This is a genomic window from Synergistaceae bacterium (assembly GCA_021372895.1).
Classification (GTDB): domain Bacteria; phylum Synergistota; class Synergistia; order Synergistales; family Synergistaceae; genus JAJFTP01.
The window spans coordinates 1-57,671 of the sequence record JAJFTP010000066.1 but is presented as its reverse complement, the minus strand read 5'-3'; the positions used below and the strand labels follow the sequence as shown (position 1 = coordinate 57,671).

46 protein-coding genes, 1 tRNA gene, 2 pseudogenes and 1 riboswitch (1 of these 50 running past the window's edge) are annotated in these 57,671 nt (G+C 49.7%); of the genes and pseudogenes, 21 read left to right on the top strand and 28 right to left on the bottom strand.

Translation table 11 applies throughout. The features are described from left to right. The 3 genes from LLF78_06310 to kdsB form a co-directional block, all read right to left on the bottom strand. A protein-coding gene (locus LLF78_06310; GenBank protein ID MCE5202103.1) for a DegT/DnrJ/EryC1/StrS family aminotransferase crosses the window boundary here: on the bottom strand, positions 1–730 show its 5' portion. It extends 449 nt beyond the left edge of the window; 730 of the gene's 1,179 nt are visible here — the first part of the coding sequence; the start codon lies at positions 728–730; its stop codon lies beyond the left edge, outside the window. A gap of 16 nt (positions 731–746) precedes the next feature. Then, complete coding sequence (locus LLF78_06305) at positions 747–1,871, bottom strand: iron-containing alcohol dehydrogenase (protein MCE5202102.1); 1,125 nt, start codon at positions 1,869–1,871, stop codon at positions 747–749. Between the two features lie 365 nt (positions 1,872–2,236). After that, positions 2,237–2,959, bottom strand: a complete 723-nt coding sequence (gene kdsB / locus LLF78_06300; protein MCE5202101.1) for a 3-deoxy-manno-octulosonate cytidylyltransferase — start codon at positions 2,957–2,959, stop codon at positions 2,237–2,239. A gap of 404 nt (positions 2,960–3,363) precedes the next feature. Here kdsB and LLF78_06295 point away from each other — a divergent pair, with 404 nt between their 5' ends. Further along, positions 3,364–4,218, top strand: coding sequence for a DMT family transporter (locus LLF78_06295; protein MCE5202100.1), 855 nt, complete (start codon positions 3,364–3,366; stop codon positions 4,216–4,218). A gap of 117 nt (positions 4,219–4,335) precedes the next feature. On the opposite strand, the gene LLF78_06290 is transcribed toward LLF78_06295, so the two are convergent. Further along, complete coding sequence (locus tag LLF78_06290; GenBank protein ID MCE5202099.1) at positions 4,336–5,325, bottom strand: TIGR00303 family protein; 990 nt, start codon at positions 5,323–5,325, stop codon at positions 4,336–4,338. A gap of 200 nt (positions 5,326–5,525) precedes the next feature. Here LLF78_06290 and LLF78_06285 point away from each other — a divergent pair, with 200 nt between their 5' ends. From LLF78_06285 to LLF78_06245, 9 genes are all read left to right on the top strand, one after another. Then, positions 5,526–6,140: a V-type ATP synthase subunit D gene (locus LLF78_06285; protein MCE5202098.1), complete on the top strand. Its 615-nt coding sequence runs from the start codon at positions 5,526–5,528 to the stop codon at positions 6,138–6,140. Between the two features lie 21 nt (positions 6,141–6,161). Further along, entirely contained in the window at positions 6,162–6,506 is a 345-nt protein-coding gene (locus tag LLF78_06280) for a hypothetical protein (GenBank protein MCE5202097.1), read from the top strand. Between the two features lie 2 nt (positions 6,507–6,508). After that, positions 6,509–7,609, top strand: a complete 1,101-nt coding sequence (locus tag LLF78_06275; GenBank protein ID MCE5202096.1) for a V-type ATPase subunit — start codon at positions 6,509–6,511, stop codon at positions 7,607–7,609. Next, positions 7,600–9,567, top strand: a complete 1,968-nt coding sequence (locus tag LLF78_06270) for an ATPase (protein MCE5202095.1) — start codon at positions 7,600–7,602, stop codon at positions 9,565–9,567. The genes LLF78_06275 and LLF78_06270 overlap by 10 nt, the downstream gene beginning before the upstream one ends. Positions 9,568–9,649: 82 nt before the next feature. After that, the gene (locus tag LLF78_06265; protein ID MCE5202094.1) at positions 9,650–10,066 is read left to right on the top strand and encodes an ATP synthase subunit C; all 417 of its coding nucleotides are present in this window, start codon (positions 9,650–9,652) and stop codon (positions 10,064–10,066) included. A gap of 18 nt (positions 10,067–10,084) precedes the next feature. Beyond that, entirely contained in the window at positions 10,085–10,393 is a 309-nt protein-coding gene (locus tag LLF78_06260; GenBank protein MCE5202093.1) for a V-type ATP synthase subunit F, read from the top strand. Then, a complete protein-coding gene (locus LLF78_06255) occupies positions 10,393–11,007 on the top strand; it encodes an ATPase (protein MCE5202092.1) in 615 nt (204 codons plus the stop codon). Before LLF78_06260 ends, LLF78_06255 begins: the two co-directional genes overlap by 1 nt. A gap of 12 nt (positions 11,008–11,019) precedes the next feature. Continuing rightward, positions 11,020–12,825, top strand: coding sequence for a V-type ATP synthase subunit A (locus tag LLF78_06250; GenBank protein ID MCE5202091.1), 1,806 nt, complete (start codon positions 11,020–11,022; stop codon positions 12,823–12,825). Positions 12,826–12,828: 3 nt separating this feature from the next. After that, a complete protein-coding gene (locus tag LLF78_06245) occupies positions 12,829–14,205 on the top strand; it encodes a V-type ATP synthase subunit B (GenBank protein ID MCE5202090.1) in 1,377 nt (458 codons plus the stop codon). A 107-nt stretch (positions 14,206–14,312) separates the two neighbouring features. On the opposite strand, the gene LLF78_06240 is transcribed toward LLF78_06245, so the two are convergent. Next, positions 14,313–14,684: an MscL family protein gene (locus tag LLF78_06240; GenBank protein MCE5202089.1), complete on the bottom strand. Its 372-nt coding sequence runs from the start codon at positions 14,682–14,684 to the stop codon at positions 14,313–14,315. A 50-nt stretch (positions 14,685–14,734) separates the two neighbouring features. Between LLF78_06240 and LLF78_06235 the strand changes: the two genes are divergently transcribed. Further along, a complete protein-coding gene (locus tag LLF78_06235) occupies positions 14,735–16,108 on the top strand; it encodes an IS1182 family transposase (GenBank protein MCE5202088.1) in 1,374 nt (457 codons plus the stop codon). Positions 16,109–16,223: 115 nt separating this feature from the next. Here LLF78_06235 and LLF78_06230 read toward each other — a convergent pair. From LLF78_06230 to LLF78_06200, 7 genes and pseudogenes are all read right to left on the bottom strand, one after another. Beyond that, positions 16,224–16,331 (bottom strand): annotated as a pseudogene (locus LLF78_06230) (MscL family protein). Positions 16,332–16,431: 100 nt separating this feature from the next. Further along, complete coding sequence (locus LLF78_06225) at positions 16,432–17,253, bottom strand: ABC transporter ATP-binding protein (GenBank protein MCE5202087.1); 822 nt, start codon at positions 17,251–17,253, stop codon at positions 16,432–16,434. 14 nt (positions 17,254–17,267) lie between these two features. Next, positions 17,268–18,032 (bottom strand): ABC transporter ATP-binding protein, encoded by a 765-nt coding sequence (locus tag LLF78_06220; GenBank protein ID MCE5202086.1) that lies wholly within the window; start codon positions 18,030–18,032, stop codon positions 17,268–17,270. After that, positions 18,025–19,206 carry an ABC transporter permease gene (locus tag LLF78_06215; GenBank protein MCE5202085.1) on the bottom strand — a complete coding sequence of 394 codons (1,182 nt, stop codon included), beginning with the start codon at positions 19,204–19,206 and terminating at the stop codon, positions 18,025–18,027. The genes LLF78_06220 and LLF78_06215 overlap by 8 nt, the downstream gene beginning before the upstream one ends. Next, positions 19,206–20,180: an ABC transporter permease gene (locus LLF78_06210; protein ID MCE5202084.1), complete on the bottom strand. Its 975-nt coding sequence runs from the start codon at positions 20,178–20,180 to the stop codon at positions 19,206–19,208. The genes LLF78_06215 and LLF78_06210 overlap by 1 nt, the downstream gene beginning before the upstream one ends. Then, positions 20,177–21,877 (bottom strand): ABC transporter substrate-binding protein, encoded by a 1,701-nt coding sequence (locus LLF78_06205; GenBank protein ID MCE5202083.1) that lies wholly within the window; start codon positions 21,875–21,877, stop codon positions 20,177–20,179. The genes LLF78_06210 and LLF78_06205 overlap by 4 nt, the downstream gene beginning before the upstream one ends. Beyond that, positions 21,871–22,458: a LacI family DNA-binding transcriptional regulator gene (locus LLF78_06200; protein ID MCE5202082.1), complete on the bottom strand. Its 588-nt coding sequence runs from the start codon at positions 22,456–22,458 to the stop codon at positions 21,871–21,873. Before LLF78_06200 ends, LLF78_06205 begins: the two co-directional genes overlap by 7 nt. 398 nt (positions 22,459–22,856) lie before the next feature. Between LLF78_06200 and sdaAB the strand changes: the two genes are divergently transcribed. Further along, the gene (sdaAB, locus tag LLF78_06195) at positions 22,857–23,528 is read left to right on the top strand and encodes an L-serine ammonia-lyase, iron-sulfur-dependent subunit beta (protein ID MCE5202081.1); all 672 of its coding nucleotides are present in this window, start codon (positions 22,857–22,859) and stop codon (positions 23,526–23,528) included. Then, a complete protein-coding gene (gene sdaAA, locus LLF78_06190) occupies positions 23,528–24,418 on the top strand; it encodes an L-serine ammonia-lyase, iron-sulfur-dependent, subunit alpha (GenBank protein ID MCE5202080.1) in 891 nt (296 codons plus the stop codon). The genes sdaAB and sdaAA overlap by 1 nt, the downstream gene beginning before the upstream one ends. A gap of 43 nt (positions 24,419–24,461) precedes the next feature. On the opposite strand, the gene glsA is transcribed toward sdaAA, so the two are convergent. After that, positions 24,462–25,406, bottom strand: a complete 945-nt coding sequence (gene glsA, locus LLF78_06185; protein MCE5202079.1) for a glutaminase A — start codon at positions 25,404–25,406, stop codon at positions 24,462–24,464. Positions 25,407–25,495: 89 nt separating this feature from the next. Beyond that, positions 25,496–27,190 (bottom strand): dihydroxy-acid dehydratase, encoded by a 1,695-nt coding sequence (locus tag LLF78_06180; GenBank protein ID MCE5202078.1) that lies wholly within the window; start codon positions 27,188–27,190, stop codon positions 25,496–25,498. Positions 27,191–27,352: 162 nt separating this feature from the next. Beyond that, a riboswitch (TPP riboswitch) is annotated at positions 27,353–27,463 on the top strand. Between the two features lie 60 nt (positions 27,464–27,523). On the opposite strand from LLF78_06180, the gene cytX reads away from it, so the two are divergent. Further along, on the top strand, positions 27,524–28,717 hold the full coding sequence (gene cytX / locus LLF78_06175; protein ID MCE5202077.1) for a putative hydroxymethylpyrimidine transporter CytX: 1,194 nt from the start codon (positions 27,524–27,526) through the stop codon (positions 28,715–28,717). Between the two features lie 204 nt (positions 28,718–28,921). Here the strand turns inward: cytX and LLF78_06170 are convergent, their stop codons facing one another. From LLF78_06170 to LLF78_06150, 5 genes and pseudogenes are all read right to left on the bottom strand, one after another. Beyond that, positions 28,922–30,487, bottom strand: coding sequence for a pyruvate carboxylase subunit B (locus LLF78_06170; protein MCE5202076.1), 1,566 nt, complete (start codon positions 30,485–30,487; stop codon positions 28,922–28,924). A 7-nt stretch (positions 30,488–30,494) separates the two neighbouring features. After that, positions 30,495–34,028 carry a pyruvate:ferredoxin (flavodoxin) oxidoreductase gene (gene nifJ, locus LLF78_06165; protein MCE5202075.1) on the bottom strand — a complete coding sequence of 1,178 codons (3,534 nt, stop codon included), beginning with the start codon at positions 34,026–34,028 and terminating at the stop codon, positions 30,495–30,497. Between the two features lie 358 nt (positions 34,029–34,386). Continuing rightward, positions 34,387–35,589 carry an NADP-dependent isocitrate dehydrogenase gene (locus tag LLF78_06160; GenBank protein MCE5202074.1) on the bottom strand — a complete coding sequence of 401 codons (1,203 nt, stop codon included), beginning with the start codon at positions 35,587–35,589 and terminating at the stop codon, positions 34,387–34,389. A 27-nt stretch (positions 35,590–35,616) separates the two neighbouring features. Further along, positions 35,617–37,947, bottom strand: a complete 2,331-nt coding sequence (locus LLF78_06155; protein ID MCE5202073.1) for a hydratase — start codon at positions 37,945–37,947, stop codon at positions 35,617–35,619. 580 nt (positions 37,948–38,527) lie between these two features. Further along, positions 38,528–39,521, bottom strand: a pseudogene (locus LLF78_06150) (ornithine cyclodeaminase family protein). Between the two features lie 340 nt (positions 39,522–39,861). On the opposite strand from LLF78_06150, the gene LLF78_06145 reads away from it, so the two are divergent. Both LLF78_06145 and LLF78_06140 read left to right on the top strand, forming a co-directional pair. After that, positions 39,862–40,866 carry a proline racemase family protein gene (locus tag LLF78_06145; protein MCE5202072.1) on the top strand — a complete coding sequence of 335 codons (1,005 nt, stop codon included), beginning with the start codon at positions 39,862–39,864 and terminating at the stop codon, positions 40,864–40,866. 389 nt (positions 40,867–41,255) lie between these two features. After that, the gene (locus tag LLF78_06140) at positions 41,256–42,149 is read left to right on the top strand and encodes a proline iminopeptidase-family hydrolase (protein MCE5202071.1); all 894 of its coding nucleotides are present in this window, start codon (positions 41,256–41,258) and stop codon (positions 42,147–42,149) included. Positions 42,150–42,196: 47 nt separating this feature from the next. Here the strand turns inward: LLF78_06140 and LLF78_06135 are convergent, their stop codons facing one another. Continuing rightward, positions 42,197–43,555 carry an FAD binding domain-containing protein gene (locus tag LLF78_06135; GenBank protein ID MCE5202070.1) on the bottom strand — a complete coding sequence of 453 codons (1,359 nt, stop codon included), beginning with the start codon at positions 43,553–43,555 and terminating at the stop codon, positions 42,197–42,199. A gap of 13 nt (positions 43,556–43,568) precedes the next feature. Further along, complete coding sequence (locus LLF78_06130; GenBank protein ID MCE5202069.1) at positions 43,569–45,803, bottom strand: xanthine dehydrogenase family protein molybdopterin-binding subunit; 2,235 nt, start codon at positions 45,801–45,803, stop codon at positions 43,569–43,571. 258 nt (positions 45,804–46,061) lie between these two features. Here LLF78_06130 and LLF78_06125 point away from each other — a divergent pair, with 258 nt between their 5' ends. Next, positions 46,062–46,442, top strand: coding sequence for a RidA family protein (locus tag LLF78_06125; protein ID MCE5202068.1), 381 nt, complete (start codon positions 46,062–46,064; stop codon positions 46,440–46,442). A 140-nt stretch (positions 46,443–46,582) separates the two neighbouring features. Next, entirely contained in the window at positions 46,583–47,911 is a 1,329-nt protein-coding gene (ssnA, locus tag LLF78_06120) for a putative aminohydrolase SsnA (protein MCE5202067.1), read from the top strand. Between the two features lie 118 nt (positions 47,912–48,029). Here ssnA and hydA read toward each other — a convergent pair whose 3' ends face one another. After that, a complete protein-coding gene (hydA, locus tag LLF78_06115) occupies positions 48,030–49,388 on the bottom strand; it encodes a dihydropyrimidinase (protein ID MCE5202066.1) in 1,359 nt (452 codons plus the stop codon). A gap of 194 nt (positions 49,389–49,582) precedes the next feature. Between hydA and LLF78_06110 the strand changes: the two genes are divergently transcribed. Next, positions 49,583–49,658, top strand: a tRNA-Asn gene (locus LLF78_06110). A gap of 256 nt (positions 49,659–49,914) precedes the next feature. Next, entirely contained in the window at positions 49,915–50,046 is a 132-nt protein-coding gene (locus LLF78_06105) for an integrase core domain-containing protein (protein MCE5202065.1), read from the top strand. Between the two features lie 346 nt (positions 50,047–50,392). Here the strand turns inward: LLF78_06105 and LLF78_06100 are convergent, their stop codons facing one another. From LLF78_06100 to LLF78_06075, 6 genes are all read right to left on the bottom strand, one after another. Further along, positions 50,393–51,172 (bottom strand): 3-oxoacyl-ACP reductase FabG, encoded by a 780-nt coding sequence (locus tag LLF78_06100; protein ID MCE5202064.1) that lies wholly within the window; start codon positions 51,170–51,172, stop codon positions 50,393–50,395. 165 nt (positions 51,173–51,337) lie between these two features. After that, positions 51,338–52,264, bottom strand: coding sequence for an NAD(+) synthase (gene nadE / locus LLF78_06095; GenBank protein ID MCE5202063.1), 927 nt, complete (start codon positions 52,262–52,264; stop codon positions 51,338–51,340). A gap of 221 nt (positions 52,265–52,485) precedes the next feature. Then, on the bottom strand, positions 52,486–53,208 hold the full coding sequence (locus LLF78_06090; protein MCE5202062.1) for an SDR family oxidoreductase: 723 nt from the start codon (positions 53,206–53,208) through the stop codon (positions 52,486–52,488). A 198-nt stretch (positions 53,209–53,406) separates the two neighbouring features. Next, positions 53,407–54,258: a hypothetical protein gene (locus LLF78_06085; GenBank protein ID MCE5202061.1), complete on the bottom strand. Its 852-nt coding sequence runs from the start codon at positions 54,256–54,258 to the stop codon at positions 53,407–53,409. A 413-nt stretch (positions 54,259–54,671) separates the two neighbouring features. Then, on the bottom strand, positions 54,672–54,797 hold the full coding sequence (locus LLF78_06080; GenBank protein MCE5202060.1) for a type II toxin-antitoxin system YoeB family toxin: 126 nt from the start codon (positions 54,795–54,797) through the stop codon (positions 54,672–54,674). Then, a complete protein-coding gene (locus tag LLF78_06075; protein ID MCE5202059.1) occupies positions 54,790–54,984 on the bottom strand; it encodes a hypothetical protein in 195 nt (64 codons plus the stop codon). Before LLF78_06075 ends, LLF78_06080 begins: the two co-directional genes overlap by 8 nt. A 174-nt stretch (positions 54,985–55,158) precedes the next feature. Between LLF78_06075 and LLF78_06070 the strand changes: the two genes are divergently transcribed. Continuing rightward, positions 55,159–57,360 carry a mechanosensitive ion channel gene (locus LLF78_06070; protein MCE5202058.1) on the top strand — a complete coding sequence of 734 codons (2,202 nt, stop codon included), beginning with the start codon at positions 55,159–55,161 and terminating at the stop codon, positions 57,358–57,360. Positions 57,361–57,671: the final 311 nt, after the last annotated feature.

The window sequence follows — 57,671 nt, the reverse complement described above, 5'->3', positions numbered from 1 at the left end:
GGGCCCCCTGTATTTCACTAAGCCTGTAATTTACGCCGAAGCCGCATTTTTCATCTGCGCCGCGGTCATGCTCTCTGCTGTGTACATGCCCGTGGTCGTGATAATACTCCATCCTGCGGTACAAGGGTTCGTCATTGGTCAATATCATGCCGCCTTCTCCGACAGTCAGCATTTTATTGGGATCGAAGCTCCATGTTCCACACAGGCCCATACTGCCTAAGCAACGACCCTTGTACGTACCTCCGACAACTTCGCAGGCATCTTCTATAATGGGAATATTATATTTACTGCCTATCACCAGAAATTTGTCCATGTCGGCCGCGACTCCGAACATATGGACCGGAATAATGGCTTTGGTTTTCCTTGTTATAAGCTTTTCAATGCTTTCCGGGTCAAGACTCAGCGTTTCGTCTATATCGCCGAGTATAGGAACGGCATCACAGGCCACTATGGCTTCAATGGTCGCTATGAAAGTGAACGGGGATGTGATCACTTCATCGCCAGGCTGTACTCCGATACCTTTTAGCGCCGTAATAATAGCGGCTGTCCCGCTCGATACCCCAAGGGCAAATTTCGTTCCCGCAATCCGGCTCGCCTTATATTCAAATTCATCTACACGGTATTGCCCGTTCCTTACATTGTGCGATCCGTACCTGTGTATCATTTTTCTCTCTATGACATCTGCGACAGCCCTTATTTCTTCACTGCCGAATATCTCTGTTCCGGCCATATGATCCAGTCCTCCCTTAAGCGTTTATTATTTTTCTGTATATGCCCGTTATAAATTCGGGTGTAGCTTTGTCTTTCCATTCTTCAACGCCAAAAGCGCTCTGCCATAGTTTTTCCATGCCCAGAGCTGTCTTTAGCATCCTATCCATGTCTTTTGCTCCTATGCCGTAATCTGCTGCTTTAGGGCGTTTGATCCCGTTTATCTCAAGAAAGCGGATGGTGTCGGCGTAGCCGTCGGGGTATATATCCTCGAGTGCCAGCATCGATATCGTTACGGCAACGCTGTGCGGGAGATATGGAGCAGAGTTGCTCAGACCGTATGAAATGGCATGCGGTATACCCACGCGTCCCTCTATTGTGCTGCTTCCGCCAAGGATGGAGGCCATAGCAGATTTTATGGCATTTTCTATGCAAAATTCGGTAAGATCATTTTGCAAAACTGTTTTGGACAGCCAAAGGCCGTCTTCTGCGTCCAGCATCGCATCTTTACTGCTGGTCCTGCTCTTTGTTATCTCATAATGGTGATAATAGCAGTCCATCATTGTGAAGAAACGATTAAACTTTTTTGCGCCGGCAGAAAGCTGCGGGTCTATTATGGCAACGGAGGGTTCGGTGAACGGATTATTGATCCCAAGTTTCTTTTCAGGCCCGCGCAGTACTGCTATAGGTGTAATTTCAGCCCCTGTGCCGTTCAGGGTCGGCACGACCCATATGTCTGTCCCTTTTTTCATATCCAGCCCATATCCCTGGTAATCCTGGGCGCTCTTTGGGTTAGCAAGGCATATTCCGGTTGCTTTTGCGAGATCCATTGTAGCCCCGCCGCCTATGCCAATTAATACATCCGGCTTTTCAGGGCGTTCCTTTATATGCATAACGAGCGCATCCACGTCGCATGTACGCGGCTCTGACTCTGATGCGTTGAATATAAATTTTTCAGCCTTGCCGAATATACTGTCAAATGGCCCCTGTTTTTCCAGGACACTGTCGATTATAAAAAAAGGGTTTTTCTTGCCTTCCGAAGATAGTTTCATAAAAAGGTCGCTTATCCCGTCTTCGGAAAGTACGATATCGGTGGGGACATCTGTCCGCCACCATGGCTTAAGCTTAATAAAATCTTTTAATCCTGCCGGAACGTCTGTCATTTTATGCTCATGCTCCTTTTGTAAATAATCTTATTATGCATACCAACCCTCGGGCTGTTTCTGAAGATTGTAAACACGCTTGGCAGTTCTGTTATTTCCTGCTTTGGATCCGGTTATGATTTTATATTTAGACGCCCAAAATTTAAATGTCCAAACATATTCCTATAAGCAAAAGCCACTGGATCCCCGATCTCGAAACGCACTCGAAATAGTTCAGTCACTATGGTGATTCGTTATGTCCCTCTTTCGAGGAACAGTGTCCTTCCTGATCAAAAGCATGCGGGAAAGACGGTGAGAAAGTTAAGCAATGGCACTATACCTTCAAGGTATCATAAATCAATGCATTCATTCCACATCAGTAATTATCACAAATCCAAAAGATATTTTTCGATTCTCTCCACATCCTCCTGTGTATCGATCTCTATGGTATCTCTTTCCACAGGTACACACTTGATAGAATAGCCTCTCTCAAGAACGCGCAGCATCTCAAGGCTTTCGGTTTTTTCGAGCGGGGTCTGCTCCCATGTGGAGAATTTGAGAAGAAAGTCCCTGCGCCAGCCATACGGACCGATATGTTTGTACCATACTCCTCCGTAACAGCGCGGATACGGGATCGGTGAACGGCTAAAATATAGCCCATGCCAGTTTCTGTCAAAGACCATTTTTACTACATCCTTAGCATCGATCTCTTCTTCTTTTTCTATTCTTTTTGCAAGCAGCGCCAGCATAATTGAATCATCCGAATCAAGCGCATGAACAAGCGGGTCTATCATATCCGGTCCCACAAGGGGATCGTCGACCTGAACATTAATGACATAATCGGAACACATTTCACGTGCCACCCATGCCACACGATCGCCTCCGCTTGGAAGTTCCGGCGGCGTCATTACGGCCTCCCCCCCATGTGCGCGGACAACATCCGCTATACGTAAATCATCCGTGGCAACTATGACCTTATCTACGCTGCGGCACGCCCTGACTTTATCAAGGACTCTCACAACAAGAGGGATCCCCGCTATATTGACCAGGGGTTTACCCGGAAGCCTGGAGCTTGAATAACGGGCCGGTATAACTGCAAGTGTTTTCATCTTCATAATCTCCCTTATCAGCAATTTATGCCGTTTAAAACTATAAAGCTATTTATGCTTTATGCCAACCTGATTTATAGGTATTGGCCCTCTTCAGGACAGACCAGAGATCGAACCTGTGAAAAAACACCTGTTGTCGCAGTCATAGTCAAAAACAGGGGACTGTGATATTCTTTTCATTGCATAGGTCTATATTTGGTATTGTTTTAGCGTGGCAACTAAATTCTGCCAAAACCAGCCCTCTGCCGCGGTTGTCTGACAGACAGGACTATCGAAGGTCCTCCGGCTGACATGCGAACATATACTGCTTCCATACTTGACTGCTACCTGCGTGGAATAGCTGCACTATAACACATAGTATTTTTTTCAAACTACAACAAAAGGCAGAATTGAAGACTGATGAGATGACAGACCACACTAAAAATCTGATCCAGATACACTTAGCCGTTATGTTGTTCGGGCTTTCGGGGCTGTTTGGCCGGTTTGTGGTCCTGCCTGCTGTCATCATCGTACTGGGGCGCGTGTTTTTCGCAAGCATTTCCATGTTCGCGCTGTTCATGCTGAGCCACAAAAACATCCGACTGAATAAAGGGTGCGATTACTTTATACTTGCTATTGCCGGATTTATCCTGGCTGCCCACTGGACCGCATTCTTCATGTCGATAAAGGTTTCGACAGTCGCAATAGCCGTGCTGATGTATTCGACATTTCCACTCTTCATCACATTCCTGGAACCTCTGCTCTTTCACGAGCCTCTGAAAAAGTCAGACATATTTGCGGCCTTCGCTATGTTCGGTGGAATAATACTCATAGTTCCTGAATTTCACCTCAGCAACAATATAACTGTCGGCATATTATGGGGTATGGCAAGCAGCATCACCTTCGCAGTGCTGACTCTGATAAACAGGAAATATGCAAGAGAATATGATGGCGCCATTGTTGCATTCTATGAGCAGGGTGCTGCAACAGTCGTACTCATACCATCCCTGTTCCTCGTCACTTTCACCGCAACTCCGATTGACATCCTGCTCCTGATACTGCTTGGAGTAGTGTTCACTGCAGCAGCTCACTCAATGTTCATAGGCGGTATGAAGACAATAAAAGCTCAGTCGGCAGCAATGATATCAAGCCTTGAGTCCGTCTACGGGATCATAGCCGCAGCGGTCTCGCTCGGAGAGATACCCTCCTCAAGAGAGCTTATCGGAGGGGGTATCATACTGGGCACAGCTCTTTATTCAACTTTGAAATCATCTAAATAACCCAATCGGCGGGTGCAGATCAAAGCCGCAAATGACGCAGTTTTTCACGGTCTTCCATAAGCGCAACGGGCCCAAAACAGGGCCGGTATTAAAATTATAATCGGCGTATCCTTGGATCTATTTTCCAACCATCGCACCGTACAAGGACTCGGCCCTTTTAATTATGCCGCCGATCGTCGCACCGTTCTGCAGCGCATACCATATTGCACCGCCCATACCGACCCCTTCTTTGACAAACCCCTTCTCATAGTCTGCGAGGCCCTGATACTTAGAGTGTGAGAAATCTATAGGGGCTGAATAATAGTCGACGCCGATCTTCTCTGCATATTGCTTAAAACAGCTGGTTGCGTCCTGAGATACATATTTTGTGGTCGCCACAAGGAGTGGTCTGCTGTCTCCCATATCCCGCATCAGAGCAGCTACCGCAAGCATCTGCGTACCCCCTGCAAGAATAACTTCCGTATCCGCAGGCAATGCTTCGGCAAAAGACGAGGCCGCAACCTGCATAGGATCCCCTACCTCAGCCGCAGCTCCGACGCCCCACCCTCTGAGACCGCCGGTCCTTATGCCGAGGCGCGATGAGACGGTGTTCCATATCTCTTCCTTCAGGGAGAGTGGATTGACAGGTCCGGCCGAAGACACTGTGCCTTCATAACCGAGAGTGCGCAGCAGCATGAGCGCGGTAGTTGTTCCGCCGGGGATGGATTCGGCAATGACAACTCTTTTTGTCTTTCTGCTGATTTCTTCTGCGAGCATTTTTGCCTTCTCAGCGATTTCAACTGCACCCGGAACTGCCGCCCCGTACCTTGGGTCCCGCCCCGGCGCACTGCTAATGTTGGTAAACGGTGTCCCCGGGGAAATAGACGTGCCTGCTCTGACTGTCATTACCGGAAATTTTCCCTCAAGCAGCGCTGCCCTCGTGACAATTGCCGGTGACGGATGCCCGAACGGATCAAGAGGCAGACTGTCCACAACCTTCGGCCTGTCAAAGAAAAGCATGTCGGCATCGGCCGGAGCAGTGTATGGAAGTGCCGCCGTATCAGCCCCGGCAGCTGAAAGCCCCGGCACCTTACTCAATTCTGTCTCGCTGATAAACAATACAAACATTTTCTGCACTTACCCCCTGTACTTATAGTTAAATTAGAGTTAGAATCTCGCACGATGACCTCTGTTTCCGACAGAGCAGTTTGTTGTTGTGCAATCAGTTATAGAGGCGGCAACGTTTACATGTTCTACCATGTTTAAGGCGTTTTTGGCAAATATTTCGATATAATCAGGTTTGAGTTGTGAGGATCGGAGGCATTTCGGTGGCGACAAAACTTGCTCCTACAAGGGGAAACCTTGTAAAACTTACACATTCTATGAAGATGGCCCAGTCCGGACATGACCTCCTCGACCAGAAGCGTCAGGTACTCATGATGGAGCTGGTGCGTTACATAGATTCGGCAAAGACTATCCAGCACGATGTCGAACATATTTTCAGCAGAGCCTATGAGGCTTTGCAGAAAGCAAATATTTCCCTGGGCATCGACACGGTCGAGGATATTTCTGAGTCTGTTCCGGTCACGACAGATATAACAGTTCGCCTGCGTTCTGTCATGGGTGTTGAGATCCCTGACGTAGACCCTCTCGACGACAAAACCGTACCAAGTTATTCGTTTTACGGCTCATCAGGCGCAATGGACGCAGCTTATGTGGAGTTCCGCAAGGTTATGGTGTTGCTTGCCAGACTTGCCGAAGTAGAGACAAGCGTCTATCGTCTTGCAGTTCAGATACGCAAGACACACAGACGCGTGAACGCGCTGGAAAAGGTCGTCATCCCGTCAAATCTGACGGATATAAGGTTTATCTCGGATGTCCTCGAAGAGGGCGAGCGGGAAGACTTTACACGTATGAAGCTGGCTCAGAAAAAGACAAAGTAGCCTTATCCTGGAGGGAATAAAATGAGTACGTTGCAGGAAGTACTTGCAGTTTTGCTTGGAGCTGAATCTGAGGCAAGGCGCATAGTGGAGGATTCACAGAGCGAATCCGAAGGGTTTCTCCGCGCCGCTCAGGAAAAGTTTGCCGGAGAACGGGCGAATCAGATGGCTTCTGCCAGAGAACAGGCAAAGGGTATTATGGAGACGGCTCTTAACTCCGCCAAGACCGAAGCCGCTCAGATCGCGAACCTGGGCAAAGAAGAGAGGATCCGGATGCAGAAACGTTTTGAAGAGAACGCGGATCCTATTATTGATTCTGTGGTTTCTGAGATAGTAAAGAAATATACGTCGCCCAAAAGGAGAGCATAAGCTTGTTATCTACGTCACACGGTCAGGATACCGCGATAGGAGTTAAAGCACATGTCCTCTACAGTCAGCTCCTGACTGCGGAAGAGTACTGGTCTTTACTCAGCCTGAACTCTACAGGCGAACTGGCGGACTTCCTGAAGCAGACTGCCGGATACAAGGAATATCTGGAGACACTTCCTCCTACGAAAGTACATCGCGTAGATCTGGAAAATGCCGTACGCTCTGCTGTACTGTCCGAGGCGACCTCGTTCCTTGCATATCTTGCCGGGCCGAGACGTCAGGTCTTCACTGACTGGCTTGGTTGGTATGAGTCTGAGCAGCTTAAGAGTATATTCCGTTGGATCCGTTCAAGAAGGATCGACAGGGACACTATGAGACAGCGCCTTTACAGCATCCCAGGCTCAAAGCTTTCCTATGATCTGCTGCTTAACAGCCGGGATTATGCGGAAGCGCTTGAGGCCCTGCGCAACACAAGGTATTACAAGGCGGTGCAGGAACCGGTAAGGCGCCTCATAAACGGAGAGGAATCTCTCTTCTCTCTTGAGCTGGCAATAGACAATCTGGTAGAAACCCAGCTCTACTGTGATCTCAAAAAAATACCGGATATGGAGCAGAAGCTTCTTGAGCCACTTTTCGGTTCACGCATAGACCTGCTGAATCTGTACCACTTCCACAGATGTACGTTGTATTACCATATGACGCTGGAGGAAACTCTCAGCAGAATGCTTCCGGTCAAATACAAGATAAAGACGCACGACCTGCGTAATATGGCTAAAAGTGCCACATGGGAAGAAGGACTGAAACAATTAGATATATCATATCCAGCTTACGCGAAAATATTCCTGGATTCACTTGGCAAGCCGGACGAGGAGCTCGCACTTGAAATGTCTATAAAACGCTACAACTATTTCAAAGCCCTTTCTATATTTCAGAAAGGATCACCGGGGTTCCATACGGCAATGAGCTATTTCGTGCTTAAATCACACGAGGTTGACGATGTAATACACATAATAGAAGATGTGCGGTATGACTACGACAGAAGAAACGCTGTAGCATACCTGATAAGGCCAATTATAGGCGGGGGTGAACCCACATGGCAGTAATGAAGATGGTCGCTTTAACTATGATAGGCCCTGACTCCGAGATGGAAAATGTAGCACGCCAAATGGTGCTGACCGGAGGTTTCCAGCCTCTGCCTCTTGACATTCTCGTCAACGACAGGGCCCTCCGCGCCAAGGTCACAACTGAGACCGAAAACCCGTACGACGAACTGCTCACAAAGGTATCGACCATATGGAAGGTTGCTGGGGAGATGATACCTGATCCGTCTCCTGTAAACATTACCAGGGATTTCACACTCTCCTATGCACGCAAACGCGTAGAACAGTCATCCAGGAGGCTCGAGGTCTGGGAGAAGCGACGGATAGCGCTGATAGAGGAAGAGGAACTCCTCAGCGCCACAAAACTTTTTATACAGGCTCTGAAAGGCACTGAATCCACTCCAAATGATCTTTCTGAAAGCATGTTTATAACGACTTTCTTCGGACGCCTGTCAAATGAGAATTACCAGCGTCTCGTTGAAAGCAGCGAAGAGTCCCCGATCGCGATAAACGAGCTGACCGTAATGAATGGCAATACGTGGATACTTGTTATAACAGTTCCCGGATACGAGGAGCCGACAAAGAAACTGCTGGAGGCAGTCTACTTCAAAGAGTTCTCGCTCAAGGAAATCGCAGCACAGTTGACGGGAGAAGATCCTCTATCCCTTGTAAACAAACGCATAGTAAACCATCAAAAGGCAATCAGAGGTCTGGCAAAAGCTGCAAAAGATATGCTGCGTGAACAGCGCACGGAGTATGAGCTTCTATACTCACAGCTTTATACAATGCAGCGCGTCTACGATGTATGCAAAGGACGCGGTGCGGTCAGCGGCATGTTCGTACTTTCCGGATGGATCCCGGCGGACACGCTGGCAGGAATATACAAGACAATTGAAGAAGAGGCTCCGATGACAACTATGCTTGTAGAGGATACGAAGAACATTTCATACTCAGGCATACGTGTCCCTACACTGCTGCAAAACAACGCACTTTTCCGTGCGTTCCAGGACATTGTCGCGATGTACAGCCTCCCGTCATACGGAGAGATCGACCCCTCGCCTATAGTGGCAATTTCATTCATGCTCTTTTTTGGCTTCATGTTTGGTGATATCGGACACGGGCTTATGATATTCCTCGGCTCGATATATCTGGTCAAACAAGGCAAGATGAAGCGCTCCTTCGGACAGGTCATGAAAGCAGCCGCAGTAAGTTCAATGGTCTTCGGTGCCCTGTATGGAAGCATTTTCGGCATAGAGGGCGTTATCCCGGCACTGTGGCTCTCTCCGATGCACGACACAAACAGACTGCTCATTATTGCTATCTGCATAGGCGTTTTCATGATAAGCCTCGGGCTGATACTTAACATGATAACACAGTACAGGGCAAGGGACTTCGGGCGCCTGCTCTTCGACGGGCAGGGGCTTGCGGGGCTCTTCCTCTATTGGGCGATGGCAGCTCTTGCGGCTATTTACATGACCGGCACCAAGATTTCTGAGATGGCTGCTGATATCATGTGGGGCGGCATAGGAGTCATGATACTGCTGATGATATTCCGTGATATCCTCGCACGCTACCTGCTTCGTCAGAAGAGCGAGAAGGAGTCGGTCGTTCTGAATTTATTCGAGATAATGCATAACCTGATGTCCTTCGTCTCAAACACTGCGTCGTTCGTCCGCCTTGCGGCGTTCGCGCTTAACCACGTCGGACTCTCAATGGCGGTAATAATGCTGTCGGAGATGGTACACAACCTGCCGGGCGGCATAGTGATGAAGGGTATAATTCTTGTCGTTGGAAACATCGTAATAGTCTGTCTTGAAGGTCTGATCGTCTTCATACAGACATTGCGTCTCGAATACTATGAGTTCTTCGGAAAGTTTTACAAGGGAGGAGGCAGTGCATTCAAACCTGTCGGCTGGAATAAGGACGGCACAAAATACGCGCCGGCAGCCGCAAGAAAGTAGATTACCGCTTCAGGCGGCGTTTCACAACTAAATACTGCAAATAATTTTATAAGGGACAATAAATGAGAAGGAGTGGTTTTGTATGTTTGGACTGGCAATTTGCTGCTGCACTGTAGCAACTATGATAGGTGCCGGATATCTGATGCAGCGCAAGGGCTATAAAGGGAACAGGGCGATATACGCAATAAGTCTCGGAGTATCTTCCTTCCTTGTCTTCGCTGGAGCAGCCCTGTCTCTGACGGCACATCCCGCTTTTGCCGCCGCCGCCGCCGCGCCGCTTGGAACTGCAGCAGGGATGGGCTTCATTGCAGCATCCGTATCAACAGGCCTTGCATGTCTTGGCGCAGGCCTTGCGGTAGCAAGCGTGGGTTCGGCCGCACTTGGATTAGTGGGCGAAAAACCTGAGATGCTCGGAACGACGCTTATCTATCTCGGACTTTCGGAAGGTATCGCAATTTACGGCGTTATCGTCTCCCTGCTTATCCTTGGCCGTATATAAAGGACAGTTTTTTCGGAAATGAGAGCGTTTCTCGTGAGCGACAACCACGATTCCCTGGTAGGGATGAGGCTGGCCGGAATACAGGGTTGTCTGGTTCACACTTCTGAAGAGGCATTTGCTGCGATAGACAGAGCCCTTAAGATACATGATCTTGCCATTCTCGCAATAACCGAGAAGGCCGCGGCAATGGCTCCGGATATTATTCAGCAGCTGCGGGAGCGCGGGGATCTGCCTCTGGTAGTTGAGATACCTGACAGATTCGGTACTAACCGCGGCCCTGATTTTCTGACCCGCTACGTACAGGAAGCCATTGGGGTGAAGATGTGATGAAAGAAGTTCAAAGTGAAAAGATAAACACGTTAAGAGACATCATCCTCGACAAAGCCGACGTGCAGAAAAAAACGCTCGTCGCAAACGCACGTCGCGAGGCTGAGGAATGGCTTGCTAAGGAGACCGAAAAACTGCAGCGCGATACTAATCTTATTCTGCAGGATGCGCGAAAACGGGCAGAAGATATCAGGCGCAGACAGATCCTCGCAGCTGAACGCGAAAAATCAACGGAGACTCTGCGCCTTCAGAATCGTATACTTTCCGAAGCGCTTGGAAGACTTCAGGACAAGCTTGTGCACCTCAGGGATCGCGACAACTACATAGATATCCTTACCGGGATGTGTATGGAGGCCATAGCATCACTTAAGGGATGCAACAGCTTTAAGCTGCGCCTGTCTGCTTTGGATGCCGATCTGTCCGACAAGATCATCGCAAAAGTACGGGAACTCGCACCAGATGTAGAATTTACGTTTGATACTGAACCGGCGCCGATCCTCGGAGGGTGCTGGGTATCTTCAGACGACAACCGCAGGCAGGTAAACTTAGACTGGCAAAACCTGACACAGGAAATGGCGGATACATTGGCCGAACGGCTCCTGCCGCTGCTATAGGAGGAATGGATTTTGGAGGTCAACACAACTAATACTCCAATGATAAAAGAAGGCCTTGTGGCCTTCGTTAATGGTCCTGTCATAAAAGCGACAAATATGAGAGACTTCGCTATGCGCGAAGTCGTCACCGTAGGCAACAAGCGCCTCATGGGTGAAATAATCAGCATGGACGATGACAATGCCACGATTCAGGTCTATGAAGACACAGACGGACTTCGATTGGGAGAGAAAGTCCACGGCACAGGGGAACCGCTTTCAATAGAAATCGGCCCGGGGCTCATCGGCAGTTTCTTTGACGGGATCGGGCGTCCTCTGGATCTGCTCCTCGAAAAAGAAGGCATGTATATTTCACCGGGCACTACTGTCAACATGCTCGACCGAGAGAAAAAGTGGGACATCACTCCTGTCGCAAAAGTAGGAGACCTGATAACCGGCGGCATAGTTATTGCGACGGTTCAGGAGACACCCCTTCTCGTCCACAAGATAATGGCCCCTATTGGTACTGAAGGCGAGGTAACATGGATAGCTCCCGCAGGTATACATAAGGCGGGGGAAGATATAGCAAAGGTCAAGGATGCATTCGGGAGGGAAGTGGCTATACCCATAATTCAGCGTTGGCCGGTCCGCACCTCCAGACCATACCGTGAGCGTCTTCTCCCCAATGAACCGTTTGTAACCGGACAGCGCGTCATTGACGGGCTCTTCCCGATAGCAAAGGGAGGCACTGCCTGTATCCCCGGAGGCTTTGGGACAGGCAAGACAGTCACACAGCATCAGCTCGCCAAATGGGGGGACGCTCAGGTCGTCATATACATCGGCTGCGGAGAGCGAGGCAATGAGATGACGGATGTCCTTGAACAGTTCCCTGTGCTCGAAGACCCGCGTTCTGGACGCCCGCTTATGGAGCGTACGATACTGATCGCAAACACATCCAATATGCCTGTTGCCGCACGCGAGGCATCCATTTACACCGGAATAACGATTGCCGAATACTTCCGCGATATGGGCTACGATGTGGCGATAATGGCGGATTCAACATCACGCTGGGCCGAGGCCCTTCGTGAGCTCTCAGGACGCCTTGAAGAGATCCCGGCGGAAGAAGGGTTCCCCGCATACCTGCCAAGCCGCCTTGCAGAGTTCTACGAGCGGGCGGGACGTGTCATAACTCTTGGCGGCGAAAACGGAAGTGTCACCGTAATCGGAGCTGTCTCTCCTCCTGGCGGTGACTTTACTGAACCGGTCACAAGGCATACAAAGCGCTTTATCCGATGCTTCTGGGGACTTGATAAAAACCTCGCTAACGCACGCCACTATCCTGCTATCTCTTGGATAGACTCCTACAGTGAATACGCCGAGGAGCTCAACAACTGGTTCTGCACGAATGTTGACCCAAGATGGACTGAACTTCGCGATGAAGCACGTCAGATACTCTCTGAAGATACTAAAGTTCAGCAGGTTATCAAGCTTGTGGGAGAAGATGTCCTACCTGATGACCAAAGACTTGTAGCTTTTACCGCGTTCCTTGTGAAAAATGGATACCTCCAGCAGAACTCTTTCGGCTCAGACTCATATTCGCCTCTGTTAAAGGGCTTTGAGATACTCTATTTGATAATGGAATTTCACCACAAGGCTATGGAACTTGTCCGCAAAGGCATTCCTATCTCTTTGATCAGAGAAGACTCCTCTGTCGACATGCTGACTCACCTCCGTGAGCTTGATCCGGAGGACAAAGAGGGTTTTAATGAAGTGCGCAAGCGCATATCCGCACACCTTGACAGGGTGGCGGCAGAGCGCACGAGAAAGCTTGGAGGCGAGTAGCGGATGGCACAACCCGAATATATTGGCGTAAAAGACATAAACGGACCGTTTATACTCGTAGAAAACGTATCAGGAGTCGGCTATGGCGAACTTGTGAACATCAAAGACAGTCAGGGGAACCTTCGGCATGGGCAGGTCAAGTCTCTGAGCGAAAAAGCAACGCTCGTACAGGTTTTCTCCGGAACAGGGGACCTCGTCCCAAACACAACCAAGGTACGTTTCCTCGGCAGACCGCTTGAGATCCATCTTTCAAAGCAAATGCTCGGACGTACTTTCAACGGACTCGGAGAACCAAAGGACGGCTGCGGAGAGATATACGGAGGTAAAAGAGTCAACATAAACGGGCTCCCGCTTAACCCGATGGCACGCCAGTACCCTAAGGATTTCATCCACACCGGTATTTCGGCAATCGATACGCTTACGACCCTGATCAGAGGACAGAAGCTGCCTATATTCTCAGGCAACGGCCTCCCCCACAACCAGCTTGCGGTACAGATAGCTACGCAGGCAAAGATCATGGGCACAGCCGAATTCGCTGTCGTATTTGCGGGTATAGGTATCAAGCACGACGATGCGGCATACTTCACACAGGAACTGTCTTCACGCGGACACAGCAACAACATAGTAACATTTCTGAACCTGGCTGATGATCCTGTAATTGAACGCATAGCAACACCGAGAATGGCGCTTTCAACAGCCGAATACCTCGCATACGAGCTTGGCCTGCACGTCCTTGTCATAATCACGGATATGACGAGCTACTGCGAAGCGCTTCGCGAACTTGGCGTAGCCGCAGGGGAAGTCCCGAGCCGCAAAGGATATCCCGCGTATCTTTACAGCGACCTTGCTTCGCTTTATGAAAGGGCGGGGGTCGTGCACGGGGTAGATGGGAGCGTCACTCAGATACCTATACTTACGATGCCTAACGATGATATTACGCACCCTATCCCTGACCTTACAGGGTTCATCACCGAAGGACAGATAGTTCTTTCGCGTGATCTGGATGCAAAGAATATTTATCCGCCGATAGACATACTTACAAGCCTTTCGCGCCTGATGAAGGACGGCATAGGCAAGGGATTCACGCGCGAAGACCATCCAAGCGTCTCAAGCCAGCTGTTCGCTTCATACAGCCGGGTCCAGGATGTGCGCTCACTGGCAGGGGTAGTCGGTGAGGATGAACTCTCTAAAAACGATAAGTCCTCGCTCGAGTTTGGGAAGCTTTTCGAAGAAAAATTCCTTAATCAGGGCAAGGGAGAAGAACGGGAAATAGGCTATTCTTTAGATACGGCGTGGGAAATACTCAGCACTCTGCCAAGAAGTGAACTTACCAGAGTTTCTCTGTCCGAAGTACAGGAACATATCAAAAAAAACGATTAGCTCAAGAGATAAATATATGGATCTGACAGCCGGCGCAGGTTACTTACAGCGCCGGCTTATTGATTGTTTGAGCCTGTGGCATAATAGTACAGGCAAGCAGAACGAGATCACAGCTGCGACGTGCAATGCGGACAGCGCGTCGCATTGTCGTCAATCTCCGAGATGCAGAATGGACACTTGCGTTTGGGTACAGGAGACGGCTTAGGGGGCGTAAGTTTATTCACAAAGCGTATGAGGACGAAAACAGCCCCTGCCTGAATGAGAAAATATATTACAGTATTGAGAAATACACCGTAAGCGATAACAGGCAGATTTGCAGCCTTTGCATCCGCAAGATTCGCTATGTGGGTACCTGAAAGATTGATAAACAGACCGGAGAAATCTACTCCGCCAAGAAGCATCCCGATGGGCGGCATGAGTATATCTGAGACTAGCAGTCTGTCGGATTTAGCCTTTCTTACAGCATTCCCCCAGATCACATGAAACATGCTAAAATATCAGTAATATCAGTGTTTAAGGGTGATTTGACATGAGTAGGAATTTCAGAGATATTAACAGGAATAGCAAGTATCTTTTCCCTGAATCAGTTGATGAATGGCTTCCTGAAGATCATCTTGCCAGATTTGTTGTCGAGCTCGTCGACAGTCTTGATATTCGTACGATTGAATCGGCTTATCGCAAAGGCGGAGTTGCCGCGTATCACCCGAGGATGTTGCTCGCCTTGATCTTTTACGGATATGCGACAGGAATATTTTCAAGCAGAAAAATAGAGCGTGCAACCTACGATTCTGTCGCCTTTCGATATATAGCGGTCAACATGCATCCTGACCACGACACCATATCCAATTTCCGTAAAAGGTTTTTGCCTGAGCTTGGCTCGCTGTTCACGCAGATTCTGTTGACGGCGGATCAAGTCGGCTGTCTCAAACTTGGCACAGTTAGTATCGACGGGACAAAAGTTCACGCAAACGCGTCAAAGCACTCGGCAATGAGCTACGGTCACGCCTGCGAGCTTGAGGAGCGGCTTCAGTCCGAGGTGAAAGAATTGCTGAAGATGGCTGAAGAAGCGGACAACGCCAGTCTTCCTGAAGACCTTGACATTCCGGAGGAACTTTCACGTCGAAGCGAGCGAATTGTTGCGATCCAGGCGGCAAAGAGAGAGATCCAACGTCGTGCGTCAGATCGCTACGAGCAAGAAAAGAAAGAATATGAGGATAAACTCAAGTCTCGCGCAAAGCGCGAGCAGGAGACAGGAAAGAAGAGCCGCGGCAGAGCTCCCGCCGCTCCCGAAGGGCCTGAGCCGCGGGCAAAGGATCAGGTGAATCTCACGGACGGAGATTCTCGGATCATGCCAATATCGGGCGGTGGTTTTGAACAGTGTTTCAACGCACAGGCGGCGGTCGATAACGAAACTCTTCTGGTAGTAGTGTCCAATGTGACTCAAAATCCCAATGACAGACAGGAATTAATTCCGATGCTTGAAGCCATTGATCAGTTGCCCGAAGATCTGCCCGAAGTGCAAAAAATACTGGCTGATGCGGGCTATTACAGCGAGACCAACGTGGAAGCCTGTGAAGATAGAAACATCACGCCCTTCATAGCTCTTGGACGGGTGTCGCATAACCAGGGTATTATCGAGCGATTTACAGAATCAGAGCCTGAAGTGGCGAAGAGGGCGACGGAGCGATTGAAATACAGGCTCAAGAGCAAAGAGGGGCGTAAGATATTTTCACGAAGAAAATGCACGATAGAGCCAGTATTCGGCATCATCAAGAATGTATTGGGCTTCCGTCAGTTTCTTTCCCGTGGACTGGAAGCGGTCCGATCTGAATGGCAGTTGGTATGCCTGTCATGGAACATAAAGAGATTACATGTTCTGATGAATGAAGCCGCCTTAAATTAAGATCAGACCGCGAAGAAAGAAGAAGACTGCAGGGCGAATAACCTGAAAAAGACGTTTAAAACGTTGAGGGAGGGATTAAATGGTATCATTTCCCAGGTAATCCCCGACAGACTGCTAGCGAAGCTATCACCTTGCCAAAAGCGGCACCAATAATGACACCGATAACCATATCGAGAACATTGCCGCGCATCACAAATTTCTTGAAATCCTGCATCACCGACATAATAACATCCTCCCGTTCATGTATATTTTACCTCCTGCAACATTACAGACCGATGAACATACAGAGGCACATCCTGACTCAAAAGTTATATATACGCCTTTTATGGTTTTATGGCTGCTGCTTTGCAGATCCCCTTGCTTGTAATACGCGGCACAGCGTTTATCAGCGCAACAGTATAAGGATGCGAAGGGCTGTTGAGCACTGATTTTGTCGTCCCCTCCTCACAGAGCTTACCGCCTTTCATCACCATTATCCTATCAGCGGCACGCCCCGCCAGTAAGAGGTCATGCGTGACAAATATCATGGCCATTCCGGACGCCACCCTCTGTTTAAGGACTTCGATAATATCGCCGCGAGTAGATACATCCTGCATCGATGTCGGCTCGTCACACAACAGCAGTTCTGGCGCAAGCATGAGAGAACGGGCCAGTTCAACACGCTGTCGCTGTCCGCCTGAAAGTCCGACCGCACGTGAGTTCAGTATCCTTTCACCCTCCAGGCCAAGCTCCGCCAGCAGCTTCTTTGCCCTGATCCTTGCTTCTTCTTTAGGCATACCGGAGTGGGCAATGACCTCCGGTTCAATAACCGCCTCGAGTGCCGATAGCCCCGGTGGTATTGCCCCATACGGATCCTGCGCGACATATCCGCACCTGCGTCGCAATTTTGCAAGTTCACTAAACATTAACATATCCACATCCAAGCCAAACAGGAAGACCTTCCCTGCTGTTTTTTCCGCAAGTCCCATAATGGCTCGCAGAAGCGTCGTCTTTCCGCTTCCTGATTCTCCGACTATCGCAAGGGTCTCTCCGCCGCTTAGAGAAAGCGATATATTATCGACCGCAGTGTGCAGCGTCCTGTTTTTAGATTTAAAACAGATTGTGAGTTTTTCAGCTTTCAGTATATTATCCCTTTCTGCTTCCATTATCTCCACCGCCATTATGTCAGCATTGCCCTTACCAGGTCTCTTGTATGGGAGTGTTTAGGATCAGTGATTATATCATCGGGCGTACCATCCTCAACCAGAAGCCCGTCCTTCATAACAAGCAGCCGGTCGCAGACAGTTGCTGCCAATGGGAGGTCATGCGTCACAAAAAACACAGTCAACCCCTTATCCTCCCTCAGCTTCAAGAGGAGTTTGAGTATCTCTGCCTGTGTTATCACATCAAGCGCCGTAGTGGGCTCATCAGCAAAAAGGAGCGAGGGGGAGCACGAAAGAGCAAGCGCTATAGCCGCTCGCTGCTTCTGTCCGCCGGAGAGCTCGTGAGGGTATCTTTTCCTGATCGAAACATCCAGCCCTACCTCTTCCAGAAGGGCACCTATTTTTTCCGCAGCTTCCGGACCTTCCATGGACATGTGGACCCGCAGCACTTCCTCTATATGGTGTCCTATCGTAAGCACCGGTGTAAACGAGTTAAGCGCACCCTGCGGGACCAGCGAGATCTCCTTCCATCTTATTTTCTGAAGTCCGTCTTCTTTTAGGGCAAGAATATTTTTGTCATTAAAACGTATCTCGCCGCTTACAGACGTCCCTTTCGGCAGCAGGCCGAGCGCAGCCATTATCATAGTGCTCTTGCCGCTGCCGGATCCGCCCACCAGCCCGGTGAACGAACCGCGTTCAAGCATAAATGAGATGCCGCGCACAGCATCAGTGCAGGTCCGGCCACCGGTGTATCTTACTGTGAGGGCTCGGATATCAAGCATTTTTACCGCCCCCGAGCCTTGGGTCTATGCGTTCCTCGAGGTAGCGTCCTATGTCCATAAATATCAGACACAGCGCCACTATCCCGATACCGGGAGGCAGCAGCAGCCACCATGCGCCTTCAGTGAAGGCGCCGAACGAATGGGCCTCATGAAGCATTTTGCCCCAGGATATCAGGCGCGGGTCCGAAAGTCCGAGAAATGCAAGTCCGGCCTCAGCAAGAATAGCCCCGGGGACACCAAGCGCTACATTGGCAAGCAGGATCGGAGCTGTCTCAGGCACAAGATGGCGCCACAGTATGTAGCTGCGCTTTGCCCCAAGGGCCTTAAGGCCCTCTATCCAGGGGCTCTCCCTGACTGTAAGGACCAGTGCGCGAACAGAACGGGCCGTGCCCATCCATGAGAAGATAGAGAGTATCAGTACAAGCTGCCATAGCCCCTTACCCCATATACCCGCAAGCACCATCAGTATAGGAAGCGTGGGAATAGAGAGGAGAATGTCCACCGCACGCATTATCAGCGCATCGACCCACCCGCCGATGTATCCGGCCGCAAGCCCGAACCCTAGGCCAAACAGACTGGCTATTATTGTCGCGCTTATACCGACAATAAGAGAGGTACGTATGCCATATATAAGCAGAGTAAAGACGTCACGTCCGCGCTGATCGGTACCAAGAAGACCCTGCCTTCCCCCTGGAAGAGAAATCCTTAAATCCGCGGATGAGGCTCCTTCCACTGATATCCTGTAATTTCCCGGAGACGGGAAAAGATGATCCACGCTCCTGCCTATGAGCGGGAGGCCAAGCGCCTGCTTGAAGATCATGTCGCGTCCATCTATGTTGATCCAGTAAACAGTGTGTCCTGTAAGCGAGGCAATCGTATACTTGCCCTTCGGTGTCTGCCAGACTATATTCACCTGATCCCGCGGGTCTGCGTTGACCCTGCCTGTAACGGCGAATATAGCAGGAGGAAGTTTTGTCCATCGAAACCCGGCCCCGTCTTGATTTATATCCATAGTTACGGTCACCGGAAGGCTCAGATCCCACCATAAAGGCCTTGCGAAAGGCGCTCCGACTATGTCCGATGGATGTCCTGCGATAAGCATAGGCCCGGTGATCCCGATAATGCATATTATAATAAAAGCTATTATGCTCCGGCGCCTTAACAGAGTCTCCATCAGTTCCTGCCCTCTATGCGGACGCGCGGGTCAACAATGCCGTAGACTATGTCTGCCAGGAAATTACAGATGACTGTTATCAGCGCCAGCAGATAGAACGCCGCACCGGCCGAAGGATAATCATGTCCGGATACCGCTTCAAGAAGAAAAGTCCCGATCCCGTGGAGGGAAAAAACAGATTCCGTTATCACCGCTCCGGATACAAGTCCGGGAACAGACATAAGCAGTATCGTAAGTATAGGCGGAAGTATCGTACGGAACGCGTGGCCATATACGACCTGCCTTTCAGAAAGTCCGCGCGCGCGCGCCATCAGCACGAAGTCCTCACCAAGTACGCGTACCATGAGGTTGCGCACATAAAGCGCCCACCCCCCGAAACCGATCAGCGTAAGAGAGAGCACCGGTAGCGCCATGTGCCATATATAGTCAAAAGTCAGAGCCAGCGTTCCCTGAGGCTGCGGGACGGAGACACTTCCACGCAGCGGGAAGAAATGGAACGTTCGTGCAAGAAGCATAAGCAGCACAAGCTGTACAAAGAAACCGGGGAACGAGGTCGTTATCGCTCCGGCGCGGAGCACTATGCGCTCAGCAAGTCTGCCCCTGTTAAGAGCGGCCTTTATACCAAGCCAGATGCCAAGTATAGACGAAAGCACCATCGAGCTCGTCATCAGCACCAGCGTGCCAGGCAGCCTCGATATGAGCTCATCCCATACAGGCTTTCTGCTGAGGAAGGATAGTCCGAAGCTGAAGGTCAGCATCTGCTTTATATATATAAAAAACTGTTCAAGCAACGGTCTGTCAAGTCCATAAAGCTCACGCAGCCTGTCCTTTGCCTCCGGTGAAAAACCGGGGTCGATGATAGTGTTCACGGCATCGCCAGGCATGATCCTGAACAGGAAGAAGTTAAGCACCAGCACGGCTGCCAGGACTATCAGCGATGAAAGTACCCTTCGCAACAGCCATGACTTCCTCACTTATTATCACCTCTCATATTGCGAAGCAACCTGTAATGCGGATTTTTTTTCATCATTACATATTCGCCGGGCTTGTATTCGTCAAGCATGAACGGACCGGAGCCAATAAGCCCCGCAGGGCCGAACTTGCCGTTTTCATCCATAGGGTCCCAGTTCTGCCAGTCTTTTATTTGGCTTATCACACGTTCCGGCATACACGGAAGACCTCCGATATTATCAAGGTACCAGTAGCTTATGCCCTTCATACGCACAATCAGCCTGCCGTCGTCGAATGACTCAACGGAGCTGATGTCTTTGACCGAGTCGAAAAAACGGGGAATTTTATTCTTTCGCAGAAAATCTATCGTCGCCCTGACGTCATGCGCTGTAAGCTTGCTGCCGTCGCTCCATTTCAACCCCGGCAGTATCTTGAAGGAAAGCTCCGTATGGGCCGACTTACCGCTCCCCGCAGTCTTAACGCTCCATGAACCCGCCAGAGCGGGCATATCTTCAAGTGTGAACGGATCCGTGCCTATAAGGCTTTCATATATCATCCCCAGCACCTGCCATGAATAGGCTGTGCCCGCCACAAAAGGGTTGAGGTTGCGCGGCTCCTCCGCTAGTATCATGTTCAACTGGCGCATTTTACCGTTCTTGGGTTCTGCCATTATCAGCGTCCATATGTTGTCGGCAGTCATCCTGTCCGTCGTAAGGACGTTCTTCCATGATTTAGACACTGCTGACACAGAAAAACGGCTGTATATCGGGATTGACGGCACAAGACGGGAAAGGATCTGCTGTGATTCCGCCGATGCCGCTTCGGCGTTTTTTTTATCTTTGGCAAAGCGCAGACGTACAAGTGCCGCGTCAAGCTCAGGGTCGCTTGTCCCGGTCATGTTATAGCCGCCCTCCACGTTCATCGAACTGTGGTAAAAAGAATAAAGAGAATCAGGATTGCGCCCCATCGACCAAGCCAGCACCGCAAGAGAATATTCCCTCCGGTCAAGCTTAGCTATCATTGAGGAAAAATCCATCGGCTCGACCTCAACGGGGAATCCTATAGCATGCAGTGAATCCGCTATCTGCTCGGCAAGCTCGGCTGTAGTCGGGGCAACGCGTGCAAGAGGCGTAAGCAGCTTCATTTTCTTAAGCGGTTTGCCATCGGGCGCTACCAGATTGCCGGCAACGTTCCATGTGTAGCCCCGATTTCTGAGCTTGCGGCGCGCCTCATTCCGGTTGTAGATATTTTTAGTGCTGTCGGGCAGCGCCCATGGAGAGACCGGCGGCAGCCAGCTGTTTATAGGTTCGCAATAGCCGGAGAATATTGTACGTACAATATTGTTGCGGTCTATAGCCTCGGCCGCAGCTTGCCTGACCAGCTTATCGTTCCATGGTTCGGAGTTGTTGTTGAGCAGAAGAAAAAATGCGTGGGACCCGCGCGCGAGCGACATCTCAAGTTTAGGGTCACGGCTGAGTCTGTCTATATCGGACGGACGCGTTATGTCGCTTATGATGTCAAGCTCGCCCTTTTCAGCCGCAAGTATCTTAGCGTCGTCGTTTGCTATGATCACCATACAGAGCTTCTCTATCCTCGGGCCATAGACCTTGCTGAGATCAAGCCTCCCTGCATGAGCGCGGGCTGACGGCGCAGACAGTACAAGAAGGAGGAACACGCATACAAAACTTGCAACGCTCCGCTTCCATTCGTACATCAGCATACCTCTGCCGCCCCTGCTGTGCTGATTATTATATCCCGTGAAGGGACAGGTTTGCCTGATATTATATTGAGCAAAAACCTGCCGGCAAGCACACCCGTCTCAAATGTCGGCACCGTCTGTCCGGATTCAAAAAGTACGGAGAAATAATCCCCCATTTTGAAACCGAGCGTCACCAGAGGCACAGAAACACACTCAGGACCGTTTTTAGAATCGGCCCAGATAATCCCCTCGACACTCCGGTCAAGCAGTTTGCCAAGTTCACGGACAGCACGCTTAGGGTTACCATCAGTACACTTTAAGACAAGCTCATATTCAGAGTTTGCGATAGCGCGGTCAAGGCCGGCAACAAAAGGGGCAAACCATATAGTGTTGAACTCACTCATTACAGCACCCACGAGCCCGCTCCTGTTAGTCGAAAGGTTACGCGCATTTTGGTCAAGACGGTAGTTTAATCTGCGCACAGCCTCTATGACCTTCATCCTGGTCTTCTCAGATATGCGATGGTCACCTTTCAGTACACGGCTCACTGTCGCCTTGTCTACACCGGCCTCTTTCGCAACATCCTGCATCGTGACCTTCATCCCGCTCACCATCCATATGCAACCGCTTATTCAAATTTTCACTATTATATGAGATATGTAAGTGTTAGTCGAGCATAGAGGGACATTAGCTTACATATCCTTTGCATGTAAAGTCGTCACCCCAGAATGATTCCGCGATTTTTTTGATTACCCATCTTTTTGTGTTTGTGAGATGATATTTCATGAGATTTACCTCCGGCCGCAGGTTGGATATCTGAAGGATCCTATACTGTGTCTCCGTTATTTGCAACGTATATTTATGCTTTTTACAACAGACGGGATAGAGCAAATTATCAGTAGCGTCTGATTCCACTATAAAGAGTTATCTCTCTTGTGCTCGAAGGCATTGTCGGGTATTGTATTATCAGATGGATAACGTTTTATTGGGGGTGTTTGTGTTGCCTATCTGGAACATCATAGGGCCTGTTATGATAGGCCCCTCTTCCAGCCACACAGCCGGAGCAGTGAGCATCGGACGCATGGTGCGTATGTGCTGGGGCAGCGACGTGAAGAGGGCAGACATTTACATGAGGGGAAGTTTTGCAACGACCGGCAGCGGGCATGGAACAGACAGAGCGATCCTTGCGGGACTGCTGGGGTATACCCAGGATGATCCGGCAGTGCGCGATGGAATTGAATTAGCCCGCAAAGCCGGTATCGATTTTCATTTTTATGTGGAAGACATAGAAGGTGCACACCCAAACTCGGCCAGAATTGTCCTATCTGACGGGACAGGCCGGATCATGGATGCCGTCGGAGCCTCAGTTGGCGGAGGATCTGTCTGCCTGCAGGAACTTGACGGCTTCCAAATAGACATCTCCGGCGTACTGCCCGCGATAATAATAATAAATCGCGACATACAGGGAGTTGTGAGCGCTGTGACGTCATTCCTCTCGCAGCGCGGAATAAACATCGCAACGATGAAACTCCGCAGGGATGCGCGGGGCGGCCTGGCGACAATGGTGCTGGAACTCGATGCAGACGGGGATACCGTAGATATAGATGAGATGCGGGCCGTACATCCGGCTATAGTAAGGGTAATAACGATACCGGGACAGGGGGCTGTATGATGCGCTCAATAAAAGAGATAATTTGCTTTGCTGAAAATAATGGTCTTTGCCTCCACGATGCCGTCCTTCTTATGGATTCAGAGACGACGGGCGTCTCAGCCGATGATATACGCGGCAAGATCTCTGCGAGGCTGACAGACATGGGGCGCTCCGTAATAGAAGCACGAGGGAACAAAGTACCGTGCAAACTAGTTTCGCCTACGGGAGGCGCGCTAAGGGAATATGCGAAAAAAGGCGGACTGTGCGGCGGGTTCATCCTGAGCGCTGCGGCAATCGCCCTTGAAGTAGCCACTTATAACGCTTCGATGGGCCGCATAGTTGCCGCTCCTACGGCAGGCAGCTGCGGGATCCTGCCGGGGCTTTTGTTTGCGTGGAAAGAATTTTACGGCACAGAGGCAGAAGAGACAGAGACATCTCTGACTGAGGCACTTGTGGTTGCCGGTGCAATAGGAGAAGTCATAGCCAACAGGGCAACGCTCGCAGGGGCAGAGGGCGGATGTCAGGCCGAATGCGGGGCCGCCGCCGCTATGGGCGCCGGTGCGCTTGTATATCTTCAGAACGGCAGCAATCGTGCCGTTGCAAGCGCAGTTGCCATTACACTCAAATCTGTGCTTGGCCTGGTATGCGATCCGGTCGGCGGTCTTGTTGAATCGCCATGTATAAAACGCAACGGGACACTTGCCGCGATCGGCGCATTGTCCGCTGACATGGCGCTTGCAGGTATTGAATCGCTTATCCCGGCAGATGAGGTCATAGACGCAATGGCTCAGATCGGACGCTCAATACCGCCGTCCCTGCGTGAAACTTCACGCGGCGGGCTGGCGGTCACTCCGACGGCCAAGAAGCTTGTGGAGGATATTCAGCGGGGACCCGCCGTCAGCATTGAATAACAGACAGCGGATCGTATGAAAAACACGTTATCGGCTTTCCAAATCATCCTCCAGTGGGAATATTTCTGAAATTAAGCCTTTCCGAGAGCATCTCAAGTGCATTCAGACCAGCTACAGAGTTGCCTTTGGCATCAAGCGGCGGAGAAAAGACCCCGACCCCCATTCTCCCGGGAACAACGGCCAGTATTCCGCCGCTGACGCCGCTCTTCCCAGGGACTCCGATGCGTACGGCAAACTCTCCCGACCCGTTATAGAGGCCGCAGGTCGTCATAAGACCCAGCAGAGTATAAACTGTCTTCTTTCTTAGGATCCTTTTCCCAGTCGAGGCACATATCCCTCCGGAGGCAAGCATGGCGCCTATTTTTGCAAGCGACTGCGCTGTACATATGATGCTGCATTGACGAAAATACAGATCAAGAAAGACCTCCACGTCACCATGCAGCAAACCGGTACTCTTCATGAAATATGCCAGTGCTCTGTTTCTGTCCGCAGTGGATCTCTCCGATTCAAAAACCTTCTCGTTATATTCCGGACGGACACCAGTAATCAATTTTGTAAAAGCAAGAAGCTCATCAAAAACCCCGTCGCCGAATTCATTCCGCAGCAATGCACATATCGCAATGGCCCCTGCGTTCATGAAGGGATTTGAAGGTTTAGGAGATGTCATTTCAAGACGCATCAATGAATTGAAAGAGTCTGCGCTAGGCTCCATGTCTACGTATTTGAATACCTTTCTCATGCCTAGTTTCTCTATTGCAAGAGATAGAGATAGAATTTTGGATATAGACTGCATTGTAAAAAATTGTTCGGCATCGCCTGTTTCGATGGCAGTTCCGTCTGTCAGCACGCAGCTCAGGCAGAAGAGGTCCGGAGACATCAATGAGAGCTCAGGAATATAATCCGCAACTTTCCCACACAAACTGATGCTCGCTGCAGATGTCTTTATCTCCTCAAGCAAAGATTGGGTCAATGAGCTCTGTCTCGTCATTCTTATCGTCCTTTCTCCTGCGCCACGCAGTTTGCGCAACAGGCAACATGGCGGTTATGAGAAATACTAACATGCAGATACTTCTACCCTTACATCATCTCTCCGGCGTTTTCGGCCCTGTCGTCAATCATGGCGCCTAAATGGGCCTGAAGTGCGGTCTTTGCATATATTCCCAGTATTCCGACCGATCGCTTTGGCGGCAGTTTCCATTCCGAGAGCCTTGCCCTTATTGTCTCTTCAGGCAGCACAAGGTCGGCCGTGCGTCCAGGAATATCAATTTTTATTATATCGCCGTCTTCCACTACTGCTATAGCACCGCCGACTGCGGCCTCCGGCGAGATATGGCCGATGGCCGCACCTTCGGTAAAACCGGAGAACCTCCCGTCTGTCAGCACAAAAACATCCTGTCCCATACCAATACCGACAAGGGCATCGGTCGTCATCATCATCTCTCTCATTCCGGGCGCTCCGCGCGGGCCTTCATAGCGTATGACCACAACATCGCCTTTATTTATCCTGCCTGAAACTACTGCCGCATGAGCCTTTTCATCAGAATTGAACACGCGGGCCGGCCCTTCAAACTTTCTGATCTTTTCCGAGATAGTAGTGGTACGGCATATCGCCCCGTTTGGAGAGAGGTTTCCTTTTATAACAGCGATCCCGCCGTTTGGAAAGACCGGGGCATCGGCAGTTGTAAGAACATCGTGATCCGAAGATTTACAAAGCCCCGCTATCTCGCCGATAGTGCGGCCTGAGACAGTCATGCATTCCTTATGCAGATAGTCCTTCATCTCTCCTATTATGGCAGGCACTCCTCCCGCGTTATAGAGGTCGATAATTGTAGCTTTGCCAGTCGGGATGACCCGGCTGATTACCGGTATCGATTCAGAAAGTTTGTCAAAGTCATCAAGCGTAAGCTCGACCCCTACTTCACGAGCCAGGCTAAGCAGGTGAAGCACCGCATTTGTTGAACCGGCAAGAGCCATGGTCAGTATGACTCCGTTGAGCAGTGCTTCGCGGGTAAGTATGTCTTTGGGCTTTATATCCTGTTTCACCAGATCTACGATCCTGCGCCCTGTCTGAGTGGCATAGCGATCCTTCTCGGCATAGACGGCAGGCACGGTTGAAGAACCGGGCATAGCCAAACCCAGTCCCTCGACAAGTATCTGCATCGTATTGGCGGTGCCCATCAGTGAGCAGGCGCCTGGACCGGGACATACATGGTCCTCCAGGTAGCGTATTTTCTCGCGCGATCCATCATTTGCGTAGTCAGCACCGAAGACAAGCTGATCAAGCTCACTCATGACTATGCTGCGCCCGTCGCTTTTGCAGACTTCCTGCGGGCCGCCTGTCAGCATGATGCATGGCACATCGGCACGGATGCCCCCGATAAGGACTCCCGGAATAATACTGTCGCATGAAGCCAGCAGTACAAGTCCGTCAAGAAGCTGGACCCCTGCCATTATTTCTACAGACGAGGCGATGACATCCCTTATCACAAGTTCATAGCGAAACTGCGGCATTCCTATAGGCACAGCGCCGCAGGTGGCTATTGTGCCGAACTCGAATGGAGTGCCTCCGGCCTGCAGTATCCCGGAACGCACACGATCTGCAAGACGATCCAGATGCACATGTCCAAGCCCAGCATCGTTTGCCGTGTTGACTATGCCTATGAGCGGTTTGCTCAGATCGCAGTCGTCATAACCGCAGCCTTTGTATATTGCCCTGCGCGACGAAGAACCCTTGCCTGAAAACAGCCCCAGTTCCTTTGAGCGGTATGTCACTCATATCATCTCTTTCCTTAATTCTTAATATAAATGTCCGGATCCCTACACAATTATAGTTTATATCACAGGCTATAAACAACAAATACAACCTGCGCATGTTTGACATATTCCTTCTTGCTGATACAATACAACACTGTAAAGCATTGATGAAAAATCGAATATCAAATATAGGGGAGCTTGTGTATACATGCTGAGAGGAAGTTTAGAAAACTTCGACCCTTATAACCTGATTTGGGTAATGCCAACGTAGGGAGATTGCGCTGATATATGGCGGAGCGACCTTCAATTACGGGGTGCCCGCCATTTTTTTGTCAAGGAGTGTGCATGTGAATGAACGCCGAAAAGAGGACCGTGTTTGGCAGCGGGCTGATATGGCTGGGGGCGGCGATCTCCATCGCCGAGATATACACGGGAACGCTGTTGGCTCCGCTAGGAATGGCACGTGGTGCAGCGGCTGTGGTTGCGGGGCATGCCGTAGGAGGGATAATGATGTATCTTGCGGCTATGATAGGGGCAGACAGCGGCAAAGGGGCAATGGAAAGCGTAAAAATATCTTTTGGAGACAGAGGGGCAAAGTTTTTTGCCGCTCTAAATGTTCTGCAGCTTGTGGGATGGACGGCGGTGATGATAATAGGGGGTGCCTCCGCACTTGGAACTATTTTAAACCCAGCTCTGGGTCACACAGGCAATTCGCTGTGGGCCGCTGTTATAGGGATAATGATAGCGATATGGATATTGCTGGACATAAAGAATTTCGAAAGGGCAAATAAATTTGCCATGGCAGGCCTGTTTTTACTGACACTGTTGCTCAGCGCCATAATATTCAAAGGAACGAACACTCATGCCTTAATAAGGGATACCATGAGCTTCGGCACAGCTATGGAACTTTCCGCAGCGATGCCGCTCTCATGGCTGCCGCTTATCTCAGACTACATGCGGGATGCAGAGAGGCCAAGGGCCAGCGCCGCCGCAGCCTCAGCTGTCTATTTTGCGGCAAGCTGCTGGATGTACATTATAGGGCTCGGCGCCGCTCTGTACACCGGTGAATCCGATATAGCAAGAATAATGCTTTCCGCAGGACTTGGTATCGCGGGAGTGATTATAATCGCAGTTTCTACTGTTACAACAACATTCCTTGATGCGTATTCGGGAGGGATAAGCTTCGCTGTCATCTTTAAGGGGATAAAGGAAAAGGCTGCTGCCGTTGCAATTTGCGCCATAGGCACCATACTCGCAGTCACAGTCCCTGTTGAGAGCTACTCAGATTATCTGTATCTCATAAGTTCAGTATTCGGGCCTATGATATCCATCATGATAACGGATTATTTTATTTTGAAAAAAGACTGCTCGGAAAATATTTTTGTTGTAAGAAATATTATAATATGGATCGCGGGGTTCGCGTTCTACAGATGGTTCATCTCTGTTGACTGTCCGCTGGGCAACACTCTTCCTGTCATGGCAGCCACGATGTTTCTTACCTATGCCACAGATAAATTTACAAGTCTGATACACTCACACCATTGACCCGGTAGGTAATGCAAAGCAAGTCAACCTTCAATGCAACGTTAAGATTGGCTTGCTTCACATTTTTATATTTGCGATAATGATTTGCCTGTTACTGTTCGTTTATTTTCCTGTTTTCGGTATGGAACTGGCAAACTTTCTCAACAGATAACTTTAACAGCCGAAGAGAGGCCGTGCAAAGACCAGGTCTTTGCACGGCCTCTCTTATACCGCATAAGCCTCAGGATTTTCCTGTTCCTCAAATCCTATGTCAACGCAGTTCTCCTTAGCGAACTTCCTTGGCAGGAAGTCTTTCGCAACCTGCGGAAAGAGTATATAACTAAGGAGATCTTCAGGCTGTGTCATCCATATACCTATCTCTTTCCTCGCCGCTTCAAGCTCAGGTTCGATTTTCTCTCCCGGGCGGCAGGTGATAGGGATCTCATTGCCGAGGACCTTCTTCTGAATGTCAGGATCCACAGGTGCCGGTGTCTTGCCGTAGTATCCGCGGAAGTACTGGTAAACTTCCTTTGAGACGACCTTCCAGCGCTCGCCTGATATTACGTTCATTGCAGCCTGAGTTCCGACCAACTGACTCGTCGGCGTAACGAGAGGAGGATATCCCATCTCCTTGCGGACACGCGGGATCTCCTCCATTACTTCCTTGAACTTGTCAAGGCTGTTGCCCTCTTTGAGCTGGCTCTGGAGGTTCGAATACATCCCGCCCGGGATCTGATAGAGCAGTATATTTATATTTACTCCGCTGATTCCCATTATTATGTCGCTGTACTTGCTTTTCAGTCCCTCATAGTACTCGGCGACAGGTAACAGCTTCTTCAGCGAAAGCCCTGTATCAAGCGGCCCGCCGCTTAGAGCCGCAACCATTGCCTCTGTCGCAGGCTGACTGGTGCCCATCGCAAACGGTGATATTGCACAGTCGACAATATCAGCTCCGGCTTCAAGACCGGCAAGGTAGCTCATTGCAGCCATGCCGCTCGTGTAGTGGCTGTGAAGCTGCACAGGCAGGCTTACTTCTTTTTTTATCGCCGTTACAAGTGCGGATGCCGCGACAGGAGATAGAAGCCCTGCCATGTCCTTGATGCAGATCGAATCGGCACCCATGTCCGCCATGTCCTTGGCCTGTTTCGCAAAAAGGTCAAGTGTGTGGACAGGCGAGATCGTGTAAGAGATCGACATCTGCAGCTCTCCGCCCTCTTTTTTGACGGCCTCTGCAGCGATGGACATGTTGCGGAGGTCATTAAGCGCATCGAACACCCTGACTATATCTATTCCATTGCCGATGGCGCGCTTTACGAACTCGCGGACGACTTCATCAGAATAATGCCTGTAGCCTACCAGGTTCTGCCCGCGAAGGAGCATCTGCGTCCTGGTCTTCTTTAGGCGTTTTTTAATCTGGCGCAGCCTATCCCATGGGTCCTCGTCCAGGAAACGCATTGCAGAGTCGAATGTAGCCCCGCCCCACATCTCTATGGAGTGATATCCGACTTCATCCATAGCCTCACATATTGGGAGCATGTCGTCAGTACGCAGGCGTGTCGCCATTATCGACTGATGGGCATCACGGAATGCGGTTTCCGTTATGCCGACACGTGGCTTTATACCAGAACCCGCCTTTGTGGGAGCCTTTAACTCCTTGACTTTGACTTCCTCTGTATTCTCAGCCATTTTCACTGCGGCGTTCTCGGGTCCCATAGGCGCAGAGTTTACTTTAGTAGCCACCCTGCGGCCATTTGAATCCTTTATCTCCTGCTTGAATTCACAACTCCCCATTTAAAGATCAGTCCTCCATTTTCATTGCAGCCATATGGCTGTAATAGCGCCACCTGGCCTTGATGTCCTTCTCCTCTTCTTTGAGAAGCGCTTCTGCCTCTTCCGGGTCAGTAACGGTGAGGCTCTTGTAGCGCGTCTCGTTGTAAATATAATCCTTAAGGGACAGAGTCGGCTCTTTGCTGTCAAGAATTAGGGGGTTCTTGCCCTCTTTTGCCAAATCAGGATTATAGCGCATTAAAATCCAATGCCCGGATTCAACGGCTTTTTTCTGCTGGTCAAGTCCCGTAACCATCGCTATGCCGTGGGCTATGCAGTGGCAGTAAGCAATGATGAGAGACGGGCCGTTGTATGCCTCTGCCTCCTGGAATACTTTTACTGTATGCGCGTCATTTGCTCCGAGTGCAACGCGTCCGACATAGACATTGCCATAGCTCATCGCCATAAGGGCAAGGTCCTTTTTGCCCATGTGCTTCCCAGCGGCGGCAAACTTCGCCACAGCTCCGCGCGGCGTAGCCTTGGACATCTGTCCTCCGGTGTTGGAATAGACCTCTGTGTCCAGAACAAGGATGTTTACATTCCTGCCAGATGCTATTACATGGTCAAGTCCGCCATAGCCGATATCATAAGCCCAGCCGTCGCCGCCTACGCACCAGACACTCTTTTTGACGAGATTGTCCGCCACCGAGAGCAGCTCTTCAGCCTCTTCCGTTCCCATATATTCAAGCTGTTCCTTCAGCGCTTCGACTTTTTCCTGTACGGTACGGATCTCCGCATCTGTTGTCTGTGATGCGTCGAGTATGCCTTTGACAATATCCGCCCCCAGCTCAGGTTCCATCTTCTGGAGCAGTTCCGCCGCGTATTCGGCATGTTTGTCTATGGTGAGGCGGAAACCGAGTCCGAACTCTGCTGCGTCTTCAAAAAGGGAGTTGCTCCATGCCGGCCCGCGCCCTTCATCGTTTACCGTCCAGGGTGTAGTTGGCAGATTGCCTCCATATATGGAGCTGCAGCCTGTTGCGTTTGCAATGATGGCCCTTGCGCCGAATAAGGATGAGAGGAGTTTCAGGTACGGGGTCTCACCGCAGCCTGCGCACGCTCCTGAAAACTCAAAGAGCGGACGCAAGAGCTGCACATCTTTTACAGTGCTGAGGTTGAGTTCTTTGCGGTCAACATCGGGGATAGAGAGGAAGTAATCCCAGTTTTCCCGTTCCGCAGCACGTACCGTCATTTGCTCAACCATAGTCAAAGGTCTCTTTTGGGATCCCTCTTTTGCCTTTACCGGGCAGTTGTGCGCGCAGAGCCCGCAGCCGACACAGTCTTCCGGTGAAATCTGCACTGTGAATTTGGAGCCTTCAAAGTTTTTCCATTTAGCGTCTGCGCTCTTGAACGTAGCCGGCGCATCTTCGAGAAGCTTAGGATCATAGACCTTTGAACGAATGACTGCATGCGGACAGACAAGCACACACTTGCCGCACTGGATACAGAGATCGGGGTCCCATGATGGGATATCTATTGCTATGTTGCGTTTTTCATACTTTGTCGTACCGGATGGGTATGTCCCGTCTTCCGGAAGTACTGAAACCGGCAGGCAGTCCCCCTCCAGCACCATAATGGGCCCCAGCACGTCTTTGACGAAGTCAGGTGCATCGCAGCAGGCTACGGGAGGCAGTATGTCAAATGTACTAGTGGCTTCTTTGGGCACTTTGACTTCATAGAGGTTCGCGAGTGTCGCATCAACAGCCGCTATATTTTTATCAACGATCTCCTGTCCTTTACGGCAGTAACTCTTGATTATCGAGTCCTTGATCGCCTTGATGGCCTGTTCCTTTTCAAGCACCCCGCTTATGGCAAAGAAGCATGTCTGCATGATGGTGTTGGTACGCCCCCCCATGCCTGTTTCCTTCGCTATTTTGACCGCGTCTATAGTGTAGAATTTGAGCTTTTTGTCAATTATGCGTTTTTGTGTCGTAAGCGGCAGCTTGTCCCATACTTCTTCCGGACCGAACGGGCTGTTAAGAAGGAATGTGCCGCCTTCGGCCGCTTCCTTGAGCACGTCCAGTTTTTCAAGGAATGTAAATACGTGGCAGGCTACAAAGTTGGCCTTGTTTATCATATAACTCGCATATATCGGGTTGGGGCCGAAGCGCAGATGGCTTACTGTGATCCCTCCGGATTTCTTCGAATCGTAGCTGTAGTAACCCTGTGCATAGAGGTCTGTCTCTTCTCCTATTATTTTGATTGAGTTTTTATTTGCGCCGACGGTCCCGTCAGAACCAAGGCCGTAGAAGAGGCAGCGTATTGTCTTGGGGTCCTCCGTGTCAAATGACAGGTCGTAACTGAGACTGGAAAAGCTGACGTCATCATCTATGCCGATAGTGAAGCTGTCTTTTGGCAGTGCCTTCCTGAGTTCGTCAAAAACCCCCTTGACCATTGAAGGTGTGAAGTCCTTTGACGAAAGGCCGTAGCGTCCGCCGACCACCATAATATCTGTGCCTGCAAGGGCTTCCCTTACGTCCATGCAGAGCGGTTCACATATAGAGCTTGGGTCTTTGCAGCGGTCGAGTACGGCTATGCTGTTGACCGTAGCCGGAATCGCGTTGAGGAATCTTGAAATGTCGAATGGGCGGAAGAGACGGACCGTCAGCACTCCGACTTTTTCTCCTTCGGCAGTGAGACGCGCTACCGCCTCGTGTGCCACTGCTGCGCCTGAACCCATGATGACTATTACTCTTTCTGCATCATCTGCCCCAAAGTAGTCAAAGAGATGATACTGGCGCCCTACCTGCTTCGCGAAGCGGTCCATAGATTTCTGCATAATGTCAGGGACAGCTTTGTAGTAAGGGGTACAGCCTTCGCGGGACTGGAAGAATACATCCGGGTTCTGTGCTGTTCCGCGGATAAATGGCACGTCAGGGCTGAGCCTGTTATATCTGTGTTCACGGACAAGTTCGTCGTCGATAAGCGCCCTCATGTCGTCATAAGTGATTTTTTCGATTTTCATCTCTTCGTGGCTTGTGCGGAACCCGTCGAAAAAGTGGACCACCGGGACGCGGCTTTCAAGTGTCGCCATTTGGGCGATAAGAGCCATATCCATTGTCTCCTGGACTGTAGCGGAGCATAGCATGGACCAGCCTGTCGTACGGACTGCCATGACATCTGAGTGGTCTCCAAAGATCGAGAGGGCATGAGTAGCAAGAGTCCTTGCTGTTACGTGCATCACCGTACTGGTCAGCTCTCCTGCGATCTTGTACATATTGGGGATCATTAGGAGAAGCCCCTGTGATGCGGTAAACGTGGTGCCAAGCGCTCCAGCCTGGATCGCTCCGTGGTATGCCGCCGATGCTCCGGCTTCGCTCTGCATCTCCTCCACTACAGGGACCGTGCCCCATATATTGGGGCGGCCCTCAGCTGTCCATTGGTCGGCCCATTCACCCATCGGCGAAGACGGCGTTATAGGATAGATAGATATTACTTCATTTACAGCATGTGCAACATATGCCGCCGCCTCATTGCCGTCGAGTGTCACCATATTTTTCTTAGCCATTATCTTTACCTCCTAATTAATTATCAGACATTTCAGTCAAATCCATATTGACCTTGGGATATTATATACTATTTAAAGATTATCGCACAAAACACCGCGAAAACATATAGGTAAAATTGGTTAAGCTGGTGCTTGCATATTGTTTTCTCCAATAAATATCACTATAAACAAAAATACCCATTGCGATCTCCCCTCATATATACCATGCTCACAGCATAGGTAAGATAGCGGAAAGTGACCTCGCAATGGGATCAGAATACTTGGTACCTGGTATTGAACTGCCGCTCATGCGGACCTCATGGATCACTGCAGATGCGGGCCGCATAAAGCCTCCGGTGCAGCCGCAATGTACCTGAAATTAGATCCTGGCAGATACAGCCCTCAGAAATTCCTCCGTCGTAACAGCTTTTTTATGCGGCAGGTCAGCAATAGAGACAAGATCTTTCGTCATTATCCCCGATTTGATCGTTTCTATAGATGCACTTTCGAGACTGTCCGCGAAATCCTGAAGCTCTTTTATACCGTCGAGCTCTCCGCGCTTCCTGAGTGCTCCCGACCAGGCAAAAATCGTCGCCATAGGATTAGTCGAAGTAGGCTCTCCTTTGAGGTAATTACAATAGTGACGTGTAACCGTTCCGTGGGCGGCCTCATACTCAAAGATACCGTCAGGCGAGACAAGGACAGATGTCATCATTGCAAGGCTGCCGAAAGCAGTGGCAACCATGTCTGACATTACATCCCCGTCGTAGTTCTTGCATGCCCAGATAAACCCCCCGTCAGAACGGATAACCCTGGCTACTGCGTCATCAATGAGCGTGTAGAAATACTCGATCCCGGCGTTTTCAAAATCAGCCATGTATTCCGCATCGAATATTTCCCGGAAAATATCTTTAAACCTATGGTCGTATTTTTTTGAAATAGTGTCTTTGGTTGAAAACCAGAGCGGCTGTTTTGTATCGAGCGCGTATTTGAAACATGAGCGGGCAAAGCTTCGTATTGATTTATCGAGGTTGTGCATACCCATAACGACGCCGTTGCCCTTGAATTCGTGCACCAGTTCCTTACGGACCTTCGTTGCATCGCCGTCCGCAGGCTCAAAAGTCATGTAGACCTTACCCGGAGTTTCGATGGCCATCTCTACATCCTTATATATGTCGCCGTATGCATGACGGGCTATTGTTATCGGCTTATTCCATGTGCGGACCACCGGCTTGATACAGTCGATGAAGATGGGCGCACGAAAGACAGTCCCGTCGAGGATCGCCCTGATGGTCCCGTTGGGGCTCTTCCACATCTGTTTCAGACCGTATTCTTCCATCCTTTGCGCATTAGGAGTGATCGTTGCACACTTTACAGCCACACCATATATTTTTGCCGCTTCTGCCGCTTCAACTGTTATCCTGTCATCAGTCTCATCGCGCTTTCTGAGGCCCAGGTCGTAGTATTCTGTTTTCAGATCGATGTGCGGCTCAAGGAGAATATTTTTGATGTCCTGCCAGATGACCCTGGTCATCTCATCTCCATCCATCTCAACCAACGGGGTTTTCATCGTGATTTTCATATCAGTTCTCACCCTCCTATATTTATATTATTTCACCGATGTGCCGTTCTGCCGTGAGTAATAGTTCATCAGGCATCCTGCAAGGATTATCTCCCTGTCCTCTTTTGCAAGAGCCGGCATCTTAAGCGTGATGTCCATAGTGGCAGCACCGCTTATAACCTTCACATGGACTGAATCCCTGCCATCCTCAAGTGCATGGCGTATTCCGGGAATGAATATCCAGTCCCCGACACTGAGCTTTTCCCTCTCTTCAGGGTCAATGATAAAAGGAATCATCCCCCAGTTGATGAGATTGCTCCTGTATCGTTTTGTCGCATATTCTTCTGCGATATTGGCCTGCCCGCCAAGCACCTTCTGTGACGACGCCGCCTGCTCCCTGGCAGAGCCATCTCCAGGCTTGACTGCGACCACAACGCTTCCTATCCCGGTGTTCTCTGGGGAATTTTCTGCATTTACAAGCGCCATGACAGACATTACCTCAGCGGGAACTTCACTGCCTCCGGCATCAAGCGCATGCCTGCGCGCCTCTTCCAACGCCAGGACTGCCTTTGCCCTTCCGACATATCCGGGGTCCTTGCGCGAAAGGGCATATTCCGCCAGTTTCAATGGATTGGAACGGAGGGACGATGTCTCTCCCGAGGGTATCAGCTCGTCTGTCGTCGTCACAGGATCTGTTATCACTGATGTGACGCGCAGCATTAAATTATCTTCCATCGGGTATATCTTGGGCCAAGGGCAGATATTGGGGCCGTATATAAGCTCGGTCTCGGGCTTTGCTTTGCCAAAACCGCGATAGACCTTTTTATCATATATGTCTCCTCGGAATGTATATTCAACATCATGCAGACTATCTGCAAAATCCTCCGCAGAGGTAAGGACCCCTCCATTGGCCGCCGTTGCGGCTATTGAACGCGCATCCATAAGGGCAACATAGGAGATCTGCCCCTCTCCCGGCCTGGAACCCTCCCTGTTCGGGAAATTTCGTGTCGTGTGCCTGATGCTGAACCCGTTATTTGCGGGGGTATCACCGGCACCAAAACATGGCCCGCAGAAAGCCGTCCTTATAGTTGCACCGGATGATATCAGGTCTGCGAGAGAACCGTTTGCCATAAGCTCCATCATGGTCGGCTGACTTCCGGGATAGACACTAAAGGCAAATCCGCTGTCACCGGTACCCCGCCCACGTAAAATCTGTGCGGCTGCCACGATATTATCAAATGTGCCGCCGGCACATCCTGCTATGATCCCCTGGTCAACAATAAGATGTCCGCTCCGAAACTTATCGGCAAGATTGATGGACAGTTCTGGATTTCCCATCTGCAGGAGCGCATCTTTTTCGATCTTTTTAAGAATATCCAGAGTATTTTCGTTCAGCTCATCAATTGTATAAACATTGCTGGGATGGAACGGAAGGGCGATCATCGGTCTTACCTCGTCAAGGTCGATGATTACAACCCCGTCGTACCAAACAACCGGAGCCGGCTCAAGCTTTTTATAGGCATATGGTCTGCCGTGTATATCAAAATACTTTTTTACCCTGTCATCTGTCTGCCATATAGAAGACCAGCATGCCGTCTCCGTCGTCATCACATCTATACCGTTACGAAATTCCACCGGAAGGTTTGCGACGCCGGGACCGACAAACTCAAGCACCTTATTCTTAACGAATCCATCCTTGAAGACAGCTCCTATAAGTGCGAGCGCCACATCATGCGGCCCTACTCCCTTTCTCGGAGTCCCTTTGAGATACACTCCTATGACCTCTGCGCGTGGAAAATCATAAGTTCGGCCTACCAGCTGTTTGACAAGCTCCGGACCACCCTCGCCCACTCCCATGGTTCCGAGGGCGCCGTAGCGTGTGTGGCTGTCGGAGCCAAGGATCATCCTTCCGCAGCCGGACATCATCTCCCTGACATAGGAATGGATCACCGCCATGTGTGCAGGAACAAATTCTCCTCCAAACTTTTTAGCGGCGGACAGACCAAAGAGATGGTCATCTTCATTTATAGTGCCTCCCACAGAACAGAGGCTGTTGTGGCAATTTGTCATGGCATAAGGGACAGGGAATTGCTTCATCCCGCTGGCAATGGCTGTCTGAATTATCCCCACATAAGTAATGTCATGTGATGCAAGGGAATCGAAACGGATCCTGTAATTATCATCCGTTCCGCCATCATTGTGAGCTGCTATGATGCCGGCGGCTATAGTACCTTCTGATGCGGTTTTCTTGTCCGGAAAATCTCCTTCCAGAGGTCTCAAGCCAGCTTTTATCAAGCTGTTATTAACCTCATGAAGCATTATTTTACCTGTATCTTCTAACAATAGATTTCCACGAAGTAAATATGCGCCGTCTCTCATCAGCTTCAGCAATGTCATACACCCCTTCATTCAGATCATTGTTCGGTCCCGCATCTCTCATATTGAACCAGGATAACTGGTATTGTAAGCATATAAAAGTCCATCACATCTGAAGCTGTTAAAAAAACTGCCATCCGCGCACTGCTCGGACAGCTCAAAACATATCAGACTCCTTCAATAAAACCAGGTTATAACAGAATCCTCCGATGCGAATACGTTTCTAAGGTCAAACAAAACTCCATGTCTAAGGCCACTTTACTTCTATCTTAATATACCTGCAACCTCAGCATTTCATAACAATTACAAAAGAAGGCCTATATTTGTCAACGAATCTCGCTTTTTTTAAAAGTCCAATTTTGTGGTGTGCAATATATATTATTTTTTGAAAGACGTCAATAAAATTTTCATAATTAGAGCCATATTAAGAATAGTCTGTAATTTTGATACAATTGTTCTCATAACAAGCTTACAGTTATAAAAGGCAGGATCCCTGCTTCTGCCAGAATTAAAATTACATGGCATAACAGGGATCCTACCCTTTATTTCTTATTTATACATAATATTCAAGGTACGATTTATTCTAAAGTTTGAGCATAGTGCCAATATTTCTCTCTGCGGCTTTTTCAAGAATAAGTTTGGCCGTCATCACGTCATGACTTGCTATGCCCATAAACAGGCAGACCCTGCGCCCCTCCCGCACCGATGCGGCCTTGCCTGCAACAACTTCTCCCATGTCGGCATATATCCCGTCCTCCGACGGATAACCGTGCAAGAAGTATACTCCCTGCTTTTGAGTCCACAAATACTGATTACGGTCATCACAGACAAACACATTGCTTCCGGCAACGGCTTCTCCGTCAAACGTCGAGTCATAGTCGCTTGCGATGCAGCATACATCCTTCTTGAGCATTGCTTCCGTGATGGTCCTGTGCGGCACTTCCAGTATCGGTGCGCATGACGTGATGACATCCGCATCCTCGCATACACCTTTTACATCTTTGCATATTACAAACTCGACCTTCGGACAAACGACCTTCATCGCCTCTATCCGTATATCTCTCTGCCTGTGCTGCGATCGGGTCATAGATCTTAACCGTCTTCATCGCGGGCAACACCTCATTGAACGCGCGAAGAGTAATTTTTCCTATAGTACCGAGGCCGACAACGGCAACAACCGACGCATCCTGTGCAGCAAAGTACTTTGCTCCAAGACCTGCTGCAGCTCCGGTCCGCCAAGTTGTCATCCAGTTACAGTCCATTATCGCCTTTACGACGCCTGTCTCGCTGTCATTGAGGACAAATATGCCGTTATTGTAAGGGAGTTTTTTTCCGAGGTTCATTGGGAAACCTGCAACCCACTTGATCCCGGCCATATCGATATCGCCGGAGATCCAGCAGGGCATGGCGTGTATATAACAGTCCGGTCTCGGGTGTATTCCTATTTTTGCGGGAAGCTCAACCTTTCCCTCACCCTTCATCTTCCATCCGGCTTCAACGTGATCAATAACTTCCCCCATTGTGATGCCAAGAGATTCTACATCTGACTGGGAAATGAAACGGACATCGTATGCCATTACCTCAACACCTCCTGTATGTTGTTTTCCCCGGGATCCCCGGGTAATGAACTATGACTCCTGCGGTATGTCGGGAACACGGACATCATCTCTTAAAAAGAGTTTTTCTTCCTTCAGAATCCTGTCACACCTTTCTATTCTGTCCCTGTTTTCCCCTCTGTCTTTCAGATATATCAAATAATGGATCATTTATTTCAGCAAAATATTAGTTTGGCATTATTGATTTGTCAATTATTATTTATTTTTTACACTAATGTTGCCTGTATTATACACTTGTGATAGCATATGCGAATGAAATTATTTTTTCAGATGCAACAAGAGGAAACGGGGGCCTGGAATTATGAAGATCAGCAAGCTTGTCGCGACAATCGACTCTCACACCTGCGGGGAGCCGACAAGGATCATCCTTGGCGGGGCGCCGTCATTCAAGGGGAAAACCATGTCTGAACGCTGGAAGGATTTCTGCGAAAATCACAACGATTTTCGCAGATTTATCATGACGGAACCGCGAGGACACGCCGACATGTTCGGGGCAATAATGGTCCCGCCGATAAATCCGGAGGCACACACAGGCGTTATCTTCTGCGATTCGGGCGGAAGCGTATCTATGTGCGGGCATGGTTCGATCGGGCTCTCCTCCGCTATGGTAAACCTAGGGATGGTCCCTGTCACCGAACCTGTTACCGAGGTCAGGCTCGACACCCCTGCCGGACTCGTGACAATGTCGGTAGATGTAGAGAACGGAGAAGCAGTCAGCGCAACACTGAAAAACGTACCGGCTTTTGTTTTCGCACAAAATCTCGACCTGTACCTTCCGTCAATTGACAGGACAGTCAAATTCGACATCTGCTTCGGCGGCAGTTTTTTCGCCATATTAAATGCGGAGGACTTCGGCTTTGAAATTGTGCCGTCAGAGACTGCAGCGATAACAAAGATGGGGCTGGAAGTCATAAAAGAGGCCAACAGGCAGCACATGGTGCAACATCCCTTAATTCCTGAAAATAACAGGATACTTCTTGCGGAGTTTGGGATCCACAAACACGGAAGACCGGCACGCAACTGCGTTATATTCGGCACATGCAACGTTGACCGTTCTCCCTGCGGCACAGGCACCTGCGCAAAAATGGCATTGCTTGCAGCAAGGGGGGAACTGAAACCAGGTGAGACATTCCTTCATGAGAGCATTCTGGGCACCGTATTTGAAGGGCACTATGAATCTGGGCCTAAGGTAGGAGAGTTCGACTCGATCCAGCCATATATAAAGGGCACTGCAAATATAGTAGGATTCAACTGGCTGATCCAGCAGGACAGCGATCCGCTGCTGCCGGGTTTTCTGCTGCACTGACCTGCCGGACACTCTCACGATCTTAAAAAAACAGGGCCGCGGCCTCCGTAAATTGGAATATCTGCATCGGGTATATGAAAATTATTGAGTCAATTATTCTTTTTTCTGTACAATGATAATGCTTTCATCCGGATGTTTAGGCGGAGGCCATATTTATAAAAATTGATAATTGGACAAATTACAGATCCTGGCAGGAATCCGTTAATCAGATCTAAAAAACTTTTCATTAAATATCGAACATAATTGTCCTGTCTGGTACAAACAAGCAAAAGCTATAACTTTACGCCATATTACCCCTTATAATAGTCATAAAATGATGCTATCATCTAACTGCGACCTATAACAACGGACATGCAAAACTCACGGCAAGGAATAAGGGGGGATAGCAGATGACACCGAGTTTGAGAACGAAGTATATCAACGTACCCGGCGGTTATGTATATATGTGCATACTCGGAGAAAATGAGGCCGAGATACCTGTCCTGTATCTGCACGGAGGTCCCGGAGGGAATTTTAACTCATTTAGCCCAATGGCTCAGAGGATCGCGGAAAATCGCATTGTTTATATGTATAATCAGTTAGGCAGTGATGATTCCAACAACACCGGCGAAGAGTCACTGTGGGTTCCCGAACGCTATGTAGAAGCACTTAACAGTATAATCGCAAACATTGGAGTTCCAAAACTGCATCTGATAGGCCACTCATGGGGTTCTTTTCTTGCTGCGGAGCACATCCTCAGCACACCCAAATCGCCGGTTATATCCATAACTATGGTCAGCCCGTATTTAAGCACGGAAATATGGATACGAGACGCAAAAATCAGGCTTGCGGAGCTTAACAAGGATTATCTTAAGATCGTAGAGGAATGTGAGAGCAGCATACATTTCGACGGACAGATGTACCAGGACATAATCCAGGAGTACAACAAAAACTTTCAATGCCGCAGCCTGTTGAGCCACCAGAGACAATATCGCCATCTGACAAAAGACTTTATGACGATATCAGGCAAAAATGTATATAAACATATGTGGGGACCAAGCGAATTCACATGCAACGGGATCCTGAAGGACCTGGACATTACAGGGAAGCTGTCGAAAATCAAAGTAGCTGTCCTGATCATATGCGGCCAGTATGACCAGGTAAGGAATGAGACCTGTGAATACTACAGATCACTGATACCGGGCTCGAGGATGGCTATTATACCGGAAGCCTCGCAGATGTCATTTCTGGAAAATCCTGATATTTTCTACAACACATTGATGAATTTCTATAGCTGCTTCTAGAAAAAAGTGCTGTGTGTTTTTTATCCCCACACAGCACTTTTTATTTGTTATCCTGTTTTTATCTCCTCAAGAAATCTTCGCACAAGGTTGGAAGCCATGGCTTTGCGCCATGCCGGGCTTTTGCGCGGATTTACCTCATCCCCGGCAACAGAGGATGCCTCTGCTATAAGTTCCGGATCCAGCCTCTTTTCCTTTAATACAGCCTCCAGCTTGGGAAGACGGACAGGTATCGGCGACATGCTGCCGGCCGCGGCGCGGAACTCCCGTATTACTCCGCCCTCGACCTCAGCGTAAAAGCCAAGTGAAATTCTGGAAAGAGTGAGAGCCTTGCGCGACCCTCTCTTATAGAACTTCTGTATGGAATTTTCCTTCGGTACAGGTATGATTATTTCGCGCATGATCTCATTAGGTTTGCGGTCAGGGTCTCTGTAGCCGCGGATAAATTTTTCCAGCTTCATCTCACGGGCTCCATCTATACTTTCAAGGACAACACTTGCCTCAAGCGGCAGAAGTATAGACGGGAGGTCCGCGGCTCCTGACGCCGTGGCAAGATTACCTCCTATTGTAGCCCTGTTCTGGATCGCAGGAGCACCGCTTCTCATCGATGCTTCCCAAAGTGCCGGCAGGTATTTTTTCACTGTCGCGCTTCTGATTATGTCTCCGTTCGTAACGCAGCTTCCGATCCTAATCACATCGCCTGTTTTATTTATGCCCTTAAGCTCCGGCACCCGGCTCAGGTCGAGTACCTTTGCCGGATGGAACTTGTCGTTTTTGATATCCGGAACAATATCCGTAGTACCTGCAAACAGAGATACATCGATGTTTTTATCAAGCATACAGAGTGCCTCGGCGAGGTTCTCGGGCATGAAACAGCTGATCGCATCCGTCGATGTCAGGATAGGAGCCTGACCTGAACAGAGGTTTTTACGAACGCGGAACGTCTCGCAGTAACCTTCTTCTACCGCCCTGTTTATAGCGCTGTAAATTTTTTCATACCCGGTACAGCGACAGATGTTGCCTGACAGCGCTATTTTTATCTCCTCCTCTGTCGGCATGGGGTTTTCTTCAAGCAGCGCACGCGCCGCCAGTATCATACCCGGAGTGCAGAAGCCGCATTGGACTGCGCCTTCTGTGACAAATGCCCTCTGGAGCATGTCCATATCATCCGACGTGCCAAGCCCCTCTATAGTCAATATCTCGCTGCCTGACGCCTGCACCGCCGGGATGAGGCATGCGTTGACAAGCCGCCCGTTCATAATGACCGAGCATGCTCCGCACTCTCCCTCTCCGCAGCCCTCTTTTGCGCCTTTAAACCCAAGATCATCGCGCAGGACTGCAAGCAGCAGCTTCATGGCAGGAACATCAGCGCAGTAAAGTTTACCGTTGACGGTAAGCTCTATCCTCATCTTTGTACCTCCCTCAGTTCTTTCCTGCTTGTTTTTCAAGCAGCTCAAAGAGTTTCTCTCCTGTCAGCGGTATGGACCGCGCAAAGACGCCGGTGGCGTTTTCTATGGCAGAGATGAACGCGGGAGCACCGGCATTTGCCGGGAGCTCACCTATTCCCTTCGCCCCGTAGCAGCCCTCTGCACAAGGATCCTCAAGCAGTTCCACTTTCCACGCCGGAGTATCAAGCGTAGTAGGCACAAGATAGGCATTCATATGAGCAGCCGTGTATCTGCCGCTTCCGTCGACACGGATATCCTCTATGTGAGCCCAGCCTATCGCCTGAAGCACTCCGCCAACCAGCTGACCGGCAGCCTGCATAGGGTTGATCGTACGTCCGACTTCTGCGGCAACGGCAGCTTCTGTCGCATTGACTTCGTAAGTGTCCATGTCGATCTCTGTCTCAATGGCGTTGGCTATCCAGGCATAACCGCGGTATGCGTCGCCCTCGAACTTCTCGTCGTCCCATTTGCCGCCGTCTGAAAAAATATTCATTCCTATGGCGTCAAGCACTTTATGTTCTTCAAGATATGCCTTTGCGGTATCAATGATGGGCGCATCGCCTGAAAGCCCCTTCGAAGACGCCCACTCCTCCAGTTTCTTCTTAATATTTTCGCATGCGTTCTGCACGGCCTTGCCTGCATACATTGTGGTGCGCGATGCGACAGTAGGCCCGGTATTAGGGGTCATGGACGTGTCAGGTACAATGTAGAGCACATCGTCCAAGGTAACGCCGAGCGACTCGGCCGCGACCATTGGCAGCACCATTGAGGCTCCCTGTCCCATCTCCGTGCTGCTCGTATAGATGCGGAACCGATCGCCGTCAAAGCTGACTTTTGCAGTCGAGCCCATCTTATCCTCTCCGGAACCTGTAAAACCGCCCCCATGCAGTGCGACGGCAATCCCGATACCCTTGCGTATACGTCCTTGCCGCTGATTTGCATAAAGTGCACGCTTTCTGCGATAATCGGAAAGCTCCGCTGCCTTTTCAAGCACAGCCGAGGCATTGTTGTTTTCGGTGAATTTCTGCCCGTAAGGGAACGTATCGCCTGTCTTCAGCGTATTTTTAAGTCTTAAGTCCAGGGGATCCATTCCAAGCTCACGTGCTGCAAGATCCATCTGTCGTTCTATTCCGAATATCGCCTGCGGGGCTCCAAACCCTCTGAACGCTCCGTTTGGCGGGGTATTCGTCGCCAAAGCAAGGCTGTGCACGCGGACGTTGGGAACGTAGTATGCTCCTGCAGCGTGAAGATGCGAGCGCTGCAGCACAACGCGGCTCAATGTGGTATAGGCCCCGCTGTCCAGCATAAGCTCCACATCGAGCGCGGTTATCATGCCGTCCTTTTTCAGCCCCATTTTATAATGGCTCTTTGATGGGTGGCGCTTCGGTGATACAAGGATATCCTCAGATCGGCCATAAATTATCCTGACGGGATGTTTTGATTTCATGGCAAGAAGCGCGGCATAGGAGCCAAGCACAGAAGGATAGTCCTCCTTGCCGCCGAAGGCCCCGCCGGTGGCGCTCTGTTTTACAACAACCTTCTCGGCCGTCAGTCCCAATACTTTCTGGACCGCATTGTGAACATAAAAGGGACACTGCAGGGATCCAATAACCTCTACCACGCCGTCTGCCCTTATTTCAGCCGCCATTCCCTGCGTCTCAAGATAAATCTGCTCATGCAGACCTGTTGCCCAGTCTCCCTCAACGATGATATCGGCATCTGCAAAACCTTTTTCGATATCGCCACGCTCTGTGAGGTACTCGTCTATAACGTTATCTTCACCCCAGATTATCTCTTTTTTTGCAAGTGATTCTTCGATGGTGAGTATCGGCGGCAGAGGTTCAATTTCCACTTCGACCGCCCGCATCGCGGCCTTGAGCATTGCTTCATCCGGCGCGGCAACAAGCGCAATTGCCTGCGACGCATAATTGATCTCTTTATCTGCAAGCGCAGGATAGTCACTGCGCACCATAGCAATAAAGTTTTCTCCCTGGATATCGCTTGCGGTTACAACCGAGACATTTGACCAGTCAAATGAAGGAAGAAGTTTTATGCCTTTAAGCCTGCCGCGTGGGACCTGAGACCGAACCACACCACCGATCCAGCAGCCCGGGATATCCAGATCCGCAAGGTATCTTGTCTCTCCTGAAACCTTTGCAGGCCCGTCAAAACGAGGTAAGGATCTCCCTATGATTTTAAAATCCGTCATTCAATAACCCCCTCGGGGAAATATACACTTGCGCCGCCAAAACGCACTGAACAGGAAAGGCGGATCCAACATTTGCCCTACCATACTAAAATCCGCGGGTATTTCTTTATCGCTTATGATTGTCTATACAATGTCAGTATTTTATACCACGTCCGCAAAAAAATCATCAGCGTGTTTTTGTAAGATTTTCATCCCCGGCGGCTTACAAATGCGGTAGAATAGCTTGAGGCTAAAATTGAAGAGAGAGGGGTTATTCATATGAAAGAAATAATAAGCACTGACAAGGCGCCTGCGGCGATCGGACCATATTCACAGGGTGTCAGGGCAGGCGGGTTCCTTTTCCTTTCGGGACAGATCCCGCTGGACCCGGCAACAATGGCGGTAGTCCCGGGGTGCGTATCATGCCAGACCGAACAGGTTCTGAAAAATATCAAGGGAGCTCTTGAAAGCCAGGGGCTGAGCCTGTCTGATGTCGTGAAGACTACTGTCTTTATCAAGGACATGAACGACTTCGGCACGGTGAACGAAGTCTACGCAAAGTACTTCACAAAAGAAGCCCCTGCGCGTTCATGCGTAGAGGTTTCCCGTCTTCCTAAAGACGTTCTCGTGGAGATCGAGGCCATAGCTCTGCTTAAATAATATCCTCTTCCTGAACTCCGGCTCCCCTGTCATAAAGATATGGGGAGCTTTTCCGTATAATTATGGCGTAGCATCATGGCTTTCAGTTGCAGCTATTCCACTTCTTACAACTTCTCAACCACAAAACAGGGGGTGTTTTTATGTTACTGGTCGGTAACGGAAAATTAATAACAAGGGACAAAGCAAATCCTTTCATGCCCGATGGCTGCGCTGCAGTTCAAGGGACAGCCATTGCGTCGGTCGGCACTACCTCCGAACTGCGCGCAAAATACCCTGAGGCAGAATTCATCGATGCCAAGGGAGGCCTCATAATGCCCGGCTTTATCAATGCGCACATGCACTTCTACAGCACATTCTCGCGCGGCATGACTCCTCCCGGCGAACCGGCACAAAACTTCGGCGAAGTCCTCGACCGACTCTGGTGGAGGCTTGACAAGGCGCTCACTCTCAAGGACACATACTTCAGCACGATGACTGCGCTTGTCGACTGCATCAAATGCGGCTGTACAACGGTCATAGATCATCACGCCAGCCCCAACGCCGTGACAGGGAGCCTTTTTGAAATAGCAAAGGCAACAAAGGAAGCCGGCATACGCAGCTCGCTCTGCTACGAAGTATCAGACCGCGACGGGGAGAAAATAGCATACGAGGGCATTAAAGAGAACATAAACTTCATTGACTGGTCAAACAGCCTGAATGACCCTATGATATCCGGCAAATTCGGGCTTCATGCCTCGTTCACACTCAGCGACAGGACCCTTGAAAAATGCCGTGAGGCAATGGGCGACAGGCACGCCGGATATCACGTCCATGTAGCAGAAGGAATGACTGATGCCGCAGACTCCGTCAGTAAATACGGGAAACGCATCGTGGAACGTTTTCGTGACTTCGGCATCACATGTAAAAATTCCATCTTCGTGCACTGCATACATATAGACGAAAATGAGAGGAGGATAATCAAGGAGACGGACACAGCCGTAGTGCACAACCCGGAATCAAACATGGGCAACGCGGTAGGCGCGGCAGATGTCATAGGGATGATGAAAGACGGAATTCTTCTGGGGCTAGGAACAGACGGCTATGTCTCCGACATGATCCAGTCGTACAGACTGGGCAACGCACTCTGCAAGCACTCCGCGGCACACCCCAATGTCGGCTGGAGCGAACTTCCGACGATGCTTTTTGAAAACAACATCGAGATCTCTCAACGCTGCTTCCCCGTCAATATCGGGCGGATAAAAGAGGGATATGCCGCCGACATGATCATCATGGATTATATGCCGCCGACCCCTATCAGCGAAAAAAACATCAACGGACACCTTCTATTCGGCTCATCAGGCCGCAGCGTGGTTACAACGATCGCAAACGGCAAGGTGCTTATGAAGGACCGCAAACTCATGGAACTGGACAGGGAACTCATATCCGCAAAGGCAAGAGAGTGCGCCAAAGAGGTCTGGAAGAGACTGTAGCGGATAAACTCAAGAAACTCCCGGATACACACAGGACATAAATCAGGCTCGTTATGGTTTTACCATAATTCTTTGTGAATTTAAGAAAATCAAAAATGACGAGGCACAATTTTGTCTTTTACAAATACCTTTTCACAAAACAGCCTGACGGCTTAGTCGCAATAAACTCGCCGTTAACAAGCATGGGGCTGCCCCTCAGCCAAACATGAGTCGGCAGCCCACGGATCTTCATGCCTTCGTAAGGCGTGTAATCGACCTTCTGGTGCAGGGTTTCCACTGATAGCACCTTCTCAGTGTGCGGGTCGATTATTACAATGTCCGCATCGGCGCCGGCTTCAATGCGCCCCTTTTCCCTCAGCCCGAGTATGCGGGCAGGGTTCGTCGATGTAACGCCGACAAACTGCTCAAGACTTATCCTGCCTTTCAAGAACCCCTCACTGAAAATTATAGGCATGCGCGTCTCGATGCCGGGGATACCGCCGGGGCTTTTGAAAATATTTTCACCGCCCAGACGGACTTTATCAGCCCTGCTGAAGGAGCAGTGGTCTGTGCCGACAGTGTCGATACCGCCGTTTCCTATCGCCTTCCACAGCGCATCGCAGTCACCCTGTTTTCTCAGCGGAGGCGCCATGACATAATCAAGTCCGTTCTCTTTCTCATAGCAATTTTCCGTAAGACAGAGATACTGAGGACAAGTCTCCGCATAAACTATCTGTCCTCCGCGGCGTGCTTCGATAATTTTTTTAAGCCCAAGACATGTCGAAAGATGGACGATATAGGTACGCGACTCTGTACTCTTTGCAAGGGCCAATATCCTGCCGATCGCCTCTGCCTCGCAGTAATCAGGGCGGCTCATAGGCCAGGCCATGGGCCCGACCGGTCCACTGTTCTGAAATTCAGCTGCAAGCCCGCCTGCAATAGCGTTGTTTTCGGCATGATATAAGAGAAGTCCTCCTGACAGGACCATTTTCTTCATCAGCGGAAAGACATCCTCATCCGTCAGCCTGCCGTCATAGGTCGTGTAGACCTTGCCCGTCGCAAAACCTGCCCCGATAAGGCCACTTATCTCATCTGCAACAGCATCGTCGTACCTCTGGAAGACCAGATGTACGCCAAAGTCGGTATATGAAGCATTCTCTCCTGCCTTAACCGTCTCATCCACGGCAAACGACAGGGGAAGGCCTGCGGGAGCAAATCCCGGATGTTCTACGATCGTGGTTGTGCCGCCCCAAAGAGCAGCCTTCGTCGCAGCCTCGAATCCGTCAGAGACGCTGTTGTCCCCCGACCTTAATATCACATGCGTATGCGGATCCACCCCGCCGGGCAGGACATATTTCCCCTCGGCATCGATCTCATCAGCGTCAAAGCAGATTATCGACTCTCCCGTCTCTATTATCTTGCCGCCATCAACAAGCACATCCCCGCGAAAAGATTTCTCCGCATTTCCTATGATCCCATTTTTTATAAGCAGTGCCATATATTTATGCCTCCTGCGACATCATCTTCAAAACTTCAAAATGGCGGTCTATCGCCGCATGTTCACATACGATGTCCATCTTTGCACAAAAACTCACTTGCAAAGTATATCCCAAATCCGGCAAAGGTGGTTGTCAAAATAGATATCGGTGCTATAATACTCTGCGTCGAGTTTTTTGATTCCCGGCCAGCTATTCCTCGATGGCGCAATCGGCAGCGCGGGTGGCTGTTAACCACTCGGTTCGAGGTTCGAGTCCTCGTCGAGGAGCCAGACGCTCCGGAGCAACTTGCATCAGCTTGATGCAGGTTGCTTCTTTTTTTACTCTGTTATGATCCTGATCCGCTTTTTCCATTGATGTCCATTTACATTGCATATCCTACTTCAGAGGGATCCTCCCAAGAGAGTGTTTAAGTATCGCCGTAACCCGGCATCTTACAGCCCAGGATGTTTTGAGTCAGCTTTACATCCTATTCATATCGTGCGTGGAATTTCTTAACATATTCGTTCTGATAATGGTTCGGAATTTATGGCAAAGGCGATTCGGGAGTGGTTGCACAGAGTCGTAGTCACAACACTTTTTATTGAACCAGGCAGCCCATGGGAAAACGGCCACATCGAATCTTTCAATGAAAAACTGTGGAGTGGGCTTCTAAATTGAGAGATGTTTGCGACAATCAATAGAGACAAAAGCCTTGATCGAGATGTTATGGCAGGCATGATCACATCCGACCGCGCAGCGTTCTGGATTACCGGCCTCCGGAAACGATTCAGATCCAAAACATAAAAAGCCCGACCCTATACTAGCTGGGGGGCAGTCAGTAAGAACATTCACATTGCGAGCAATTGGCGCGACGCTGCCTCCCCGCCGACGCCGCCAGTGGGGTGAGCGAGCCCAACCTCGGCCCAACTCACCCCTCTGGTCCATACCATCGATACCGGGTCGCACTGCTGTTCAAATATGCAGGTTTGCCCAGGGCGCTATACCGAACAGATCGTTTACTCGTTTAATGCAGGCTCAAGCCCCCGGATACGCTTACCGCCTGCCCCGTTACAAAGCCGGCGTCATCAGAGGCAAGCCAAGCCGCCGTTCCCGCTAAATCCTCAGGGCATTCAAGCCTTGGAATGGCAGAGTTTTTTGCCAGATCCTCGCTCATCTGCTTAAAGTCATGCTCCTGAACCGTTTCGCTTTGCGTCAATCCAGGAGAGATCGCATTCACTGTAATGCCAAATTTTCCAACTTCAAAAGCAAGCGCCCTTGTGAGTCCAACGACTGCTGCTTTGGAAGTGACGTATTGAAGGCCGTTGCCGCGCCCCATATAAACTGTGTCAGAGGATATATTTATGATGCGGCCCCAATTTTGCGAACGCATGTCCGGGAAGACCTCGCGTGCGCACATCCACATCCCTTTGACGTTTACAGACATGACTCTATCCCAATCGGTTTCGTCCAATTCATAAAATGGCCTCGCAGCCCGCTCTACCCCTATATGGCGCAGCATGATGGCCGCATTGTTGACTAGGATGTCAACCTTGCCGAAGCGCTCGCGCGCTTTACCCACCATCGCTTTTATCTGATTGGCGTCCGAAACATCGCACACGATCGGCAATACCACCCGATCTTCAGTTGCGATCTCTTCGGCCGCTTGCTTTAATACATCCTCCGTAGTACCGCAGATCACAACGTTGGCCTTTTCCTGATAAAGGCGCTTCGCGATAGCCTTGCCGATCCCGCGACCGCCCCCTGTAATAAGGGCTACATGACCTTTTAATCTTTCACAGCTCATTGTGAATCCCCTCCTTCTTAACCATATTCCCACATTAAGGGCTTGTTTTTAGTTGTCGTCAGTATTAAGAAACATTCACTTGTGTGTCGGAAATATTTTACCACAAGATGTGGGGTGTGGCGCCCTAAGCGGGTGGTGATCACATTCCGACAGATAGCTCCCGTTTCAGGACACCAGGTCGGTCAGATCCGGTGAGGGCGGCAGTGTCCGCATCGGAGCCGACAGGCGCACAAGTTCCTGCACGTAGGCAAGTTGCTGTGCTGTTGCTCCCGTCTCGTCCTCGATGACCACTGGATCCACGGCATGCGCAAGCCCCCACAGGATCTGGTCCAGCACCTCGTAGCGCATCTGCAGCGCGAATTCATCGGTCATGCCCGGAGCTATGTCGGGCGAAGGAGCTTTCCGGACGATCTCCTCGGGGACCCCGACGAAACTGGCCAGCTGCCAGACCTGCGTCTTGTAGAGGCCGGCGATAAGATCGACATCGGAGCCGCTGTCTCCGTAGCGGATAAAATAGCCGGTCATCTTCTCCGTCAGGTTGCAGTTGCCAACGATCATCTGATTACGCAGTTCCCCCCAGTAGTACCACATGACCATGCGCAGGCGGTGCTTGATATGCAGGTAGGCATTGCTTCGGCGCAGTTCCTCGACCCCGTCGCCGCCACGGAGCGTCCGCAGGAACGTGGAAGGCTGGCCTTCCTGCAGCGCGCGATAGCGCTGTACGACATACCGTTCCTGAAAGGTGCGTGGAATAAAACGGGCAGGCGGCTCCAGGCGGTACGCGCCCACTGCCCGCAGAAGCGGTGTGATGCTGACGATCTGCAACGGAACGCCGAGGATGGTCGCCACGCGGACCGCGTCTGCTCTGCTTTGCGGACTGCTGTCCCGTTCGGGCAGGAAGAGCAGGGAGACCCGGGAGGGACCCAGCGCTTTGACTGCAAGGAATGCGTCCAGCGCCGAGTCGACACCGCCACTTAGGCCGAGGATCGCTCCATCACGGTTCTGCCCGCGCACCTGATCTATCAGGAACGTTGTGATACGTTCGACGACCGCAGCTGGATCGGCAAGCAACAGATGTTCCCGGATACTCATCCTCTTACCTTCCTTATGATGAAGTCAACCCCATAATGTGGCGTATATTCTGCTTTCGGTACGCGACAGGCAGTCAATTGTGTATGTCCGACCCCTCCGTATTTCCCTATGCCTATATCTTCCTAATTGTCCCTAAAACCATCTTTGCAGCCATGATCCATAGTTCCCAACAGTTATCTCCAGTCTAACCGTTGGATATTCACGACCACATTAACTGTCCTTCACATTGATATGTTAAGCCCGCCATCTACCGGCAAAAGTGCCCCAACGATATATTTAGCCTTGTCTGATACAAGAAACGCCACGGCCTCTGCCACATCTACAGGTTCACCGATATGGCCTTTGGGTATCTTCTCGCTCTCATAAGGCCTATTTACATACTCCCTATAACCGACAGGCGTACCTATAAGCCCTGAGCCCACTGCATTTACCCTGATATTGAAAGGGGCAAGATCTATTGCTGCGCACATGGTAAGGTAATTTACCCCTCCCTTGGACACCATGTAGGAAAATTTATCCTTTGCCCCCCTTGAACTGGAGACAGTGATGTTAACTATTGAACCGCCTCCCTGAGGTTTCATGATCTCAGAGGCCAATTTTGTACAGAGGTAGTAGCTTCTGAGGTTTGTATTGATGGTATACTCCCAGGTAGTTAAGTCACAATCAAAAATCGATTCGTTTTTTGTGTAGGCAACATTGTTGACAAGGACATCGAGCCTGTTGAATCGGTCCCTTATAAAGGAGAACAAGCTTTCAATGGAACTCGCATCAGAATAATCCACCCTGAAATAAGAACCTTTCTTGGGCAGATTCTCTGAAACAGCCCGTGCTTCATCCTCATTCCTGGAAGTTATGATCACATGATATCCTTTTCCTGCCAATACTTCTGCTATGGCCTTCCCTATGTTGTTTGTAGAGCCTGTCACAAGCGCTATCTTGTCCATATCTATCATCCTCCTTGTTACATAAGTCTTTAATGGTATATATTACGCCTGTTTTATTGTATCCCCCATTGTTTGGAACCAACGAGTTTTTAGTTGAAATATTTTAGCGGCTTCCGTTTGCTTATGCTCCTTTTTTCAACGACCTATCAGCATCCTGTTCATTCTCGCTCGGCTCTCTTTCCCGCTTCATGTTGTATATTACTTTGGGATACCGTTCTCACAAGGCACAGCCGTCTGGCACATTCCGCAACCATAGCCATCCAGTCCAAACTTCTCTTTATTGTAATCAGCCGAAGGACCTTGCAAAAAGGCGCGGCATTTCATTTTATCGTGCCCGTCTTTGGTCAAAGCCCCCGGTGTGCACCGCCCCACACACGCCAGGCAGGTTCCCTTAGTATAATAAAGACAATATTCGTGAATATCCGTATATGGACGTTTATCCGGCTCCACCCTGAGTTTGATTATTATCGAGCCAAGTCTGTGCGCTTTGCCGACAGGAGTGATCAAGGCATCGCAAAATCCAAAAGTGCCGAGTCCGGCAGCATGGGCAATATGCCGTTCTGACCATTTGGAAGTGATTATTTGCCTGGGATTTTCCAGCGTTGTCCATTCAGGGTGAAGCACAGGCGACATCACTTCATAGTTCGCTTCTCGGAGGGTTGCTGCCATGTGCTCCCGTAACGCTTTATTGATCAGTTCTCCAAAAATCCTTGATCGTGACCAGCGTTCGGAAGGCCAATGCGTCTCAGCCCTGAGAGATGCCTTGGTTTTCTCCGTTTGCGGCAGCACCCAGCTAACAATGGTTAACTCATCAGACGTGAATTTACTTTCCGGATAAGCCTTTGCGAAAGCTTCTGCCGGCGTCCAATGTTCTATTCCACAGATTTCAGGTGATTTGTATTTGTTGAAAATATCATCTGCGCCGGAGGCAAAACCTATAAGAGGGGTATCCCACATTTTTTCGTCGCCAAAATTACCGCCCATGCGATTTACATCTGTTTCTAAGAAATCAACGATCAGGGATCTCAGCCATGCTTTTTTATCTTGCATTATTCGAGCCTCCTCTGTCAGTGTTCTTTTTCTGTACTACAGATCTTCTGATCACTGCACCAATGATACAAATATATCACTTTATGTCGAAAAGCTATATATTCCGGGCGGAGACAGCCTCCGCTGGGGGGGAATAGGTTGGGAAAACATTTTTAACTTCAACTGCCTGGGATTACTCGGTAGTTGGGGGGCCAAAACACGGGGGAGATAAAGTCAGCTTTTGTGTAAGAATCTAAATTGGGTCTGCAAAGACTGATTTTATTGTTTTGATCTTGGATTTTTAAAGAAGCTTCAAACAATATCTAACGCAGCGTCAACTGAACAGGCTTTCAATGCCGGGATAAAAAATGACCGAAACCGCCGGTTTGGATCTGACCCAGGGGTCGGTATAATAAATACTGATCTGAATGTTTTTATCTCAACCGGTGTAAAAGTTTGGGTTTAAGCAGCGTATTGATCCGTTTTAAGGTCTTTTTATCCTGGATCTGCCAGTAGAGGTAGTCTTCCCATGCGTAGAGTGTGAAGGTAAGTTTACGCACCGGCCAGGGCCTCTAGTTCCTCCATTGTTTTGGTTACTGTCTGCCCTTCGTTCAACTGCGCTATGGATTCTTTTATGCGCGCCATGTTGCTCTCAGAGTAAAAGGGATCAACGGATACTTCGAAAGGGATCCTTTTTCCCCTGCTCATTTTTTTAGCAAAGACAGTGAAAGCTGTCGTCATGTTCATGTTGGGGCCAGACCTACACAATTGACATAAAGTGATATATTTGTATCATTGGTGCATCGATCAGAAGATCTGAAGCAAAGGTCAACCGGGAAAGACGATGGGAAAGTTTGGATAATTAATGTAGAATAGCACTGTATATGGTACCCAAAAGCTGTAACCGTGGGGGGAACTTTCGTGAGAAAGAGGGCCATAAGATCAATAATTTTCCTTTCATCTTTTTTTCTTGCATTTTTACTGCTTCTCATCTTTTCGCCTTTATCAAACGCCGAGACCCTCGCCGATGTTAAAAGGGATATCGTCGATTACCAGTCACAGCCTCTGGAGAGGATAAAAACCCTCAGGGCCGAAATCCTTAAAATACAGGATCTGGAAGAGGGGCTTGCCAGACAGTACAGCATCCCGGTCTCGCAGGTCATAAACTACGAGATGATGCTTGAAAACAACATATATTTATACCACAGGATCTATTTCCTTCAGAAACAGGGCACCTCGCCTTCACAGTTTATCCTTGAAGAGGGCAGACTCGAAGAACTGTCCGAAAAAAAACCTCCATACTCATTCCTCCTCTACCTCGACTTCCTCGAGGACGTGGAAAACTACCTTAACGAAGCAGACAGGTATAAACTCCTGATAGACAATGCCAAAGCCGCGATCCTGAGGAACGATAGAGAGAGGGATGAGGCAGAAAAAAAGTTCCGCCTGATAAACGACCAGCTCTCAAGAATCAGCGGAAACAACCTGAGCAACAGCTGGCGCATGATGGAGATACTGGCAAAGTTAGAAGAATGTACCGCAGTAAATACACTTAATACTGCTACTTTGTCGCTCGCCGAAAAAGAGCTGAAAGACACAGAGGAAAAGATAGCCGTCATCGGGCCAATGCTTGAGAACATAAGGAAGAATATCAAGTTCAGCAGCGAAGATTTTGCCTTCCTTAACTCCATAGTATTAAAAAAAACCGAATCTCTTTACGATACTATCTCCGTGCTTGAAAAAAAGATAGATCCTGCAGGTGAATTCAGTGATGAGTCAACGGAGATAACCACTTTTACAAGATTTTGGATCTCAAATGAGAAACAGCTGGTCAGGGACGAAATACTGATGATCCTGGAAGTAATCGAAAAATTGACATCGCTCAGGTCAGTCTGGAGGGGTATGCAGGATCTACTCGAAGGAAACCTTGATCTGTCGAGACAAAAAATTATCATCTCTAAAACAAATGACTACATTGATGACATAAATGCGAACATCACCCTGTGCGTAGATGCAATACAGACGATCAGGGAGACAGAACAGGCTGTCCAGAGAAGGTTCGGCGGCGAGAGCCACCTTATAACGGAAGGGGACGCGCTGAAAAGGGACAAATTCCTTGAAAACCTTGCCATCAGACAAAAAAGATATCTTTCATACCTTGTGGACCTGGGAATGATAAGGAGCCAGTATTATGATCTCCGGAAAGAATCTATGCGCATCACAGGAACACAAGGCAACAAAGATAAGCTGAACTTCTTCTGGGGAAACAATTTTTCAAGGATCAAGGAGACCGAGCTCTGGCATGTGGGTGAATACCCGGTAACAGTTGGCAAGTTTTCTTTTGGACTGATGATATTCCTTCTCGGCATAGCCATCACCAGGTATTTTGCATATGTCTTCAGGAAAAGGACCGCTGAAGGGCTAAGCATGAGCAGACACAGCAGCCTTATCATACAAAAATTTATCTATTACACAGGCGTGGTCATTTCATCCTTCTTCGGCCTCTGGAGCCTACATATACCGATTACCGCATTCGCCTTTTTAGGCGGCGCTGTCGCTATCGCAGTCGGATTCGGAGCACAGAAATATACCGGCGACATGTTCAGCGGCATGATACTCCTTTTCCAGAAAAAAGTCCGTATCGGAGATGAAGTGATAATAGCGGACAGAAGAGGAATAGTTGAGGAAATAACGCTCCAGAACACCGTTGTAAGGTGCGAACAGAGCAACCACCTGATAATCCCCAACAGCAAGGTGCTTGATGGAGCAATAGTCAACCTGACGCTCAACAATTCATTCACAAGGGCAGAGGTAAATATATCTGTGGCATACGACACAGACATTGAACAGGCCATGTCGATCATGAGGGAGATACTGAGCAAAGACAAGAACGTCCTGAAATCGCCCCCCTACAAAATACTTTTTGAAGATTTCGGCGAGAGTGCGCTAAACCTGACAGCCCAATTCTTTGTCGATATCAAGGAAAATTTCGAAAGGGACGTCAAGAGCTCTATCCGGCATAAGATACTTACGGAATTCAACAGCGCAAAAATTGAAATACCATTCCCGCAAAGGGACATTAACATCAAAAAAAGAACACCAGGGCCAGACCTACACAATTGACAAAAATATTCGAGCCATCGGTACAGCGTGGCTGAGCTGAAGGAGATTGTGGATCTGTTCCTTCTGTCGGATTTGGGTTTTAACGGTGCAAGATGGAGAACTCTATCTGGGACCGGGATAAAAATGACCCAAACGCCGTTAGGAATTTGACCCTACCCCACTATTCCGCAGTCGGAGTACTGATATGTTCAAGGCGGGCGTGTGATCGGCAAGCGGTTGGTAAAAGCAGGCGGATACAGCATCCTCCGGTGAATTTACAGCGCCTAGCCCGCAATTCCCCTGCTTGCAGCTACTTTATTTTTAGCATAAAA

Bases quoted from the DNA above. Each gene is read 5' to 3' on its own strand.
- LLF78_06305 (MCE5202102.1), bottom strand. From the start codon at position 1,871: ATGACAGACGTTCCGGCAGGATTAAAAGATTTTATTAAGCTTAAGCCA.
- kdsB (MCE5202101.1), bottom strand. From the start codon at position 2,959: ATGAAAACACTTGCAGTTATACCGGCCCGTTATTCAAGCTCCAGGCTT.
- LLF78_06295 (MCE5202100.1), top strand. From the start codon at position 3,364: ATGACAGACCACACTAAAAATCTGATCCAGATACACTTAGCCGTTATG.
- LLF78_06290 (MCE5202099.1), bottom strand. From the start codon at position 5,325: ATGTTTGTATTGTTTATCAGCGAGACAGAATTGAGTAAGGTGCCGGGG.
- LLF78_06280 (MCE5202097.1), top strand. From the start codon at position 6,162: ATGAGTACGTTGCAGGAAGTACTTGCAGTTTTGCTTGGAGCTGAATCT.
- LLF78_06270 (MCE5202095.1), top strand. From the start codon at position 7,600: ATGGCAGTAATGAAGATGGTCGCTTTAACTATGATAGGCCCTGACTCC.
- LLF78_06265 (MCE5202094.1), top strand. From the start codon at position 9,650: ATGTTTGGACTGGCAATTTGCTGCTGCACTGTAGCAACTATGATAGGT.
- LLF78_06260 (MCE5202093.1), top strand. From the start codon at position 10,085: ATGAGAGCGTTTCTCGTGAGCGACAACCACGATTCCCTGGTAGGGATG.
- LLF78_06255 (MCE5202092.1), top strand. From the start codon at position 10,393: ATGAAAGAAGTTCAAAGTGAAAAGATAAACACGTTAAGAGACATCATC.
- LLF78_06245 (MCE5202090.1), top strand. From the start codon at position 12,829: ATGGCACAACCCGAATATATTGGCGTAAAAGACATAAACGGACCGTTT.
- LLF78_06235 (MCE5202088.1), top strand. From the start codon at position 14,735: ATGAGTAGGAATTTCAGAGATATTAACAGGAATAGCAAGTATCTTTTC.
- LLF78_06225 (MCE5202087.1), bottom strand. From the start codon at position 17,253: ATGGAAGCAGAAAGGGATAATATACTGAAAGCTGAAAAACTCACAATC.
- LLF78_06220 (MCE5202086.1), bottom strand. From the start codon at position 18,032: ATGCTTGATATCCGAGCCCTCACAGTAAGATACACCGGTGGCCGGACC.
- LLF78_06215 (MCE5202085.1), bottom strand. From the start codon at position 19,206: ATGGAGACTCTGTTAAGGCGCCGGAGCATAATAGCTTTTATTATAATA.
- LLF78_06205 (MCE5202083.1), bottom strand. From the start codon at position 21,877: ATGCTGATGTACGAATGGAAGCGGAGCGTTGCAAGTTTTGTATGCGTG.
- LLF78_06200 (MCE5202082.1), bottom strand. From the start codon at position 22,458: ATGAAGGTCACGATGCAGGATGTTGCGAAAGAGGCCGGTGTAGACAAG.
- sdaAA (MCE5202080.1), top strand. From the start codon at position 23,528: ATGCGCTCAATAAAAGAGATAATTTGCTTTGCTGAAAATAATGGTCTT.
- glsA (MCE5202079.1), bottom strand. From the start codon at position 25,406: ATGACGAGACAGAGCTCATTGACCCAATCTTTGCTTGAGGAGATAAAG.
- cytX (MCE5202077.1), top strand. From the start codon at position 27,524: ATGAACGCCGAAAAGAGGACCGTGTTTGGCAGCGGGCTGATATGGCTG.
- LLF78_06170 (MCE5202076.1), bottom strand. From the start codon at position 30,487: ATGGGGAGTTGTGAATTCAAGCAGGAGATAAAGGATTCAAATGGCCGC.
- nifJ (MCE5202075.1), bottom strand. From the start codon at position 34,028: ATGGCTAAGAAAAATATGGTGACACTCGACGGCAATGAGGCGGCGGCA.
- LLF78_06160 (MCE5202074.1), bottom strand. From the start codon at position 35,589: ATGAAAATCACGATGAAAACCCCGTTGGTTGAGATGGATGGAGATGAG.
- LLF78_06155 (MCE5202073.1), bottom strand. From the start codon at position 37,947: ATGAGAGACGGCGCATATTTACTTCGTGGAAATCTATTGTTAGAAGAT.
- LLF78_06145 (MCE5202072.1), top strand. From the start codon at position 39,862: ATGAAGATCAGCAAGCTTGTCGCGACAATCGACTCTCACACCTGCGGG.
- LLF78_06140 (MCE5202071.1), top strand. From the start codon at position 41,256: ATGACACCGAGTTTGAGAACGAAGTATATCAACGTACCCGGCGGTTAT.
- LLF78_06135 (MCE5202070.1), bottom strand. From the start codon at position 43,555: ATGAGGATAGAGCTTACCGTCAACGGTAAACTTTACTGCGCTGATGTT.
- LLF78_06130 (MCE5202069.1), bottom strand. From the start codon at position 45,803: ATGACGGATTTTAAAATCATAGGGAGATCCTTACCTCGTTTTGACGGG.
- LLF78_06125 (MCE5202068.1), top strand. From the start codon at position 46,062: ATGAAAGAAATAATAAGCACTGACAAGGCGCCTGCGGCGATCGGACCA.
- ssnA (MCE5202067.1), top strand. From the start codon at position 46,583: ATGTTACTGGTCGGTAACGGAAAATTAATAACAAGGGACAAAGCAAAT.
- hydA (MCE5202066.1), bottom strand. From the start codon at position 49,388: ATGGCACTGCTTATAAAAAATGGGATCATAGGAAATGCGGAGAAATCT.
- LLF78_06105 (MCE5202065.1), top strand. From the start codon at position 49,915: ATGGCAAAGGCGATTCGGGAGTGGTTGCACAGAGTCGTAGTCACAACA.
- LLF78_06100 (MCE5202064.1), bottom strand. From the start codon at position 51,172: ATGAGCTGTGAAAGATTAAAAGGTCATGTAGCCCTTATTACAGGGGGC.
- nadE (MCE5202063.1), bottom strand. From the start codon at position 52,264: ATGAGTATCCGGGAACATCTGTTGCTTGCCGATCCAGCTGCGGTCGTC.
- LLF78_06090 (MCE5202062.1), bottom strand. From the start codon at position 53,208: ATGGACAAGATAGCGCTTGTGACAGGCTCTACAAACAACATAGGGAAG.
- LLF78_06085 (MCE5202061.1), bottom strand. From the start codon at position 54,258: ATGCAAGATAAAAAAGCATGGCTGAGATCCCTGATCGTTGATTTCTTA.
- LLF78_06075 (MCE5202059.1), bottom strand. From the start codon at position 54,984: ATGAACATGACGACAGCTTTCACTGTCTTTGCTAAAAAAATGAGCAGG.